The organism is Rosenbergiella collisarenosi, assembly GCF_018494085.1.
Taxonomy (GTDB): Bacteria; Pseudomonadota; Gammaproteobacteria; order Enterobacterales; family Enterobacteriaceae; genus Rosenbergiella; species Rosenbergiella collisarenosi.
The window spans coordinates 114,907-172,577 of the sequence record NZ_JABBFP010000005.1 but is presented as its reverse complement, the minus strand read 5'-3'; the positions used below and the strand labels follow the sequence as shown (position 1 = coordinate 172,577).

The window sequence follows — 57,671 nt, the reverse complement described above, 5'->3', positions numbered from 1 at the left end:
AAATACGCGCTGGATCTTCGAGCTGTCGGGGTGCTCAGGCGGATAATAGTTATCGATCACCACCCCACAGAGCGTGTCGAGAAACAGCCCCTGCCCCATAAACCACTGTTCCAGATAGAACGGAGGCGTTAACAGTGCGTCGATACTTTTGTGCGTGAGGGGAATATCAATGATTGAAACGCTCACCTGACCTGCATCGCTCTGAAAATATTCAGGAAAATTTAGTGTATCCACGACTGCATCGGCGGGCCAATAAAACCTGGCGAGTGTGAGTTTCATTCATTGTCATCCTGTTCAATCTATAGCGTTGAGTCTTATCGTTTACTAGGTGTAATCGTGTTCTGAGTGTAGTCAACAAACAAAAAAGGCGCCATCAAGGTTAATGCTGATCGTTTAAGGATCAGTTGACCGATCCGGTGGCTCGTGTAAAAAGGGTTCATGTTCAACATGGACCCTTTTTAAATGGAACTTTCACAAGCTCTCGGTATTATCAATCTCACTGCGCCCGATGAAGTTCAAAGCCTCGCTGACCTTCTGTCTCCTGACCTTATTCAGCAAGCTTTTTCTCTCACTGATACCGTCACCCTGCGCAAGCGTAAACTCCCCCTCGAGTCCATGGTCTGGCAGGTTTCGGTATGACCATATTCAACAATAAGCCTATGAGCCATATCGTTAATCTGATGGATATTGTTGACCGAACTGGACGTTCATTCACCGCACCCAGCTCCGTTATTGCCCGCAGAAAAACGTTAGGTGAAGATGCTATACGCGTTCTGTTTGATATTACTCAACAACACTGGCACGCCGAGGCAAAACATCCTCTCTGGCACGGACTGACACTCAATGCCGTCGATGGTGTAGTCTGGCATACGCAGGACACTCCTGAAAATGCAGAGGCCTTCGGCAAGGCTTCGAACCAACATGGTGAATGCGGATATCCTCAGGTCCGCATGGTGTGTCTGATGGAACTCAGCAGTCACCTGCTGCGCGCCAGATAACAGTATTACGCTGTTTGATAAGGTTTTTTACTCTTTAGGACTGCTACATAGTTGGCATAATGCTGGCGAAAATCGCCACTGGCTGACACCGTTGAAAAAAACACGCAGTACGAGGTAGTGCGTAAGCTCAGCAAACAGGACGAGCTGATACGGCTGAAAACCTCATCGCAGGCCAGAAAACAGTGGGAAGGCCTGCCGGAAGAACTGACCGTGCGACTTATCCGCCGCAAGGTAAACGGCGTTGAACGGCAGGTGCTGACGTCAATGACGGATGCGATGCGCTATCCGGCGGCGAGCGTGGCGGAGCTTTATAAGCATCGCTGGGAAATCGAGCTGGGGTATCGGGAAGCGAAGCAGTTTTTACTGGGCAACAGGTGGGCGCTGAGAAGCAAATTGCCAGAAATGGTCAGGCAGGAGCTGTGGGGTATCTTGCTGACTTACTACCTTATTCGTTACCAGATGAATAAGATGGCGTTCAGTCTGAAGGGGGATTATCTACCGTACCAGCTGAGTTTTAGCGGTGCGGAATAAAGGATAGCTTGGGTTGCGATAGACAAACTCATGTACACTTGGTCAGTGTGCGTTGACATGGATAAAGCCAACGCATATCGCTAGTGCTTTGAGGACATTACCAAGGCGTTGCACTTCCTTGCCACAATCAAAGAATTTGACGAGGTTCCTGTTAGGCGAAAAAGCCTGAAAGGGTACTGGTATAGTGGCGAATCTTTGCTGGTGCAGTATTGCGAGCTAGACTATCCGCGCTGGTATCTCTGTTTCAGAAAAAACAGTTTATCTTGTTAAAAGTAGATATTGGGTATATGATTTGCGTACGGTGACTCGCCGTACATTTTTTTTATTATGATTGGTAACATTATGAGGAAAGCGAGCTAACAATGACCGCTTTAAAGAAACAAAGAATCGATATTCGATTAAATGAAAACGAGAAGTCGCTAATAGAGGAAGCGGCAGCATTCACCAATCAGACTGTAAGCCAGTTTGTATTAAGTAGTGCGGCACGACAGGCATCGGAAGTTATTGAACAGCACCATCGGGTCGTATTGGACCAAGAAAACTGGAACATGGTGATGAATGCAATCGAGAACCCACCTAAACCTAACGATAGGCTTTTAACAGCGGCTGCTCATCTTAAATCCCTAGATTGAGGTAAGTAAGCAGTGAGTAAGTTAACTATTGAATTATTTTCAGACAGTATTCCCTACGATTTTTCAAATTTCGATTGTGGGGAGCCGTCATTAAGCAGTTTTTTGAAGAATCATTTGACTTCACAGCATCAAAAAAACATTCTCCGGGGTTACATACTCCGGAAAAATGATAGCTACGTTGTTCTAGGGTACTATACGTTGTCCGGTAGCCATTTCGAGCGCGAGTATTTGCCCTCAAAAACACAACAAAAAAAGATACCTTACTCAACAGTTCCATCTATCACTATTGGAAGGCTTGCAGTCGATAAGGCGCATCAAGGTAAGCGTCTTGGTGATCTACTTGTGACTCATGCCATGAGAAATGCTTATAACGCCTCACTCGCAGTCGGCGTTCATGCTTTATTCGTTGAGGCATTGAATATTAAAGCCGTTACCTTCTATCAAAAATTAGGCTTTAAGCTCCTAACCAGAAAGAACGCTACCGCAAATGATTGCCTTTTCTACCCGATAAGCGGTATTAAAGCTTTACTCTATCCCCCAAAATCCTCCGAAGATCTCGACTTACAGGTAAAAACGTAAGGGTTACGCTTGATCGCTTAGCAGTCCGACGACTCCCTAATGTACTTTATAAATAAACAGTGTATTAGGGGTAATTATGGCCTTTCCATCACCTGTAAAAGACTTTGAAGAACAATCTTTATCGCTCGATCAGCTCTGCAATACTCGCGCGCCGTCTGTTTACCTAATGCGTTACGCCCGAGGCTCTCAGCGAGAATATATTAAGCCTAATTCGGTGCTCGTTATTGATTTAGCGGCCAAACCTACAAGCGGCTCACTCATTGTGGTCATCATCAATGACGAGCACATTATAAGGCGTTATGTACTGGCAGGTGGGCTAATGCGATTGGAACTGTTAGACGAACCAATGAAAGGGCACATATCGTCAGACAATGCGTTATTTGATGGCAATTGGCCGCAATTTTTCGGGGTCGTGACTAATACTCTCACCTACCCGTAAATTACCGAGGTATTTTTGTGAAATACGCTTTAAAAATTGAATTTGATCCTAACACAGATAGCTATTTAGCGACTTGCCGTGATCTACCGTTGATGGCGTCTGTAGGTTGTACGTTAGCCGATTGTATTTTGGAAGCATCGTATGGCCTGCAAGCTGCTATCGAGCTAGAAAAGGAACAGGGCAGACCCGAGCCTATCCCTTCAAAGGCATTGGACAACGAATATCTCGTAGCACCTGCATCGAACGGATCATTTTAAACAGGAGTGCGAAATGATGAATACTGAAACTCTGTCCACTTTAAATAGTTCGGTCAGAATATCAGCAAATTCAATGCTGGTCATTGATAGCCCGTCATCAATTTTCAAACTGATACGCTCCATCAAATCTAAGCCGATGGCAGCGACAATCTTTCAGCTCTCGATGTTCGTAGATTCTTCATCGCTCAGGATCTCGCTTTTGGTGTAAGCGACCTTACCAGTATCTTCCAGCACTCCACATAGGCGCACCATATCGCTGACATGAAAACCTTTAGGCAATACCTAGTAGAGAATCCACTACTTAGTTGTCAGAGACATTGGCGATTCCAGCGTGAACGGTACGACCGGCAGACAGCCAGTTGTACGCCGTCGCACGGCGAGAATGTCTTCTGCTTGACGTTGGCTACTGGCATTAGCCATCAAGGCGCCTTGTTGTAGTCAGAGAAATTGGCGATTCAAGCGTGAACGGTACGACCGGCAGAGAACCAGTTGTACGCCGTAGCACGGCGAGAATATTTTCTGCTTGACGTTGGTTACTGGCATTAGCCATCAAGGCGCCTTGTAATAGCTCAATCACTATGCGTTTTTAAGTACTTCGCTCACTATTTCAACGGCTTCTTTTTCGATCCGCTCGCGATGCTCTGCACCAAGGAAGCTTTCGCAATAAATTTTGTAAGCATCCTCAGTCCCAGAAGGACGCGCGGCAAACCAACCGTTCTCAGTCATCACTTTTAAGCCGCCAATTGCTGCGTCGTTACCCGGTGCGCGCGTGAGACGAGCGATGATCGGATCCCCGGCAAGGGTATTGGCACTCACCATTTCAGGGGAGAGTTTAGACAGCGCTGCTTTTTGTGCGGAGCTTGCTGCCGCTTGTAAACGGTTATAGCTCGGTGCACCGAATTTTTCCGCCAATTCATCATAGTGTTGCTGCGGATTTTTTCCGGTTACGGCGGTAATTTCTGCTGCTAGCAGGCACATAATGATACCGTCTTTATCGGTGGACCATGCACTACCATCAAAACGTAGGAACGATGCTCCTGCGCTCTCCTCGCCACCAAAACCTAAGGTACCGTCATACAGTCCATCGACGAACCATTTGAAACCAACGGGAACCTCGATCAATTTACGACCAATATCTTTGACTACGCGGTCGATCATGGCACTAGAAACCAGTGTTTTTCCTACTGCCACATCGGCTCCCCACTGTGGACGATGTTGGAAGAGGTAATTGATCGCCACGGCCAAATAATGGTTCGGATTCATCAGCCCCGCTGGAGTAACGATACCGTGCCGGTCGTAATCAGGGTCATTACCGAAAGCGAGGTCAAACTGGTCACGGTAAGCTAATAACCCGGCCATAGCAGATTCTGATGAGCAGTCCATACGCACCGCCCCGTCTTTATCTAGGTGCATAAAGCGGAACGTTTGATCGACGTGATCGTTTACTAAGGTAATATCTAATTGATAGTGCTCAGCAATACGTTTCCAATATTCGATTCCGCTTCCACCGAGGGGATCAACGCCAAGGTGTAGACCCGCTTTTTTGATCGCCGCAAAATCAATAACGTCGGCGAGGCCTTCAACGTAAGGTTGGATCAGATCAACCTGCTTTAATAAAGGACTTGCCTGTACTTGTGCAACCGGTAAACGCTTAACCCCTTGTAAACCGGCTTGGATTAACGCATTGGCACGGTCTTCAACAACTTTGGTGACATTGGTATCGGCAGGGCCACCGTTAGGCGGATTATATTTAATCCCACCGTCTTCCGGGGGGTTATGTGATGGCGTAATCACAATACCATCTGCCTGTGGTCCAGTGCGTTTGTTGTGTTCAAGGATCGCATTGGAGATGGCGGGCGTCGGGGTATAACCGTTGTCGGCTTGGATGATGACTTCCACGCCATTGGCTAAAAGCACTTCAAGTACAGAAATCATGGCGGGTTCTGAGAGCGCGTGAGTATCTTTACCTACATAGCAAGGTCCGGTGATCCCCTGCTTTAGGCGCTCTTCAGCGATAGCTTGCGCGATAGCGAGAATGTGCGCTTCGTTAAAGCTGTGTCGAGCGGCACTTCCGCGATGACCAGAAGTACCGAACTTTACGGCATGCTCCGCGTTAGACAAATCAGGACTCAATACATAGTACTGAGCCGTCAACTGCGCCACATTTATAAGATCGTTTTGCCCAGCTGGTTGTCCAGCTCTCGGGTGAGTTGCCATGAATCCTTCTCCGGTACAGGTTATAATTTATAACGTTCCGCAAACTTTATCTGTCAGTTCCTGCGGTAACTTCATTGTTTGCATAATATGCTCGACCATACTGCACTTACGGCCCGTATTGGTATTAGTAATGACCCAGTAAGGCGTACCCGAAATATGTTTCGGCTTAGTATGGTTACCACTCTGCAATAATGTTAATTCATCACCCGCAAAGTAGAGTCGGGTCCGCCCCTGCATGGATTGGGCAGCCTGTGAGAACGCTTCGGCATCTAATTGATAAAGCGTGGTGAGAATCAACATAAAGCGGTTAACGGCTCGCTTTTGCTCAGCATATTCGTCAGAAAGTAGTAATTCTCGTACGGCACGAACACGATCGGAAGGTTTCTTATCATTTACCGCTTTCGTTTTTGGCAATGATTCAGGCACTGGTAGCGCAGGGTCGATCGCCGCTAATGCTTGATCAGTGACTTGTAACATTCTACGTAAAATCTCAGACGCGCTCTCGCCAATGTGTTGAGTATGGCTGGCGATAAAGCGATATAGGTCGTCATCTATTTCAATCGTTTTCATTGTAATCCGTACAAAATATGTGAGACTCGCCATCACGGTAACGCAGACAGATTTAGCGTGACGTTGAGTAGTGCGATTATAAAAGTAAACTGGCGTCAGCCAACAGGTTTAGTCTGTTTTTACCAAAACTAGGATAATGTCTGAATTTTTCGGTAAATATACTTCAAGATAAATGTCATGATACCTTAACTTACCCTATTCACTGTAAGATCTTTAGCGATGATTTTAAATAACCGTCTACATTCTGCGCAATATGCTCGCCATCAACCTGCAATACTTCTTATACATGGTTTATTTGGGAGTTTAGATAATCTGGGGGTTATCGCCAGAGACTTACGACAAACTCATACTGTCTTACAAGTCGATGTGCGTAACCATGGGCTATCTTCGCGTAGCGAACAAATGGATTACGCGGCGATGGCGCAAGATATGTTCGATACTCTCGACGCTCATCACCTCACAGAGGTCATCGTGATCGGTCACTCTATGGGGGGGAAAATTGCCATGGCGATGTCTGCCCTAAACCCAGAGCGCGTTAAGCGGATGGTGATTATCGACATTGCACCGGTCAACTACCCTACTCGTCGCCACGACAGTATGTTTACAGCCTTAAATGCCGTCACGCAAGCGGGTGTCACAGAAAGGCGTGAGGCCATGGCGATCATGGCTGCTACCATTGATGAGCCTGACGTTATTCAGTTTCTATTAAAATCTTTTCATCACGGTGAATGGCGCTTTAATGTTCGTGCTCTCTGGGATAACTACAGCATAATATCGGGCTGGGAAGTACTGCCTGCATGGCTCGGCCCCATACTCTTTATTCGCGGTAAGAACTCGTCCTATCTTGATGAGTGTTATCAATCGACATTACTCCAGCAATTTCCACACGCGAAAGCCTATGTGATAGCCGGTGCCGGCCATTGGGTGCATGCCGAGAAACCCCAAGCGGTACAGCGCGCAATTCAGCGTTTTTTGTCGGACGACTGATTAAAAAGGATTTCGCTCACGATTTTCGATGGCGCTATCAGAAACGGTAGAGTATTATTGCGCGCTCATTTTTAGCAGGCATCAACGACCTATTTCATGATGCAGCAATGGCTTAACCCTAAGACGTCCTGCAGGTACTCATTTTCTCATCATGGCAAAAGAACACACTGATCGAACGACCCTAGACTTGTTTGCAGAAGAGCGCCGACCAGGCCGCCCGAAAACGAGTCCTTTAACTCGCGATGAGCAATTACGCATCAATAAGCGTAATCAATTACGACGAGATAAAGACAAGGGCTTACAACGCGTCGAACTTAAAATGCCTAGTGAAGTTGTCGAGGCATTAAATAATATGGCAGAGAAGCATAATATGAGTCGCAGTGAGCTGATCGAGACGTTGATCGCTTCGCAACTTGCACTGCCACGTGAGTAATACGCACTCACGGATAAATCTGTAGACTTTACAAGTTCCGCAAGATTTTTAGGTCTGCTATCATCGTGGCAATGAATTTTTCACCCTATTTCGTACACAGATTTAAGAGGCAAAGCTCCCCATGGCAATCGTAGGCATCTTTTTCGGTAGTGATACCGGCAACACTGAAAATATCGCAAAAATGATTCAAAAGCAGCTCACTAAAGATGTTGCTGATGTCCATGATATTGCTAAATGTGCCAAAGAGGACCTCGAGGCTTATGATATCCTGCTACTGGGTATTCCAACTTGGTACTACGGTGAAGCACAGTGTGATTGGGATGATTTTTTCCCCACGCTAGAAGAGATCGATTTCGCTGGCAAATTAGTCGCGCTATTCGGCTGCGGTGACCAAGAAGATTATTCGGAGTACTTCTGCGATGCTCTAGGCACGATTCGCGACATTATCGAACCGAAAGGTGCCGTAATCGTTGGGCATTGGCCGACAGAGGGTTACCACTTCGAAGAGTCTAAAGGCCTAGCTGATGATAAACATTTCTTAGGATTAGCTATCGATGAAGATCGTCAGCCAGAGCTGACAAATGATCGCGTAACGAGCTGGGTACAGCAAATTTCCGATGAGATGCAACTTAAAGAAATCCTTAATGCTTGATGGGGTTTTCTTGCCTAATGTGTTACTGTAATGAGCGAATTTAAATATAAGGGGGGTTGTACAGTGCCCTTCTTAATAAAGCAACAGGACAATATTGCATGACTGATAACAACTCTGCACTGAAAAAAGCCGGACTGAAGGTCACGCTACCAAGATTAAAAATTTTGGAAGTGCTTCAGGAGCCAGCCTGTCACCACGTCAGTGCGGAAGATTTGTATAAGCGGCTTATTGATATGGGTGAAGAAATTGGTTTAGCAACGGTATACCGTGTATTAAACCAATTTGACGATGCGGGTATCGTCACTCGGCATAATTTCGAAGGCGGAAAGTCGGTTTTCGAACTCACCCAGCAGCAGCACCATGACCATCTTATCTGTTTAGATTGCGGCCGTGTCATTGAATTCTCTGATGAATTCATTGAGACCCGCCAACGTGATATCGCAAAACGCTTTGGTATCAAACTAACCAACCATAGTCTCTATCTCTACGGTCATTGTACCGGTGGCGACTGCCGCAAAGACGATACGCTGCACGAAGAGCGCTAACGTTAAGCACTAAAAAAACCCACTCTGTAGTGGGTTTTTTTATAGGTCGTGATTACTCCAACGCAGTAATGCGTTTTTTGCTCCCTTCGAACGCTGTCCGCCTACTCATGCTCCCGCGTGAACTACGCACTGGGGAGGTGGAGTGAAGTTGATAGGCTAGAGCGTGTTCTGCCTTACCCGTATCCGGCTTTATCGTGGCGGGTGAAGGGATAAGTTGACCACTATCCAAGTGATAACAGAGCTCTCCCCCCTCCTTAGCCTCCACTGAGACAACCTGCCGGACATCCCATTGTTGCTGTTCAAAAAAACAACGCTTGTCGCGTTGAGTCATCATCCAACGTTGGCTAAGATGACTTTGGTGCAGCGTAGCCAAGAAAGAGGGAATGTCTACAGTCGCTTTATTAAGTAGATAAAACCCCTGATTAATCATTACGTATAGCCGATTCATCGCTAAGCGATAGCCTTGATAATCAGCAAAACGCAGCTTTGGTTTTAAGGTATTGGTATTACAAGCCTCAAGTAAAGTTGCCAGTGCTGTCGCCTCCTCGAACCATCTAGTCAGCCCTGTTGATAATGACCAATCGTTATCAATAAACCAGCGATATCTATCGAAACTCTCCGCTTTGTTATAGAGCGTTGCGGCGAGGTAGAGGCCCTCCTCGCTCGCGGCTATCGTGGCAGCCGCGAGCATAATCTGTTGCCCTATAGCCGCAAGCAGTTCAGGTAAACGTCCATGTTGTAACGCATTGATACCAGCTTGTACGTTTTTCTTAAGCCGTTGCGCGCTAAGATTTAAAGGAGAATGGGCAAGAGGATCACTCGCCGGACAGTGTAAGTAATGGCCCTTAGCTGTTTGACGGTACACATCAGAGAATAGGGTTAGATATCCTTCACCCAACTGATAAAATTGTAGGGCTTCTGGCTTGATACCGAAGTAAAAATCTTTGTAGCGGCCTAGTTTTTCGAATCCAGCTAACACTGTGTTGATCATAATTCCCTCACCCACTGAACGCCCATTGGCGTACAACTGTTTCTGCTGATTGCTTTGTAGCAATCAATGCTTAAACCATAGCTCAACACCCACTTCTACTCGTGGATGATTAAGATAAGATTAATAAGCGACAAAAAGTGAAAGGCTCGCCGAGGATAAATGGCGACAGGTAGAAAGATTGAGGGAAGTAAGAGTAAAAAGGCACTCATTCGAGTGCCTTTATATCATGCAGCGTTAGACAGCGTTCTGCCAGGTATCGCGTAACCCAACCGTACGGTTGAAAACCAGATAATCAGGGCGCGAATATTTACTATCTGCACAGAAATAGCCTTCACGCTCAAACTGATACGGCTTACTCGCTTGTGCAGTCGCGAGACTTTTTTCCACAAAACCATGACGTAAGGTTAACGACTCGGGATTGATGGCAGTCAGGAAATCATCTTGTGCGGCAGGATTTGGCACACTAAATAGCCGGTCATAAAGACGAAACTCTGCCGGAATTCCCGTTGCGGCTGACACCCAATGAATTACACCTTTCACTTTGCGTCCATCAGCAGGGTCTTTGCCTAATGTGTCCAGATCGCAGGTACAATAGATAGCCGTTATTTCACCCTGTTCATCTTTTTCCACGCGTTCGGCTTTAACCACATAAGCATTACGTAGGCGGACTTCTTTACCTAAAACGAGTCGTTTGTAATGCTTATTCGCTTCTTCACGGAAATCGGCCCGATCGATCCAAATTTCACGACTGAACGTCACTTCACGTGACCCCATATCGGTACGATTAGGATGCTCGGACACAATTAAGGTTTGTTGATGATCCTCAGGAACATTTTCAATGACCATCTTAACCGGATCTAACACTGCCATCGCGCGCGGCGCGTTCTCATTTAAATCGTCGCGAATACACGACTCTAATGAGGCCATTTCAACGATGTTATCTTGTTTAGTCACTCCGATGCGTTTACAGAACTCGCGTAACGAGGCGGCAGTATAACCACGACGACGTAAACCGGAGACGGTTAGCATGCGAGGGTCATCCCACCCCTCAACCACTTTCTCAGACACCAGCTGCGTCAGCTTACGCTTCGACATCACAGCGTATTCGAGGTTGAGACGAGAAAATTCATATTGGCGTGGACGCGCATCGATAGAGATATTATCTAATACCCAATCGTAGAGACGACGGTTATCTTGGAACTCTAACGTACAAAGTGAATGCGTGATGCCTTCGATCGCATCCGAAATGCAATGCGTAAAGTCATACATCGGGTAAATGCACCACTTATTACCCGTTTGATGGTGTTCGGCAAATTTAATACGGTAAATGACCGGATCACGCATGACGATAAAGTTAGACGCCATGTCGATTTTCGCGCGTAAGCAGGCTGTACCTTCGGCAAAACCCCCGTCACGCATCTTCTCAAATAGCGCCAAGTTTTCCTCAACACTCCGATCACGGTACGGGCTATTTTTACCCGGAGATGTCAGGGATCCCCGATACTCGCGGATCTGTTCAGGCGATAATTCATCGACATACGCCAGACCTTTCGTGATCAATTCCACCGCGTAACTATAGAGACGTTCGAAATAGTCTGAGGAGTAGCGAGGTTCACCTTGCCAAGTAAATCCTAACCACTCGACATCGCGTTTGATCGACTCAATAAATTCGACGTCTTCTTTAACTGGGTTAGTATCATCAAAACGTAGATTGCACTGTCCCTGGTAATCTTGAGCAATACCGAAATTTAGGCAAATAGACTTCGCGTGTCCAATATGCAGGTAACCATTGGGTTCAGGCGGAAAACGCGTATGAACGTGATTATGTTTGCCACTCGCCAGATCTTCATCAATGATCTGACGAATAAAGTTGGTTGGGCGGGCTTCAGCCTCAGTCATCTTAAATCCCTCAATTACGGTGAACGGTACTTTATCTAAACGGTTATACCTTATGATCCATAAAGCCAGCCAGATAAACAACCGTTAGTTAGAAAACAGCGATAAAAAAGGCAGGATTCTCTCCTGCCTTGATAATAACCTACGCGAAGTGCTTATTTTATAATCGTGATAATCTTCGATTGCCCTGCAACAACGGTTTTATCGAACTGCGTAAGGAGATGCGTGTAATCTTCGCTATTACTGACTACCACCGGGCTTATCATTGAGGGGGCGTGCGCCGCTAGATAGGCTAAATCCATCGTTAAAATAGGCTGTCCCTGCTCGACCTCTGTTCCCTCTTCGACTAACCGTTCAAAGCCCTTCCCTTCCAATGCAACAGTATCAATCCCCATATGCACGATAATCTCGATCCCTTCGATCGATTCAAGGCAGAAAGCGTGATTGGTCGCAAAAATTTTAACTATCGTACCGGCTAAGGGTGCAACGACTGTTTCACCCGTAGGATTGATCGCAACACCTTCCCCGACCGCCTTCGACGAAAAGGCGGCATCAGGCACCTGTTCGAGTGGGATAACCTCTCCACTCACCGGGGCCACCAGCGTTGCAAGACCTTGCTGCGAAACCGGACTCTCGATGACTGGCTTGCTCGGCTTTACAACCTCGGCGGGCGTAGAATGAACCGGTAAGACTGCACTGATCGGTCCTTTCTTACTGACGGCTTTCATCGCATCCGCGATAGCTTCTGCTTGTGTCCCCACCACAATTTGTACGCTTTGCTTATTTAGATGCAGTACACCAGAGGCCCCGAGCTTTTTCGCTAATCCATCATTGACCTGATGGGCATCAACGACTGACAACCGTAAGCGGGTGATACAGGCATCGATATGCGTAAGATTACTAGACCCGCCGACGGCGGCAATATAACGACGCGCCAACGTTTCATTACTCGACTCGCCCGCATCGGCTGGGCTTAGACTCTCTTCCACGCCTTCCATGTCAGCGACATCACCTTCAGGCTCACGTCCAGGTGTCTTAAGGTCAAACTTCAGGATAGTGAAACGGAATACCACATAGTAAATAACGAAGAAGGCTAATCCCTGTGGAATGAGCATGTACCAGTGCGTGGCGAGAGGATTACGGGAGGAAAGGATCATATCGACCAACCCGGCACTAAATCCAAAGCCTGAAATCCAATGCATAGAGGCGGCGATAAAGACGGAGATCCCTGTAAGCACTGCATGAATAACAAAGAGTACCGGTGCAACGAACATAAATGAAAATTCAAGCGGTTCAGTAATACCGGTAAAGAAAGCGGCAAAGGCCGCCGCCAGCATAATACTGCCCACTTTTACTCTATTTTCTGGTCGTGCGCATTGCCAGATAGCCAAGGCGGCTCCCGGTAGGCCAAACATCATTACTGGAAAAAAGCCGGCTTGATAGCGCCCCGTGATACCGACGATCCCGGTGCCATTCGCGATAGATTTGGCTCCCCCTAAGAAATTCGGGATGTCATTGATCCCGGCAACGTCAAACCAAAATACAGCATTCAGCGCATGGTGAAGCCCTACCGCAATCAGGATACGATTGAAGAAAGCATAAATACCGGCACCAACAGCCCCCATTTTCTGGATATGAATACCAAATTCAACCAACGCGTTGAAGACGAGCGGCCAGATATACATCAGGATAAAGGCGACCACTATCATCAGGAAGGAGACTAAAATGGGGACTAAACGGCGTCCGCTGAAGAAGGAAAGCGCCTTAGGGAGTTCAACGTGGCTATATCGATTGTAGACTTCTGCGGAGCAGATACCGACCAAGATGCCCACAAACGGGTTTTTAATTTTTTGGAAAGCGAGTGGCACCTGGTCGAGCGGAATATGTTGAATCAGACTGACCGCGCTGGGCGCGCATAAGTGGGTGACGACAAGAAAGCCAATAAAGCCGGTCAATGCGGCGGCACCGTCTTTATCTTTAGACATGCCATAAGCTATCCCAATCGCGAACAACGCAGGCATATTGTCGAGGATGGCTAGCCCCGAAGTCGTCAACAACGCCGCGAGGGCATTGTTGGGGTGGCTCCCCCCCTGTTCAATCCAATATCCTATTCCCATCAATATTGCTGCAGCGGGTAAAGTCGCTACCGGCACCATAAGTGCCCGCCCCACGCGTTGTAAATAATTTAATAGACTCACCTTATACCCCTCAGCTACGTACCAATTATAAGAATTGTAATGGCCTGACGTTGAATCATGCTTTCGTTTCAGCAATAACCGACTATTAAAAAGAGTATTATTTTTCTTCGCAAATTAAACATTCCATTTATATGACTTCTGTCAACAAAATAGTGATGAAAAAGAGATAACTCTTGGCGTTTATCGCCGACTTATTTTATTATTAAAAATATCATTTCTCGCGTTCGGATGTCATTCAGTCATCAAGGTGTGAAATTATCCGGTTACCGAGTCCCTAACCCTACCGCAACGAGGTAAATATGCGATTAATCCCCCTTGCCTACGCAGAGCAAGTTGGTCAATGGGCCGCTCATCATATCGTTAAGCGTATTAATGCATTCCAGCCAACTGCTAGCACTCCCTTTATTTTAGGGTTACCAACAGGCGGAACCCCGTTACAGACCTACAAATGTCTCATCGAACTCTATCAAGCCGGAAAAGTGAGTTTTGAGCATGTGGTCACGTTCAATATGGACGAATACGTCGGACTCCCGCAAGAACATCCACAAAGTTATCATAGTTTTATGCATAATAACTTCTTCGATCACATCGATATTAGAAAAGAGAATATTAACCTACTCGATGGAAACGCCATTGATGTCGACGCCGAATGTCAGCGCTATGAGGAGAAAATTCGCCACTATGGAAAAATTCATCTCTTTATGGGGGGCGTCGGTAACGATGGTCATATCGCCTTCAATGAACCTGCCTCCTCACTCTCTTCACGTACTCGCATCAAAACATTGACTCACGAAACTCGCCTCGCTAATTCACGTTTTTTTGCTAACGACGTAGAAGCCGTACCGAAACATGCCCTCACTGTGGGCGTTGGCACGCTACTTGATGCAGAAGAAGTAATGATTTTGGTGACAGGCAGTGCAAAAGCGCTCGCTTTGCAAGCGGCCGTAGAGGGTAACGTTAACCATATGTGGACGATAAGCTGCCTACAACTCCATCCTAAGTCATTGATTATTTGCGACAAACCATCGACAATGGAGCTTAAAGTTAAGACCGTCAATTACTTCCAAGAGATGGAAGCGGATAACATTAAACATATAGAGGCGTAGCGGCGCACGAGCGGTTGCGTACTGGAGAGCTGTAAAATGTATGCATTAACTGAAAGCCGTATTTTTAGCGGTTCACAAATTCTCGATAATCACGCAGTGGTCATTAATGAGGGTATCATCGTCGCGGTTTGTCCGACAGCGAGTCTTGATGAGACAATTCAGCGCCGATCAGTACCAGGCACTTACCTTGCACCAGGTTTTATCGATCTACAACTTAACGGTTGCGGTGGCGTACAGTTTAGCGAAACAGTAGATGCTCTGAGTATCGATACTCTTACAACTATGCAGCATGCCAACCAGGCGTCTGGCTGTACGAGTTTCCTGCCGACCCTAATTACAAGCAGTGATGAGATGATAAAACAAGCGGTCGAGACGATGTACCAGTGGCTAGCCGATCGCCCCCATCAAGCACTAGGCCTACATTTAGAAGGCCCGTGGCTCAATAAAGAGAAAAAAGGGACTCACGATGCGGCCCTGATCCGTCCGCCTAGCGCAGAGCTGGTTAATTACCTCTGTGACAACGCCAGCGTTATCGCTAAAGTCACCCTCGCTCCCGAATGCGTTCCACCTTCGGTGATCCGCCAGCTGGTCGCTGCAGGCATTGTGGTTGCTATCGGTCATTCGAATGCTACTTACGAACAAGCGATGGCGGGTTTTGACGCAGGGATTACTTTTGCAACCCACCTATATAATGCTATGCCGGTCCCTGCCGGTAGAGCGCCAGGTGTAATTGGTGCCGTGCTGGACTCCCCAGCTGTGTACTGTGGTATGATCGCCGACGGACACCATGTTCACTTCGCAAGCCTACGTAACGCGCAGAAAATTAAGCGCGAACAGGCTATTTTAGTGACGGATGCCACGGCACCGGCCGGTACCGATATCGATCAATTCACCTTTGCCGGTAAAACTATCTATTATAAAGATGGGCTCTGTGTCGATGAGCATGGCACGCTCAGTGGTTCGGCACTCACGATGATCGAGGCTGTCAGGAATAGCGTCGAACATTTGGGTGTTCCGCTTGATGAAGCGCTGAGAATGGCTAGCCTTTATCCGGCACGCGCAATACACAGGCAAGATACGTTAGGCGCGATACAAGTAGGTAAGGTCGCGAATATTGTTATCTTTACATCCGGTTTTGAGATAATCGAAACTATTGTCAACGGTGACACAGTCTATCATAGGTAAATATTGGTATGCCCAATAGCGGTGCTGCACAAATCGGTAATATCGATCTCGTTAAGCAACTCAATGGCGCCGCGGTGTATGGTCTTATCGATCAGCACGGGCCTATTTCACGCATTCAAGTTGCAGAGTTAAGTCAGCTTGCGCCTGCTAGTGTGACGAAAATTACCCGCCAACTTCTCGAAAGAGGATTGATTAAAGAAGTTGAGCAACAAGCCTCTACCGGAGGACGGCGCGCGATCTCTATCGTGACAGAGACTCACCCTTTCCATACGATTGCTGTAAGGCTGGGTAGGAAAGATGCGACTATCGCCCTTTTCGATCTGAGTAGTCGCGTCATAACCGAGCAGAGTTACCCACTCAGCGCACACACTCAGGACTCGTTACAGCAACAGCTATTCACCCTTATCGAACGGTTTATCGCTGAGAATACGACGCTCATCCGTGAGTTGATCGCCATCTCCGTGATTTTACCAGGATTGGTCGATCCGGAGAATGGCCAAGTTCGTTACATGCCTCATATCGACGTCAATAATTGGCCGCTCGTTGGCGAGTTACAAAAGAGATTCCATCTGGCGAGCTTTGTCGGCCATGATATCCGCAGCTTGGCCTTGGCCGAGTATTATTTTGGCGCAGGAAACGATTGTTCTGACTCGTTATTAGTGAGAATTCATCGCGGTGCGGGAGCCGGAGTCATCATCAACGAGAATATCTTTGTTGGCCGTAATGGTAATGCCGTCGAGATTGGTCATATCCAAGTGGATCCGCTTGGTGAACGCTGTGCTTGTGGCAACTTCGGTTGCCTTGAAACGGTTGTCTCCAACCCTACCATCGAAAAAAGAGTCTTGCAGCTCTTGAATGCCGGACATGAAAGTAGTCTGTCTATTCATACCTGTACGATTCAACACATCTGTGATGCCGCCAATCGGGGCGACAGACTAGCTACAGAAGTTTTACAACACGCTGCGTTAACGCTTGGTAAAGTGATCGCGTCAACCATTAACCTTTTTAACCCACAAAAAGTGATTATTGCTGGCGAGATCACTGCTGCAGAGACTATTCTTTTTCCTCTTATACAGCGCTGTATTGATACGCAAACCTTGAACGCGTTCGGTAAAAATCTTCCCGTTGTGAGTTCTCAGCTGGGTAACCGTACGGCGATCGGCGCTTTTGCCTTGGTAAAGCGTGCAATGTTAAACGGCAAATTACTTCAGCATCTTTTGGATGATGGAAAGAAAATCCCGATCTAATTCGTACTATTAGGAAGATGGCTATGACACTTAAAAACGTAATCTGTGATATTGATGGCGTACTGATGTACGATAATAAAGCGGTCGAAGGGGCAGGAGCGTTTCTCCAACGCCTTATCGACAACGATACACCGGTGGTATTGTTGACCAACTATCCCTCACAAACGGCACAAGACTTAGCCAACCGCTTCCACTCGGCCGGTATCGACGTTCCCGCATCACTGTTTTATACCTCCGCAATGGCAACTGCCGACTTTCTGAGCCAACAACCCGGCAAAAAAGCCTACGTGATCGGCGAAGGCGCCTTAGTGCATGAGCTTTATAAAGCGGGCTTCACCATTACCGATGTTAACCCCGACTTTGTCATCGTGGGTGAAACCCGATCCTTTAATTGGGAAATGATGCATAAAGCCGCCTACTTCGTGGCAAATGGCGCACGCTTCATTGCGACCAACCCTGATACCCATGCCAAGGGCTTTGTGCCAGGTTGTGGAGCTTTATGTGCGGGAATCGAAAAAATCTCTGGGCGTTCGCCTTTCTATGTAGGCAAACCGAGTCCTTATATTATCCGTGCGGCACTGAACCGTATCCATGCGCATTCTGAAGAAACCATTATTATCGGTGATAATCTGCGTACCGATATCCTCGCGGGCTTCCAAGCTGGATTGAAAACGGCGCTGGTATTATCAGGCGTTTCGCAGCAACAAGATGTAGAGAACGTTCCTTTTCGCCCGGATTGGGTGTTCCCCTCAGTCGCCAGCATCGACCTCGCTGAACTTAACTAAGCTGACAAGGCCTTTATCGCAAAGGCCGCCTCTAAATTAGATTTAATTTAACAAAATCCATCTTTATTTAGATAAAATCTAATACCTCACCTACCTCGATATCTATTTCTCTATTTTTTGTGAAACTACTTGCATTCATGATGCTAAATAGCGCATTTTCTTATACAAGGCGTCTAGGAAAGGCCCAAATCAATAACTTAACCGCAAAACAGCTATCATCACTGGATGAGTTCAGGAGTAGAAAAATGTGTTCGATTTTCGGTGTACTGGATTTACAAACTGAGACAACAGAATTACGTAAGAAAGCACTAGAGCTTTCTGGATTAATGCGCCACCGTGGACCGGATTGGTCCGGTATTTTTGCTGATGACCACGCAATTTTAGCGCATGAACGCCTATCAATTGTCGATGTAAATAATGGCGCACAGCCTCTCTATAATGCCGATCGAACGCACGTTTTAGCTGTTAATGGTGAGATCTATAATCACCATGCATTACGCAACACGTTGCAAGACAAGTATGCCTTCCAAACTGGCTCTGACTGTGAAGTGATTTTAGCGCTATACCAGGAAAAAGGACTCGATTTTCTCGATGACCTGCAAGGTATGTTCGCCTTTATTCTTTACGATACCGTCAAACAAAGTTGGCTAATTGGCCGTGACCATATTGGTATTATTCCTCTTTACTACGGTCACGACGAAAATGGTAACCTGTTTGTCGCCTCTGAAATGAAAGCATTAGTACCGGTCTGCAAGACGATTAGCGAATTTCCTCCTGGAAGCTATATGAGCAGTGATGATCATAAAATTCATCGCTATTATCAGCGCGACTGGATGGACTATGAGAATGTAGCAGAGGCCGTTACCGATAAAACTGCGCTGAAAGATGCACTGGAAGAGTCGGTTAAGAGCCACCTTATGTCTGATGTTCCCTACGGTGTATTGCTCTCAGGCGGATTAGACTCTTCTATTATCTCTGCGATTACCAAACGTTTTGCGGCGAAACGTGTAGAAGATGCCGATCAAAGCGATGCCTGGTGGCCGCAACTCCACTCCTTCGCGGTAGGACTGAAAGGCGCTCCCGACCTGAAAGCGGCGAAAGAAGTAGCCGATGCACTAGGTACCGTCCACCATGAAATCAACTTCACCGTCCAAGAAGGCCTCGATGCGATCAAGGATGTGATTTATCACATCGAAACCTATGACGTCACGACCATTCGCGCCTCGACGCCGATGTACTTAATGTCTCGTAAGATCAAAGCAATGGGTATTAAAATGGTGCTGTCGGGGGAAGGTGCTGATGAAATTTTCGGGGGTTACCTCTATTTCCATAAGGCGCCAAATGCCAAAGAATTCCATGAGGAAAACGTCCGTAAACTCGCCGCGCTACACATGTTTGACTGCGCCCGGGCTAACAAGGCAATGTCGGCATGGGGAGTTGAGGCGCGAGTTCCGTTCTTAGATAAGCAGTTCTTAGACGTTGCGATGCGGATCAACCCCGCGGATAAGATGTGTGGCCAGAACGGCAAAATGGAGAAGCATATCTTACGTGAATGCTTTAGTAGCTATCTTCCACAGAGCGTCGCGTGGCGTCAGAAAGAACAGTTTTCTGACGGCGTCGGCTACAGCTGGATCGACTCTTTAAAAGAGGTCGCGTCACAGCAAGTTACCGACCAACAGCTAGCAACCGCAAGCTATCGTTTTCCTCATAACACGCCAACCTCTAAAGAAGCTTATCTCTATCGTGAGATTTTCGAAGAGCTTTTCCCGGTGGCGAGTGCGGCTGAATGCGTACCTGGCGGCCCATCAGTCGCCTGTTCATCCGCAAAAGCGATCGAATGGGACGAGTCATTCAAAACGATGGATGATCCTTCGGGTCGCGCCGTGGGCGTGCACCAATCCGCCTATTGAACCTATCAGTTAACTTTGAGTGAACCCTCTTTTTAGAGGGTTTTTTTTCATCGTCAATTTTTGATAATGAGGGAAAAGAGCCGAATAAATTCAGTATTTTGGTTAAGTTGCCATCAGCTTGCGTATTCTGCGACCAAACAAGCGATAATTTAATAAAAAGCTTTAAAAAGGGGTTGACCGACTCAAAGCAAATTAGCATAATGCGCCCCGCAACGCCGACAAAGGTAGCGCAAAAGTAAAGATGGCTACGTAGCTCAGCTGGTTAGAGCACAGCACTCATAATGCTGGGGTCACAGGTTCGATTCCCGTCGTAGCCACCATCTTTAAATGCGGAAGTGGCGAAATTGGTAGACGCACCAGATTTAGGTTCTGGCGCCGCAAGGTGTGCGAGTTCAAGTCTCGCCTTCCGCACCATTTTGTACTATCTTTAGAAGCTAAGTGTGTTGGGATATCGCCAAGCGGTAAGGCACCGGTTTTTGATACCGGCATTCCCTGGTTCGAATCCAGGTATCCCAGCCAATCTTTATTATACAGTCTATCGAAATTGGGATATCGCCAAGCGGTAAGGCACCGGTTTTTGATACCGGCATTCCCTGGTTCGAATCCAGGTATCCCAGCCATCGACTGTTTAGTTTTGATTAAAGGCTACGTAGCTCAGCTGGTTAGAGCACAGCACTCATAATGCTGGGGTCACAGGTTCGATTCCCGTCGTAGCCACCATCATAAAATGCGGAAGTGGCGAAATTGGTAGACGCACCAGATTTAGGTTCTGGCGCCGCAAGGTGTGCGAGTTCAAGTCTCGCCTTCCGCACCATTTTATTATCATCAGCTAGTCATGAATCCTATTGGGATATCGCCAAGCGGTAAGGCACCGGTTTTTGATACCGGCATTCCCTGGTTCGAATCCAGGTATCCCAGCCATCGACTGTTTAGTTTTGATTAAAGGCTACGTAGCTCAGCTGGTTAGAGCACAGCACTCATAATGCTGGGGTCACAGGTTCGATTCCCGTCGTAGCCACCATCATAAAATGCGGAAGTGGCGAAATTGGTAGACGCACCAGATTTAGGTTCTGGCGCCGCAAGGTGTGCGAGTTCAAGTCTCGCCTTCCGCACCATTTTATTATCATCAGCTAGTCATGAATCCTATTGGGATATCGCCAAGCGGTAAGGCACCGGTTTTTGATACCGGCATTCCCTGGTTCGAATCCAGGTATCCCAGCCATACCGAATGAAAAACGCCAACTCTCGCTGACGCTCTTCTGTCACTATAATCCTAACGCATAGCTTAGTGCTTTACGCTTCAGCCAGCCGCCGCGTTGGGCCGCCATCAATCCAACATTCCTTAGCACTTTCAACGGTGGATGCTGATTGCTGAACGTGAAATAGAACAGATCCATCCCGGTTTGCATCACTAAATTATCGGCATAACGTTTACGCTGATAGTGTTTTAACGTATCGAGGCGCCACCAGGGCTGAGCTTTTCGCCGTGCGCAAATCAAGACATCGATCAATGCATCGATATCCCGATACCCTAGATTCACCCCCTGCCCCGCTAAGGGATTAATGGTGTGTGCCGCGTCCCCTACCAATGCGATACCCGGTTTAATATAGGTATTGGCGTGTCGGCGAGTAAGTGGAAAGGCTCCGCTACGCAACGTTTTGACTTGGCCGACACAAGCAGGAAAATGCTGGGCAATCTCAAGATCCAACTGCGCGGGCGATAACTTTTTCAGCGCGTCGATGCGCGCTGCACTGTCGTACCAGACCAACGAGGCAAACCGATCATAAAGCGGCAAGAAAGCACGCGGCCCGTGAGGCGTGAATTGTTGCCACGTCGTCTCACCGGGTTCATAAGCGCACTCTACCGAGATCAGCATACAGGCCTGCTGATAATCCCAGCCCTGAATACCGATCCCTGCCCCCTGCCTTACCTGTGAATGTGCGCCGTCTGCGCCGACAAGTAGTGAACAGGTCATCGCGGTGCCTTGATCGAGGGTGATTGACCACTGCTCCTGTTCGGGTTGATAGGTCATAGTGTCGAGGGCTGCGGGTGAAAAGAGTGTGATGCCTAATTCTTCCATCCGCTCCCATAGCACACGCTGTAATACCTGATTTTCTACCATAAACCCTAGTTCAGGGAGCTTTAGTAGGGCTGCACTAAACTCAGTTTTCGCGCTCTCCCATTCCCAGGTTTCTAAGCGCCGATAAGGCGCGCAGCGTCTTGCCAGGACCTGAGACCAAGCCCCAATTTCATCCAATAATGCGGCAGAAGTACGGCTGATAGCAGAGATTCGTATGTCGGGAAGGGAAGTCGTATCATAGTGTGCGGGTTCACAGCGCTCAATGACGGCTACGCGGAAATTATGTTGTGTTAAGCCGCAGGCGAGCGCAGCCCCCACCATGCCGCCACCGTTGATCACGATATCAAAATGTTCTGTCTGCATAGGGCATCCTCGAATGCGTTAGGCTCATCGTTGAGTTGCGCGTAGTTAAGATAATAGGGGTAGTGTAACGTAATTTTAGTGGTAAACAGATTATCCGTAACACTGGTCACAAGAGCAGCAAAGCATTACAATATGCGGCTAGCCAATCCTTGCACTAAATCAATGGCCCTTTCGATGACGAAAAAATTACATATTAAGACTTGGGGCTGCCAGATGAACGAATATGATTCATCCAAAATGGCAGATCTCCTCAACAGCACACATGGTTTTTCTTTAACCGAAAATGCTGAAGAAGCAGACGTATTATTACTCAACACCTGCTCTATTCGTGAAAAAGCGCAAGAAAAAGTCTTCCATCAGCTCGGTCGCTGGAGAAGCTTGAAAGAGCGTAATCCTGATTTAATTATCGGTGTTGGCGGCTGTGTGGCCTCTCAGGAAGGCGATCATATTCGCCAGCGCGCACATTACGTCGATATCGTTTTCGGTCCTCAAACGCTGCATCGCCTCCCTGAGATGATCAATAGCGTACGCGGAAATAAGAGCCCGGTGGTGGATATCAGCTTCCCGGAGATCGAGAAATTCGACCGCCTACCGGAGCCTCGTGCCGATGGCCCGACTGCTTTTGTTTCCATTATGGAAGGTTGCAATAAATATTGTACTTTCTGTGTCGTCCCTTACACCCGAGGCGAGGAAGTTAGCCGCCCGTGCGATGATATCCTCTTCGAGATTGCTCAGTTAGCGGCGCAAGGTGTTCGCGAGGTCAATCTGCTAGGACAAAACGTTAATGCTTATCGTGGTGAGCATTACGATGGCGCAACCTGTACCTTTGCCGAATTAATCCGCCTCGTCGCAGCCATCGATGGTATTGACCGCATTCGCTTTACCACCAGCCATCCGATTGAATTCACCGACGATATCATCGAGGTTTACCGGGATACGCCTGAACTCGTCAGCTTCTTGCACCTTCCGGTACAAAGCGGTGCGGATCGTATTCTGATGCTGATGAAGCGTGCGCATACCGGGCTGGAGTTTAAAGCCATTATTCGTAAATTGCGTGCCGCGCGTCCGAACATTCAAATCAGCTCCGATTTTATTATCGGATTCCCGGGGGAGACTCAGGAAGATTTCGAACAAACGATGAAGCTGATTGCGGATGTTAACTTCGATATGAGTTTCAGCTTTATCTACTCTGCGCGCCCAGGGACTCCTGCAGCCGACCTTCCTGACGATGTGAGTGATGAAGAGAAGAAACAGCGTCTTTATATCCTACAAGACCGCATCAACCAACAGGCGCAGGCATGGAGCCGCCGGATGCTCGGTACCGAGCAACGCGTACTGGTAGAAGGCACCTCGCGTAAAAATGTTATGGAGCTGTCGGGACGAACTGAGAATAACCGCGTGGTTAACTTCGAAGGCACGCCCGATATGGTCGGTAAATTTGTTGATATCGAAGTCACGGATGTTCTCCCTAACTCATTACGCGGTAAAGTTGTACGTACCGAGGCAGAGATGGGGCTACGGGTGGTCGAAAGCCCTGCTTCCGTCATTGCACGGACTCGTAAAGAGAATGAACTCGGGGTTGGCGTATTTCAGCCTTAGTCCTGGTTGACCACGCCCCGACTGCTGAGATCTACTGACTCCCTCGAGATCTTATAACAAGCCCTGCATCGTCAGGGTTTGTTGCTCTTCCTACGACCTGCTTGTCTTCCCCAATCTGCGCGTTAAACAGCATAAGAGCACGGCTTTACCCTCTCTCGTATCCGGTCACCCTTAATTACCCGCCATTAACAGCCGCTAAAAAAGTGATCAGAAGCGATAATTATCACCGCTCCCCCTGACAGATCATCGATTGTGGTTAATGATTAGAGATTCTCGAAAACACATATTCCCATTAATCGACGCTATCTTAAACCTATAGCCCTACTCCGTTCGATGAGGTTCATATGAAATTAGCTTTATCACTGATATCTGTTCTCGGTGTGGCGGGATTGCCCGCTGCTATCGCCGCGCCAGAAGGCACCTTGAGCGTACATATTCTTAACCAGCAAACGGGTAAACCCTCTGCCGAAGTTACCGTCATTTTAGAGAAACAAACGGGTAGCGGCTGGCAGAAACTCGCTACGAGTAAAACTGACAGTAATGGCCGAGTCAAATCGCTCTACCCACAAGACTCAGCGATGAGCGCCGGGGTGTATAAAGTTACCTTTGAGACGGGTGACTATTTTAAACAACAGGGACAGGCGAGTTTCTTCCCTGAAATCCCCGTTATTTTTAGCGTCTCGCAACAGAACGAAAAGCTACATATTCCGTTACTGCTAAGCCAGTACGGTTACTCTACCTACCGAGGAAATTAGCGCTTCTGTCGGGTTAAGGTTTACTCACTGCGTCCCCATGTGAATACGTCCTAACATGGGGCCACCTCCTCAGTGACTATCGCCTTGCTTTTGCAGATTGTGCCCCAACCTCTTAGGGAGGCCTTGCATCCCATGCCTACAGCATAAATAATCTGCTTCATTATAGTTTACTCAATACGTCGGTAACCGATCGACCCAAGTGATAAAGAGGATAAATTTGAATATTGAAACCCGTGAAATCACACTTGAACCTGCCGATAACCCGCGTTTACTGAGCCTTTGTGGGCCTTTCGACGATAATCTTAAACATATTGAGCGCCGTTTAGGCCTCGAAATTAATCGACAAGATAATCATTTTAAACTCGCTGGCCGTCCACTCATCGTGGCAGCAGCGGAAAATATCTTGAAAAATCTCTATGTCGATACCGCGCCTGTACGGGGTCAATCTCAGGATATTTTACCCGAGAATATTCACTTAGCGATCAAAGAGAGTGGCGTACTGGAACAAACCGCCGATAGCGTCCCTAACTTCGGTAAAGCGATCAATATCCAGACGCGTCGCGGCGTCATCAAGCCACGCACGCCTAATCAAGCGCAATACCTTGCTAATATATTTGGACATGATATTACCTTCGGTATCGGTCCTGCCGGGACGGGTAAAACCTACTTGGCGGTTGCTGCAGCGGTGGATGCGTTAGAAAAACAAGAGATCCGACGTATCCTTCTCACCCGCCCAGCGGTAGAGGCTGGGGAAAAACTTGGGTTTTTACCCGGGGATTTAAGCCAAAAGGTCGATCCTTACTTACGTCCTCTGTATGATGCCCTCTTCGAAATGCTGGGCTTCGAACGCGTCGAAAAATTAATTGAGCGCAATGTTATCGAGGTCGCTCCCCTCGCCTATATGCGTGGGCGTACACTGAACGATGCATTTATTATTTTAGATGAGAGCCAAAACACCACGATTGAACAAATGAAAATGTTCCTAACGCGGATTGGCTTTAATTCTAAAGCAGTCATTACCGGTGATATCACGCAGATCGACCTGCCGCGTAATGCTAAGTCCGGCCTAAAACATGCCATTGAAGTGCTGTCCGACGTCAAAGAGCTGAGTTTTAATTTCTTCCATAGCGAAGATGTCGTCAGGCATCCAGTAGTGGCGCGTATTGTTACCGCTTACGAGGCGTGGGAAGAGGCGGACCAGCAGCGCCGGGCAGAGCGCGCGGAAGAAAGAAAGCGCGAAGCACAAGCCCCTACTCAGGAAAACTAATGGAACAAGATGTAATTTTAGATTTGCAAAATGTCTGCGCCGCAGCACAAGGCCTACCCAGCGAGGAACAGTTTCACCGCTGGCTAACCGCTGCGGTAAGCCCTTTTCAGGCTATTAGCGAAGTGACTATTCGCTTAGTCGATGAAGCAGAAAGCCACGAACTGAACCATACTTGGCGAGGAAAGGACAAACCGACCAATGTGCTATCCTTTCCTTTCGAGGCGCCACCGGGTATTGAAGATTTCCCTCTATTGGGTGATTTGATTATTTGTCGCCAGGTCGTGGAGCAAGAAGCGGTCGAACAACAAAAGTCGCTAGAGGCTCATTGGGCACACATGGTCATCCATGGTAGCCTGCATCTACTCGGCTACGACCATATCGACGATGACGAGGCAGAAGAGATGGAAGCCTTGGAAACTGAGATAATGCTTGCGCTTGGTTACCCTGACCCGTACATTTCTGAGAAAGAAGCCTAATATCTGTAAGAGGTGGTAAGTGTCGTTGTCCTTGCCACCAAAGTTTACTTAACGAGAGATCTAAATAAAACCGCCATGAGCGACGACCATTCTCAAAATAATGATACCCCAAGTAATAAAAAAGGATTTTTTTCATTACTCCTCAATCAGCTTTTTCACGGAGAGCCGAAAAACCGTGATGAACTCCTGGAATTAATAAGAGATTCTGAACAAAAAGATCTGATTGATGAAGATACCCGTGACATGATCGAAGGCGTGATGGATATTGCGCAGCAACGGGTGCGGGATATCATGATCCCTCGTTCACAGATGGTCACCTTAAAACGCGATCAGGCGCTCGATAGCTGCCTTGATATTATCGTCGATACCGCCCACTCACGCTTTCCGGTGATCAGCGAAGATAAAGACCACGTCGAAGGGATCTTGATGGCAAAAGATCTCCTGCCCTTTATGCGTAGCGATGCTGATACATTTAGTATTGAGAAAGTACTACGCCCGGTGGTCGTTGTCCCGGAAAGTAAGCGCGTCGACCGGATGCTTAAGGAGTTCCGCTCGCAACGCTACCACATGGCTATCGTCATTGATGAGTTCGGCGGCGTAGCCGGACTGGTTACTATCGAAGATATTCTGGAGCTTATCGTCGGAGAAATCGAAGATGAGTACGATGACGTCGAAGATGCCGATGTTCGCCAGCTCAACCGCCAAACCTATACGGTTAGAGCTTTGATGTCCATCGACGATTTTAACCAGCAATTTGCCACCAATTTCAGCGATGACGAAGTGGATACTGTCGGCGGACTCGTGATGCAAAGCTTTGGTCACCTCCCTGCTCGCGGAGAAAGTATCACGATTGACGGCTATCAATTCAAAGTCGCCGTAGCCGATCGCCGTCGTATCATTCAAGTGCATGTCCGTATTCCAGACAATGCTACCCCCATTACTCTTAACGACGACTAATGCTTATGGCTGTCAGTAAAAAACTTGATCGACAATCTGTTCGTCTCCTTCTTGCCTTGCTTACGGGTGCCATTGGCACCCTTGCTTTTTCCCCCTTCGACATCTGGCCAGCCGCTCTGCTCTCATTGTTTGGCTTACAATGGTTAACGACCGAGCGCAAGACATCGCAAGCAGCAGCCATCGGCTATTGCTGGGGAATGGGTCTATTTGGGAGTGGGGTAAATTGGGTCTATGTCAGCATCGCGACCTTCGGCGGTATGCCTGGTCCGGTTAATATCTTTTTAGTTGTCCTGCTTGCCGCTTGGCTGTCGCTGTTCACTCTACTCTTTGCCTTACTCTTAAATCGCTTCTGGCCACGCGTTAGCGCAGCGCGTCTGCTCCTTGCCGCCCCTGCCTTATGGCAAGTATCGGAATTCTTGCGCGGATGGGTGCTGACTGGTTTCCCATGGTTACAGTTTGGCTATAGCCAGATTGAAGGTCCTTTAAAAGGCATCGCCCCGATCGCCGGTGTCGAAACGATTAATTTCCTTCTAATGATGATCGCCGGTGCGTTAGTTCTCGCCCTCAAACAGCGCAAAGTCCGTTATCTTATCGGGGCGGGAACGGTACTGCTCCTCTGCTGGCCGCTACGCTATCTACATTGGTACCACGAACAGCCTGCGCGCAAGACGACGGTGGCGCTGGTACAAGGCGATATCGCCCAAAGTATGAAGTGGGACCCGCAACAGCTTTCTCGTAGCCTACAAACTTATACGCGCCTTACTGCACCACAGCTGGGTCATGCCAAACTTATTATTTGGCCTGAATCAGCGATCAGTGACTTAGAAACTAATCAGCAAGCTTTCCTTCATCAATGGGACGATGAACTGCGGGAAAGTGGCTCACTATTGGCCACGGGTATCGTCGACTCGCGCCTCATGGCAGATAACCGTTATCACGATTTTAATACTGTTATCACCTTGGGTAACTCGTCGCCTTATAGCTACTACAGCCCGAACCGTTACCAGAAAAACCACTTAGTTCCCTTTGGCGAGTTCGTACCTCTCGCCTCGCTGCTACGACCCCTAGCGCCCTTCTTCGACCTTCCTATGTCTGGGTTTAGTCGTGGGGCTTATTCGCAATCGCCGCTCTACCTGGGTGGATACCAGCTCACGACTGCAATTTGCTATGAGATCGTACTCGGCCAGCAGGTGCGCGATAATCTGCGTCCAGATACCGATTTCCTCCTTACGGTGTCGAATGATGCGTGGTTTGGACACTCGATTGGTCCTTGGCAACACTTTCAAATGGCGAGAATGCGAGCGCTCGAGCTTGGCAAACCGCTACTCAGAGATACCAACAATGGTATTACGGCGGTTATCGATCCTCAGGGGAATGTAATCAAACAACTTCCTCAATTCCAACCGGGCGTATTGACCGCTGAGGTTACGCCAACGCGCGGAGCCACCCCTTATGCCTTAACCGGTGATACGACAATCTGGATAATCAGCCTACTTAGCGCCGTCGTTGCCTTTAAAAGACGTAAAAAATAGCCCCTTCTACCGAGCCTCCAAGGAGGCTCATTTTTCGACAAATGATGACTCGCGAGAATTGGCAGTTGTTGCGCGGCAGCCTTATGGGTATGCTATGCGGATCTAAGTAAAGTCATTGTATCAAGCCCCACGCTTATTAATAAGGATCACTGGCCGCCATGCAAGAGCAATACCGCCCGGAAGAGATAGAGTCACACGTTCAAGCCCATTGGGATGAAAAAGAAACCTTCAAAGTTACCGAACAAGAAGGTAAAGAGAAATATTATTGCCTATCGATGCTTCCCTATCCTTCTGGCCGACTCCACATGGGGCATGTACGTAACTACACCATTGGTGATGTTATCGCGCGCTACCAGCGTCTCCAAGGTAAAAACGTTTTACAACCGATCGGTTGGGATGCCTTCGGCTTACCCGCTGAAGGGGCTGCCGTTAAGAACAATACTGCACCGGCACCTTGGACCTACGAAAACATCGATTACATGAAGAACCAGTTGAAGCTACTGGGCTTTGGTTATGACTGGAGCCGCGAGTTAGCGACCTGTCAGCCAGAGTATTACCGTTGGGAACAATGGTTCTTCACCAAGCTTTATGAAAAAGGCTTAGTTTATAAAAAAACCTCTGCGGTTAACTGGTGCCCGAACGACCAGACCGTGTTAGCGAATGAACAAGTGGTTGATGGATGCTGCTGGCGTTGCGACAGTAAAGTCGAACGCAAAGAGATCCCTCAATGGTTCATTAAAATTACCGATTATGCAGAAGAACTGCTTAATGATCTGGATACGTTAGAAGGTTGGCCTGAACAGGTTAAAACCATGCAACGTAACTGGATTGGCCGTTCCGAAGGTGTGGAAATTACTTTTGCTGTCGCGGACCGCAGCGACACCTTAACCGTTTACACCACTCGCCCTGACACCTTTATGGGAGCAACCTACGTCGCTGTCGCGGCTGGGCACCCATTAGCTCAAGAAGCGGCTGCGCAAGATCCCGCCTTAGCTGCATTCATTGAAGAGTGTCGTAATACCAAGGTTGCCGAAGCCGAGATGGCCACCATGGAGAAAAAAGGCCATGCGACCGGTTTTCATGTGATTCATCCGCTGACCGGTGAGAAACTGCCGTTGTGGGTCGCTAACTTTGTTCTAATGGAATACGGTACTGGCGCAGTAATGGCTGTTCCCGCCCACGACCAACGTGACTGGGAATTCGCAAACAAATACCAATTAATCATTAAACCGGTGGTTTGTGACGAAGAAGGAAATGTTCCTGATGTCAGCCACGAACCCCTGACCTTTAAAGGTCGCTTAGTCAACTCTGGTGAGTTTGATGGCCTGGACCATACTGCAGGCTTCAATGCGATTGCCGATGCGCTAGCCGCAAAAGGCGTAGGTGTTCGTAAAGTGAACTACCGTCTGCGTGACTGGGGGGTTTCCCGCCAACGTTACTGGGGTGCGCCAATCCCTATGGTGACGCTGGAAGATGGTACAGTCGTCCCGACACCGGAAGATCAATTACCCGTCTTACTGCCTGAAGATGTTGTGATGGACGGTATCACGAGTCCAATCAAAGCCGATCCAGAGTGGGCGAAAACCACCGTCAATGGGCAGCCTGCGTTACGTGAAACGGATACCTTCGATACCTTTATGGAATCTTCATGGTATTACGCGCGGTATACCTGTACAAACTACGATCAAGGTATGCTTGACCCTGCGGCAGCGAACTACTGGCTACCGGTTGACCAATACATCGGTGGTATCGAACATGCCATCATGCACTTGATGTATTTCCGCTTCTTCCACAAGCTGTTGCGTGATGCTGGGCTAGTAAACTCGAATGAGCCGGCGAAACGTCTACTCTGCCAAGGCATGGTATTGGCAGATGCCTATTATTATGTCGGCGCGAACGGTGAGCGTAACTGGGTTTCTCCTGTTGACGTAACCGTCGAGCGCGATGATAAAGGCCGTGTGACCAAAGCGACTGATAATACTGGCCGCGAAGTGGTGTATGCGGGCATGAGCAAAATGTCCAAGTCCAAAAATAACGGCATCGACCCACAATTGATGGTTGAACGTTATGGTGCCGATACCGTTCGGCTGTTCATGATGTTTGCCTCGCCTGCTGAGATGACATTGGAATGGCAAGAGTCAGGTGTTGAAGGGGCTAACCGCTTCTTGAAACGCGTCTGGCGTCTTGTGTATGAGCACACCAGTAAAGGAGCTGCCGCGCCATTAGACGTCGAAGCATTAAACGATGCTCAAAAAGCGCTACGTCGTGAAGTACATAAGACTATCGCGAAAGTATCTGATGATGTGGGACGCCGCCAAACCTTCAACACGGCGATTGCAGCGGTGATGGAGCTAATGAATAAGCTGACCCGTGCTCCGCAAGAAAGCGAGCAAGACAGGGCGCTGATGGATGAGGCATTAAATGCTGTCATTCGTCTACTTTATCCATTTATGCCTCACGCCTGTTTCGTCTTATGGCAAGCATTAGGCCAGGCTACGACGATTGACGAAGCTCAGTGGCCTATCGCAGATGAAAAAGCGATGGTCGAAGAAAGCGTCGTTATGGTTATCCAAATCAATGGTAAAGTGCGCGCCAAGATCAACGTTGCAGCAGAGGCGACTCAAGAGCAAGTTCAAGCCCTTGCCTCTGAAGAACATCTCGTCGCTAAATATTTAGACGGTGCAACGATTCGCAAAGCCATTTTCGTTCCTGGCAAACTGTTAAACCTAGTGATCGGTTAACTCCGGAGGTAACGTGCGACACTTTCTACTGTACTTAATGATGGCGACCGCGGTGCTAAGCACCGCAGGTTGCGGTTTTCATACTCGGGGTAACACTAAAATCCCTAAAGAAATGAAGACAATGATTTTAAATAGTGGTGACCCGTATGGTCCTCTCGCCCGAGCGGTACGCCAACAACTTCGTTTAAGCGGTATCAAACTGGTTGAGGATTCCGCAACACAACGCGTCAATGTGCCAACGCTACGCTTAGAAGGTGAAAATAACCACCGTGACACGGCGTCGGTCTTCTTAGACGGTAGTCGTGCCGAGTATCAATTAGTCATGACCGTCAATGGACAGATTTTGATCCCAGGTAAAGGTATTTACCCACTGCATACCACGGTTTATCGTGCCTACTTCGATAACTCTGGTAATCCACTAGCCGCTGACTCAGAACAAGATCTGATCAGCCAAGAAATGCGTCAGAGAGCCTCTGAACAGTTGGTTCGTCAGTTACTTGCCGTCCACGCTGCTGAACAGCAAATCAGTGGTCACGCACCGACAGCCCAGCCTACCTTAGCCCAACCTGAGGTAATCACGAGTTCTTCAGAACAAAGCAGCAATGCTGGTGTAGCGCTCGGTAACTGATGACCAGAGTGTTCCCTGAGCAACTTTCGGCGCAACTCAATCATGGGTTGCGTCGTTATTATATTTTAGTGGGAAGCGACCCGCTGCTCCATTTGGAGAGTCAGCAAGCTATTGTCAATGCTGCGAAGCAGCAAGGCTTCAGTGAGCAGCACGCCTTTACTATCGACCAACATACCGATTGGGAACGACTGTTTAGCGAGTCCCAAGCGATGAGCCTATTTAGCCAGCGGCAAATTTTTGTGTTGCAGCTCGCAGATAATGGTCCTAACGCGACGCAAACGACTCAATTGGCGCAGCTATTTTCCTTAGTCCATGACGATCTACTACTGATCATTCATGCGCCGAAGGTTACCAAGGCGCAAGAGAACAGTATTTGGTATAAAGCGTTGCTAGAGGAAGGTCTACACGTTACGTGTAACACCCCTGACCATCAACAACTTCCCCGCTGGGTACAGAATCGCTGTCGAGCGCTGTCGCTAGAGATAGATCCCCCTTCCCTACAACTGCTCTGCTACTACTACGAAGGGAATCTGTTAGCACTCTCGCAAGCCTTAGAACGCCTTTCATTACTTTGGCCGGATGGCGTACTGACGCTGCCAAGAGTAGAAGAAGCGGTCTATGATGCTGCAGTGTTCACGCCTTATCATTGGATTGATGCACTCTTGGCCGGAAAAAGTAAGCGCGCCTTACACGTGTTACAACAATTAGCCCGTGAAGATCACGAGCCAATTATCTTATTAAGAACATTGCAGCGAGAGCTGATGATTTTACTGGATGTTCAGGCAAAACCCGCTGACGCGCGCCGTGCTGCAATGGACAAACTGCGTGTTTGGCAAAATAGACGTCAACTCTATACCGGCGCGCTACAGCGCCTGGATCGAACACGATTACGCCACGTCGTGCATCAGTTAGCCTCACTTGAAATTGCCGTGAAAAAGGACTTTTCCGCTGAGTGTTGGCCAGCGTTAAACGCGCTGAGTATCCTTATTTGTCAACCACAGTTCCCTACAGGACTTTATCATGTCTAAGCTCTCTGCTTGGTTTGGGGGAACCTTCGACCCCATCCATAACGGTCATTTGCATTGTGCACGTGAGATTGCCGCGTTAATCGGCGTCGATAAGGTCACACTTCTGCCGAATAACGTGCCGCCGCATCGTCCCCAACCGGAAGCAACGGCAGAGCAGCGCGTAGAATTAATTCAATGCGCGATACGTCACGACCCCTTGTTTTCCATTGATACCCGCGAGCTACTGCGTGATACGCCTTCGTGGACTATCGATACCCTTACACTGCTTCGTGAGGAAGTAGGCGTCGCATGTCCTTTAGCCTTTATTATCGGCCAAGACTCGTTGCTGACGATCAATAAATGGGAAAGATGGCAAGAGATCCTAGATTACTGTCATCTCATCGTTGCCCAACGCCCTGGCTATGCTAGCCAACATACCGATAACAAAGTCCAATCATGGATCAACCGCCACGTGGTTGAAGCCGAGACTTTACATCAGCAGCCGTGTGGCGGAATATTCTTTGCAGATACTTCACTGTATACCATCTCAGCCACCGATATTCGCCGTCGACTTCACCTCGGGTTAAGTTGCCAAAATCTACTGCCTGATGACGTCATTCGCTACATCGCCGACACTGGCTTATATCGCCCTCGCTGACTGCGTGGTACACTACGCCCTCACCCCTAGCTAACGCTTATTATTCTCGGTTACTAGGGATTTTATTTCTTTATCCATCAATACCTAAGGTGAAGCTTTTGCAAGGCCAAGCACTCCAAGCTTTCGTCGTCGATAAAGTTGACGATATCAAAGCGCAAAATATAATTTCTATTGATGTTCACGGTAAATCAAGTATCACCGATTGCATGGTGATCTGTACTGGAACCTCATCGCGTCATGTCATGTCTATTGCGGATCACCTCAAGCAGGAAGCTAAACTCGTAGGCTTACAGCCAATGGGAACTGAAGGCAAGGTCTCTGGTGACTGGGTCGTCGTCGATCTGGGCGAGGTCATTGTCCATATCATGGAAGAAGAAGCTCGCCAGCTTTATGAGCTTGAGAAACTCTGGAGCTAATGAGTGAAATTGCAGCTCGTCGCCGTCGGCACTAAAATGCCCGATTGGGTTCAAACCGGATTTATGGACTATCTACGCCGTTTTCCGCGCGATATGCCCTTTGAACTTATCGAAATTCCTGCTGGTAAACGAGGTAAGAACGCCGATATCAAGCGGATCCTCGAGAAAGAAGGTGAGGCGATGTTAGCTGCAGTGGGTAAAGGCAACCGTATCGTGACCCTCGATATTCCCGGCACGCCTTGGGAGACCCCGGTATTAGCTCAACAGCTAGACCGGTGGAAGCAAGATGGTCGCGACGTCAGTTTATTGATTGGCGGCCCGGAAGGTCTTGCCCCTGCCTGTAAAGCTGCGGCAGATCAAAGTTGGTCACTCTCACCGTTGACCTTACCGCATCCGTTAGTCAGAGTATTAGTCGCTGAAAGCCTTTATCGTGCGTGGAGCATTACGACTAACCATCCTTACCATCGCGAATAATCTCTCGACATTTGATTAAGTAGAAAACACTTGCATGAAATTGACTGCCTACGCTTTTCGTGACTATAGCGCCGAACAAAAATTGTTTGTAAAACGGGCTGCCATCGCGCTTGTGGGTGTTTTTCTATTATTTTCGATCCTAGTCGTCAATCTGTGTCATTTACAGATCTTTCATTACGATGATTACCGCACTCGTTCTAATCAAAACCGCATTAAGCTGGTCCCTATCGCGCCCAGCCGTGGCATTATTTACGATCGTAATAATATCCCGCTCGCACTCAATAAGACTATTTACCAAGCCGAAATTCTGCCTGCCAAAGTCCCGAATCTAAAGCAAACGTTGCACGACTTACAGCCGGTCTTATCGCTGAGCGACGACGAGTTGGCGAACTTTGAAAAGGAACGTAGACTAGCTCGCCGCTTTACCTCCGTCGTCATTAAATATGAATTAAACGATGAGCAAATTGCACGTTTTGCGGTGAATCAATATCGTTTTCCAGGCGTAGAGATCAAGGGTTATCAGCGTCGCTATTACCCTTATGGGTCAAGCCTGACGCACATCGTCGGCTATATCTCGAAAATTAATGATCGGGATATGGCGCGCCTTAATAACGAACAGAAGGCCGGTAACTATAGTGCGAGCCACGATATAGGCAAACTTGGGGTTGAGGCCTATTACGAAGACACATTGCATGGTAATACCGGTTATGAAGAGGTCGAGGTTAATAATCGGGGGCGCGTGGTCAGGCAGCTCAGCGAGGTTAGCCCACAAGCAGGCGAAGATATTACCTTAACGCTCGACTTACGTTTGCAGCAATATATTGAAACGCTATTGGCAGGTAGCCGAGCCGCGGTCGTAGTGAGCGATCCGCGTAACGGTGAAATCTTGGCGATGGTGTCGATGCCAAGCTACGACCCTAATTTATTCGTCGAAGGTATCTCAAGTAAAAATTATAAAGAATTATTGACCAATCCCGACCGGCCGTTGTACAACCGTGCCATTCAAGCCGCCTACCCGCCTGCTTCGACAGTGAAACCCTTTGTCGCTGTTTCTGCTCTGAGCGCGGGGGTCATTACCAAGAATACGAGTCTTTTCGACCCCGGTTGGTGGCAGCTACCAGGCACAGAAAAACGCTTTCGTGATTGGAAAAAATGGGGCCATGGAAGCCTGAACGTCACTAAATCTCTTGAAGAATCGGCGGATACCTTTTTCTATCAGGTGGCATTTGATATGGGGATAGACCGCCTCTCAGAGTGGATGACCAAATTCGGTTACGGACAACGTACGGGTATCGATCTCCCACAAGAGAGTGCCGGTAACATGCCAACGCGTGAGTGGAAGCTCAATCGCTTCAAAAAACCATGGTATCAGGGAGATACTATTCCGGTCGGAATCGGACAAGGGTATTGGACGGCCACACCTTTGCAAATGAATAAAGCGTTGATGGCGCTGATTAATGATGGCGTCCTGAAGGTTCCGCATCTATTACTCTCCGCGAAAAGCGGGTCTAAGACCGCACCTTATCAGGCCCCAGAGGTTGAGACGATTGGCGATGTGGACTCCGGCTACTGGGAGATTGCCAAAGACGGTATGTATGGTGTAGCGAATCGTGCAAATGGCACCGCGCATAAAAGCTTTATGGGAGCCCCCTATAAAATCGCGGCAAAATCCGGCACTGCTCAGGTATTCGGGCTTAAGGCAAATGAAACTTACAATGCACATAAAATTTCCGAGCGTTTGCGTGATCATAAACTAATGACCGCCTTCGCTCCTTACGATAACCCACGCGTCGCTGTCACCATTATCTTAGAGAATGGGGGAGCTGGCGCAGCTGTCGGCACTATTATGCGACAAATTTTGGACCATATAATGTTAGGCGATAATACGACCCAATTATCACCAGAGGCACCGCAGCCTCCTGGCTACGAAGGTGACGAGTAATGTCTATGAGTGACCACCCACAGAAACAGTCGATCTGGACACGTATCCACGTCGATCCAATGTTCATGATTATCATTTTGACGCTATTGACCTATAGCGGCTTTATTATCTGGAGTGCCAGCGGCCAAGATCCCGGCATGATGGAGCGTAAGATCGGGCAAATTGGCATGGGGTTAGCACTCATGCTGACCCTCGCACAAATCCCTCCCCGTGTTTATGAAAGTTGGGCGCCTTATCTCTATATTCTTAGCGTCGTTCTACTCATTGCCGTCGATGCGTTTGGTCATATTAGTAAAGGCGCGCAGCGCTGGCTCGACCTTGGTGTCGTACGCTTTCAGCCCTCGGAGATTGCTAAAATTGCGGTGCCACTGATGGTGGCACGCTTTATTAATCGCGATATCTGCCCGCCTTCTCTCAAGAATACGGCTATCGCGCTAGTCTTGATCGCCCTGCCTACTTTATTGGTGGCTGCCCAACCGGATCTCGGAACGGCTATTTTGATCGCCGCATCAGGGATTTTCGTTCTATTCCTTTCTGGAATGAGCTGGCGATTGATTGGTATTGCCGTACTGCTTCTCGCTGCGTTTATCCCCATACTCTGGTTCTTCTTGATGCATGACTATCAGCGCGACCGTGTCATGATGCTTCTTAATCCTGAGAGTGACCCGCTTGGAGCTGGCTACCATATTATTCAATCGAAGATCGCTATCGGATCGGGGGGGTTACGAGGTAAAGGCTGGTTACACGGTACGCAGTCACAACTTGAATTCCTACCTGAACGCCATACCGACTTTATTTTTGCGGTATTAGCTGAGGAGTTAGGGCTTATCGGTGTGCTGGGTTTACTCGCTCTCTATCTGCTGTTAATTATCCGTGGATTAATTATTGCTGCCCGTGCACAGACCACCTTCGGCCGTGTAATGGCGGGAGGTTTAATGCTAATCTTATTTGTCTACGTGTTCGTGAATATTGGTATGGTCAGCGGGATCCTGCCAGTGGTAGGGGTCCCCTTACCCTTGGTTAGCTATGGGGGTTCTGCATTAGTGGTATTAATGGCAGGTTTTGGCATTGTAATGTCAATTCATACTCATCGAAAAATGTTATCTAAAAGCGTATAAGAGGCAGACATGCGAAAGGAATGGCTTGGAATTAGCTTGGCATCATTAATGTTAGCGGCGTGTTCGTCAGATCAGCAACAGCAGAATTACACCGCCCCACCTTTGCCTGCCTATAATGGCCCGGTGGTGGAGATCCCAGGTATTGAACCGAAATACGAGCCTCGCAACAGTACCGCTAATAACAATTATACCGTTAATGGTATTAGTTATAAGATTGCGACGGATACGCAAAACTTTAGCCAAATTGGTTTAGCGACTACTTACGGCGCGGACGCTCAAGGTAATCGCACCGCCTCCGGTGAAGCTTTTGATACGGATGCATTCACCGCTGCGCACCCAACATTGCCGATCCCCTCTTATGTTCGCGTGACCAATTTAGCGAACAACCGGCAGATCGTCGTGCGCATTAATGACCGTGGTCCGTTTATCCCTGGACGTATTATTGACCTCTCCCCTGCTGCGGCCACCCGTTTGAATACCTCAAATAATAGTCGTGTGCGCATCGATGTCATTAACGTTACCCCCGATGGGACGCTATCGGGCCCGGGAACCATCGGGACTCGAGTCGCGAAGCAGAGCTATGATCTGCCTGCACGCCCTGATCTTGACGGCGGGATGACGACGAGTGAATCAGCCGCCCCCGGTGGCACCGCATTACCCCCTGTCACCACGCCAACTGCGCCTACAGATACCAATGTACGCGCCGTAGACAACAGTGAACTGCAAAGCAATGGAAGTAGCGGTGCCCCCGTGCACAGTAATGGTCTACAAGGTGCGCCGCAACCCCTACGCAGCGGCGTATTAGAGTCTGATGAACCGCAAGAGGCACCAGCGGTAACCCAACCGTCCGCTGCACCTGCCGTCGCTGCGGCGACCGTTGCCGCCTCAACTCCCCATACCACTCCAGCCGTGAATCCGCCGGTCACCAAACCGGCTGCATCAAGTCATGGTAGTGGTAAAGGGTTTGTCGTCCAGGTTGCTGCGGTCAATAATGCAGAACGCGCTAACGAGTTACAAAAGAAACTCGCGCAGCATTACAATGTTGCCGGACACGTTGAAGCGGTAAATGGTAACGTCTATCGCGTACAGCTTGGCGGCTATGGTAGCCGTAGCGAAGCAACCGCGCTGCAACAGCGCCTCGCACAGGACAATCTGACTTCATTCGTTACTTCAAATAATAACTAATAGACTCACCGACGCCCACTACTCTTTCAGTGTAGTGGGTCTTTAGCTACGCCTCTGAATGAGTACGTCACAATGAATAAAGCTTTCACTCTAAAGATCGTTAAGCGCTTGACCTTGTTATCCCTCACGGCGTCACTGATTGGACCTTGCGTATACGCTGACGATACACTTGTACAAACGATGATCCCAGGCGTACCCGCTATCGATGCCGAAGCCTATATCGTGATGGACTATAACTCAGGCAAGATCCTCGCTGAGAAAAATGCCGATGCTCGTCGCGATCCCGCAAGTTTAACCAAAATGATGACCAGTTATGTTATTGGTCAGGCGGTTAAAGCCGGTAAAATTCACCAAGACGATCTCGTCACCGTAGGACAAGATGCGTGGGCGACAGGTAACCCGGTATTTAAGGGTTCATCGTTGATGTTCCTTAAACCGGGCGACCGCGTACCGGTCTCTCAGCTTACGCGCGGTATTGTCCTGCAGTCGGGGAATGATGCGTGCGTCGCCATGGCTGATTATGTCGCAGGTAGTCAAGACACCTTTGTCGGGTTGATGAATAACTACGTTAACTCGCTCGGCTTGAAAAACACCCATTTTCAAACCGTGCATGGGTTAGACGCCGAAGGGCAATACAGCTCAGCGCGCGACATGGCGCTAATCGGCCAAGCGCTGATCCGCGACGTCCCTGAAGAATATGCGATCTATCACGAAAAAGAGTTTACCTTCAACAATATCCGCCAGCTTAATCGTAATGGTTTGCTGTGGGATACCAGTATGAACGTTGATGGTATCAAGACTGGCCATACTAATTCCGCTGGCTACAATTTGGTCGCTTCCGCCACAGAGGGCCAGATGCGGCTTATTTCTGCGGTGATGGGCGGACATACCTATAAAGGTCGCGAAACCGAGAGTAAAAAATTACTGACTTGGGGTTTCCGCTTTTTCGAAACGATTTCCCCTATTAAAGCGGGCAAGGACTTTGCCTCAGAACCCGTTTGGTTTGGTAATACCGATAAAGCTGAGTTAGGCGTTAATAAAGACGTCTATATCACCGTCCCACGTGGGCGTATGAAGGATCTCAAGGCCAGCTATGTCTTAAATTCGGGAGAGCTACACGCCCCGCTTCAGAAAAACCAAGTCGTCGGAACCATTAATTTCCAGCTTGATGGAAAAATTATCGATAAGCGTCCGCTGATGGTGCTCAATGCGGTGCCTGAAGGGGGCTTTTTCAGTAAGATCGTCGACCATATTAAGCTGATGTTCCATCACTGGTTTGGCTAAATCCCTTGATTTTCGCGTTCTGACCCCCACATACTTAGTAATCTTCACTCCCGCGTTCGCGGGAGTCTTTTTTCTCTTGGAGTGACTATGAAAACCAAATTAAATGAGCTGCTAGAATTTCCCACCCCTTTCACGTACAAAGTCATGGGCCTCGCTCAGCCTGAACTGGTTGATCAGGTTATCGAGGTCGTACAGCGCCATGCACCAGGCGAATACTCGCCGACTATTACCCCGAGTAGTAAAGGAAACTATCACTCGGTCTCTATCACCATTAATGCGACACACATCGACCAAGTCGAAACCTTATACGAAGAATTAGGTAATATCGAAATTGTTCGAATGGTGATGTAATGAACCACAGCCAGCCAGCCGCGAGTATTGAACAGTCGCCCCTTATCGTCCGTTATCTTGGGCAGCAAGAGTGGGCAGCGGTTTCAGAGGCGATGCATCAGTTTACCGATCAGCGTAGCCCGCAAACCGCCGACGAACTATGGCTCGTCGAACACCCGGCGGTCTTCACACAGGGACAAGCCGGGAAGGCTGAGCATTTATTGGCAACCGGCGATATTCCGGTGATGCAGAGTGATCGCGGCGGGCAGGTCACTTATCATGGTCCCGGCCAACAGATCATGTACGTGTTGATTGATATCCGCCGTCGTAAACTTGGCGTCCGAGATCTGGTGACGACGTTAGAGAATACAGTGATTGCGACCGCTGCTGACGATAAGCTCGACGCCTATGCGCGCGCCGATGCACCGGGCGTTTATATCGCAGAACAGAAGATCTGTTCGCTTGGACTGCGTATCCGTCATGGCTGCTCTTTCCACGGCTTAGCACTAAATGTTGATATGGATCTTTCACCTTTTGACCGTATCAATCCCTGTGGTTACGCAGGATTGACGATGACACAATTACGTGACCTCGGTAGCTCTCGAAGCCAAACAGCGGTCGCCGAAGCGTTGGTCAAACATTTTACCCATTACGTTCATTACCCCAAGGTAATCACCGACTGCCCAATACCCAGTACTCATCCGCTTTCTTTTACAAACTTGTAACTTTTGTGCGCTTGAGGCTGTGTAAGCAGCGGCCTAGTGATATACTTTTGCAAATTTATCAGAAAAGTTGAATTACTCTCCGATAAGGCGAGATTCTTCTGACAGTGATGCGGAATACCTTATGAGCAAACCAATACAGATGGAACGCGGCGTTAAATACCGTGACGCCGATAAAATGGCCTTGATTCCGGTGAAGACCGTTGTCACTGAACGCCAAGAAGTCCTGCGTAAACCCGAGTGGATGAAGATTAAGCTGCCTGCTGATTCAAGTCGCATTCAAGGGATTAAAGCAGCGATGCGTAAAAATGGCCTACACTCAGTCTGTGAAGAAGCCTCCTGCCCTAACCTGGCAGAGTGCTTCAACCACGGAACAGCCACCTTTATGATTCTTGGGGCTATCTGTACGCGCCGTTGTCCATTCTGTGATGTTGCCCATGGTCGTCCTGTCGCCCCCGACGCCAACGAGCCAGAGAAACTCGGACAGACTATTGCAGACATGGCATTACGTTATGTGGTGATCACCTCCGTTGACCGTGATGATTTGCGTGACGGTGGTGCACAACACTTTGCCGACTGTATCGATGCTATCCGCGCAAAAAGCCCGACGATTAAAATCGAGACGCTGGTTCCCGACTTTCGTGGACGCATGGATAAAGCCTTAGAGATCCTTTCAGCGTCTCCTCCAGATGTCTTCAACCATAATCTTGAAAATGTCCCCCGTTTATATCGCCAAGTGCGCCCAGGGGCCAACTACCAGTGGTCATTAACTTTACTGGAGAAATTTAAGCAGCAGCATCCTGAAATTCCGACTAAGTCAGGACTGATGGTAGGATTAGGCGAAACGAACGAAGAGATTGTAGAGGTTATGCGTGATCTGCGCCGCCATGGCGTGACGATGCTAACCCTTGGCCAGTACTTACAACCTAGCCGTCACCATCTGCCTGTGCAGCGCTATGTGAGCCCTGCAGAGTTTGATGAGATGAAAGAGGCTGCCATGGAGATGGGCTTTACCCACGCTGCTTGTGGACCTTTCGTCCGTTCCTCGTACCATGCCGATATGCAGGCGCAAGGTATCGAAATTAAATAGCCCCTTCCCTACAGCAAAAAGCCAGTACTCATTCGAATACTGGCTTTTTTTATATTTACTTACAATAAGTCGTAATTGAGCGTGAGATTACTCTTTATGCGTGACGCGATCTGCCGTCACTTCTTCGGCAGCGGGGGTTTTCGCCGTCGAGTCTTCTTCTTTCATCGCTTTCTTGAAGCCCTTGATTGCACTTCCTAAGTCGCCACCTAGTGAACGTAACTTATTCGTACCAAACAATAAAACGATTAATGCGCCAATGATTAACAGCTTGGCTAAGCTAATACCTTCCATAACTCTCTTTCAACCTCATTACCTAGCAGGACATGACACCTATCATGATAGAGTAGGATTATAACACAATTGTGATCTGTAACAGATTGCGTATTAACATTCTTACAACGTTATAGCAAAAAAAAACCCGCCTAAAAGGCGGGTTTTTGAATTCTGGCTGTTAAATTACAGGCTGATAACGTTAGCAGCAGATGGGCCTTTAGCACCATCAGTAATTTCAAACTCAACGCGTTGACCTTCAGCAAGAGTTTTGAAGCCATTGCTCTGGATAGCAGAGAAGTGTACGAATACATCTTTGCTGCCATCTTCAGGAGTAATGAAACCGAATCCTTTAGATTCATTAAACCACTTAACGTTACCTTTAATCTTAGACATCTATATTACCTTTACATTAAAAAAGACACTAAATCTGTGTCGGTATCTAGTACACCAATTGCGGAGCCATTTGTCCAGTAAGATCTGATGAAAAAGTGATAAATATCGTTTTTTTGTACAATTGCTTGATATTCAGCCAGCAAAACCCCTATTTTTTGGAACCGGAACCATGTCTGACAGTACGGGGAGTTGAGATATTTTTACCCTCCAGGACGATGAACGTGTTTTTCGTCACCTGCGACGGTATGTAACACCTCTCTCGCCAACTTCTCATCCGCACCGTTATGCTGCAATTCTTGCTGCTCGGCGCCCTGCTCAGGATGATAAAGCAACTCCACATAGAAGGGATAGTGATCGGAGCCAATACTCGGTAGCCGTTTTAGCGCTTTTAAAACAAAATGCTTACTGTGGAAAACATGGTCGAGGGGCCAGCGAAGGAAAGGATAGCTCGCGTGGAACGTCGAGAACATGCCCCGCCCACGACGCGGATCCATCAGTCCACTGACTTTGAGGAATAAGCGCGTACTGCGTGACCATGCGACATCGTTCATATCCCCCGTAACGATAACCGGTATGTCGCGCTGTTTGACGCTTTTACCCACCATAACTAACTCTGCATCCCGATCCGTGGAAACATCGTTCTCTGTTGGGCTAGGGGGCGTAGGATGAAGACAATGTAGACTCACCTCAGTCCCCTCCTCCGTCACTAAGAGCAGATGCGCCGAGGGGATCTCAGCATCGACGAGGTACTGAATCTTGGCATCGCGTACGGCGATCCGCGAATACACATGCATCCCATAAAGATTGTCTTGTGGACAGCGAATGACCCAAGGATAGTGTTGTTCCAAGGGCTTAAGCTGATCCTCCCACCATTGATCCGTTTCGACCGCGACTAAGACATCTGGCCGCTGTTGTTCGACTAGCGCGAGCAGCTTGTCAGCCTGACGGTTAGGCGTTAATACATTCGATACCATGACTTTAAGCGTGGTTCCAGACCATTGTGGCCGCGCGTCCTTAACCTGCTTACGCGCAAAAGGCGTGTAAGGATAGATCCAGAGTAATTGGTATGCAGCACAGCCTAACGTGACGAATTGCAGCAGAGTTACCCATAACGTCGATTCCAGCTCGTAATAGCTAGAGGTTAGGGCCAACGCTAACGCAATCACCAACAATTGTACGCGTGGAAAATCCCACACCCTCACCCACCAATAGCGGCAGTGGGAAAGTGGGGCTAACGTTAAGAGTAATAATACACTGCTTAACAACGTTAAGAGTATTAGCACAGATGCGATCTCGATTTAACTATCAGTGGGGGATCTGCGCTTGATAGCCGGCAACTGTTCCTGCAGCGGCGAGCGCATGGCCTTCGAGACGATGGAGCAGCTCTTCACGCAATAGCCCCGCCGGCAGCGCTGTCGGTGCAAGGTCAGTCGCGATTAATGTGAAGGTGTAGTAATGCAAATCGAGTGTCGGAGGGGGGCAAGGTCCGACGTAGGCCTCAGTCCCTTTACTATTCAGTCCACCCACGAACCCTTTACCGTTACTCAGCGCGGTACGCTCCAGACGTTGAGTGGTTGCCGGAATACCGTAGGCGACCAGATGGGTGACCCCAAGACCGTTCTTACCCTGTGGATCTTGAATAATCAGCGCATAGCTCTTGGTATTCGCTGGCGCATTTTGCCATTCCAGTAACGGGGAAATATTTTGCCCATGGCAAGCAGGATCGTTCCCCGGCTTGCCCCCTGCCGCGCTAGGCAGAAGTTTACCCGCGGTAAAATCGGGGGAACTGAGTGTGAACGGTGCAGCAAAAGCCGCAGCACTCCCTACCGACGCGGCGATAAGGCATAGAGAGGATAAAAGCTTGTTCATTATTTTGTCCGATCCTAAATGATAAATATTAAACAATCTTATAACAACATTTATGATTTAGGGTAGCGCAGAGATGCACTGTGCGGATTTTAATAACAAATTAAGGATTCTCTGAGCCAATGACCGAATCGCCAGAAGCCATTCGGTCATGGTGTAAAATTAATCGATCACTTTAATCGATTGTCCTGCAAAGCTGACCACCTGCTGCGCATGGATCTTGCAACGTTTACGTGTTTCGACTTGGCCATCAACGGTGACCTCTCCGGCATCGATAACGATTTTGGCTTGCGCACCACTTTCTGTCAGTCCCTCAAGTTTAAGTAGATCGCAGAGGTCGACGTGGGCGTGTTTACCTAAAGAAAATTGCTGCATTATTGATGATCTCCGCTGTGATATTTTTCACAGGCTTCTAACGTATTTTGAATTAAGGTTGCTACCGTCATCGGCCCTACTCCACCTGGTACCGGCGTGATAAGTGATGCGCGTTGGGAAGCAGTAGCGAAATCGACATCGCCAGTCACTTTACCGTTTTCTAAGCGATTAATCCCTACATCGATGACAATCGCGCCAGGCTTAATCCACTCTCCAGGGATGAAGTGTGCTTTACCTACCGCGACCACCAGCAAGTCTGCACGCTCTACATGCGCGCGAAGGTCTTTGGTAAATCGGTGTGTGACCGTAGTCGTACAACCCGCCAGAAGTAATTCTAGCGCCATCGGGCGCCCAACAATGTTGGAAGCGCCGACGATAACAGCGTTCAACCCGAAGGTATCAACCTGATTACGCTCTAATAAGGTAATAATCCCACGTGGCGTGCAGGGGCGAAGTATCGGCGCGCGCTGGCAGAGTCTGCCAACATTATAAGGGTGAAACCCATCGACATCTTTACTCGGCGCAATGCGCTCCAAAACTTTGACGTTGTCGATACCTTCCGGTAGCGGCAATTGGACGAGAATGCCATCGATAGCCTGATCATCATTAAGCTGGTCGATAAGTTCTAGCAACGCTTGTTCACTCGTGGTTGCAGGAAGATCGTACGAGCGGGAGATAAAGCCCACTTCCTCACACGCCTTACGTTTACTGCCAACATAGATCTCTGAAGCGGGATTATTTCCGACTAGGATAACCGCTAGACCCGGCGCACGCTTTCCAGCAGAAAGACGTTGTTGAACTCCAGCAGCAACTTCAGCACGAACTTGCTGCGCAATCGTTTTACCATCAATAATTTTCGCTGACATCCGGATAAAATCCACTTTTAGGCTATTAGGGGGAATCTGGGTATTTTGTCAGATGCAGACAAAACTGTCAGGTTAAGATTTGCGAATTATGGTTAAAGCTTCAGCAATAAGCTGATTCGTCGCGTAAAGTGATTGACTCATGCCCCTTCAACCGTATAATCCGTGACAGAAATCAGGGCGCCCTTAGCTCAGTTGGATAGAGCACCGGCCTTCTAAGCCGTAGGTCATAGGTTCGAATCCTATAGGGCGCACCATTTCAACATCCACTACCCTCCAGTAACCTCTACTCATCCCAGTAAAATCAACCATCTCAGCCAATCTCTTGTCTACTAACGTCCAGTAATATCCATTGTCATCCACTCACAAGTGGGGGATTCTCAGGTTCAATGAAATAGATACCCCCAAAATGAAGCTAAATGCCCGTCAGCTAGATACTGCCAAAGCCCAAGACAAACCCTATAAGCTATCTGATGGTGGTGACCTCTAATGGTTCGCAGTTCACGCTAAGGTTCGCAGCCCTGGTTCTCATAGTTGGCGGGAACCTTTAAGAAAAATACATAGCATAATTACACATTTCAAGTACGCACTAGTCGGTAAATCAAGGCTAGGATTCAACTGACTAAGCGTTTCATATGCCTGACTTGCTAAAGTACCGCATTGCCAGCAAAGCTATTTTTAAGTATCCACTCAGGATTTCCCATCCAGCCCAGCCAAGCAGGGAGAAGAAAAAAGCTTTCCGCTCCACGCTCCGCATACTGTCTTCACCGTAACAATCAACCACATAATAACCAGCATGATAACGAGAAGCGTACTGAAGCCCTTAAAGAATGACAGGTCAATCATTACCGATAGTTTAAGCGTGGCCACAGTGTATACACCCAATGGGAAGGTAAAGCCCCACCAACCTAAGTTGAAAGGGATACCTTCACGGAAATATCGTATGGTTATAAGCGTAGCGAGCAGCATCCACCACAGCCCACAACCCCAAAAGATAATGCCTACCACAAAGCCAATGCCTTGTGCGATATGACCGATTTCCGGCATACCCGCCGCCGCAAACACCCCCTGCGCAGCTCCGCCAATGACCAACATGCCGAGCGAGCCAGTGCCAATAGGCCCTAGGGCCAACCAACTTGAGGCTGCCATGCTTTCGTGCGGCAGCTTGTGCAGCACCATACGCAGCAGTAAGATGGTGAGAATGCTCAGCGCAACCGGTACTGAGTATGCCCACAGCACATAGCTGGTAATAATAATACCGAGCTGCGTGTGCGCGTCAGCAATGTGTGGTACCAGTAGGCCGCCACTTACCGCAGCAACTTCCGCCGCCACGACCGGGAGTAGCCAAACGGCGGTCATCTGGTCAATACTGTGCTTCTGCCGGGTAAACATCATGTAAGGAATACACACGCCGCACAGCAGCGCCATCGCCACGTCCAGCCACCACAGTACCTGTGCCACCGGAATGACGTCAGCGCCCCACAGAGGAAGACCGAACACCAGCAAGCCGTTGATGATGGTAGCCATGCCCATCGGAATAGTGCCGAAGAACATGGATACAGTTGAGTGGCCAAAGATGCGCTTTGCTTCACCGAAGTACATTACCCAGCGGGCCAGATACATTATGGCAAAGACGCTAAAGAGTAAGATGTTAAACATCCAGAGTCCTTGCGCGATGAGTCGCAACCCCGGAACCGACCAAGGGAACTGCGCAAGAGACAGAGACAGTATACCCGTGCCCATGGTCGCGGCGAACCAGTTAGGCGTGAACTGACGTATAGCCTCTTTCGGGCTACTCAGCGCGCTTAGCGGGCGCGCGCAACTATGTACAGTGGGAATTTTATCGTTCATGCCTGTAACTCCTTGATGGATTTAAGAAAGTATAAGCATGCTAGATTAAATTATTAAAACAGGTTATTCAGTTAGGATATATTCATAAAAGTGGTTAGAGTGGCCACCGACTCATTGAACTATGACCAATTAACCTTTTTATATGAGGCTCTACTTAAACCTCAATTCCGCAGAAACCGCCGATAATTAGTCAGATAGTTGACTATCAATAAAACTTAATACAGTAGGAGATAGCAGGACCCCGTCATGTTAAACCGTAAATTACTAGAAATGACAGTGCTGCAGATAGCTAGACTATAGGGCGAGAAGTTGGACAGACACACGCTCTACAACAGAGTTACCGATAGTTACTCTGTTATCTGGTGATCGAAAGCATCGACTGAGTAAACATTGCTTACCCTGTTTGTTAAAAGCCAATGACATTGGCTCACAAAGCCAGAATATTGCCTTAGATCATTCTCTGAGAGTTGCCGACAGTTACGCACAAAATAGGTGGCTCCGAAATCGGAGGCTCCTAGAGGCGGTGATCGAAAGCGCAGATTTACGTTGTCGAGATAATCAGGGGGTTATTAAATTATTATAACCGAGCACTGGATAGTTTCCTTTGGAACTTATGTTTGAAAGTAAGAAACGGAGTTTTTCATCGAAAAACTCTTAACGCTGATAAATTTGTGCTAATCCGTATATTTATCACCCTAACTTGCCTACTACCATAATCCAGTAATATCAAGGCTATCTCCTACTCGCCCGCAATAACATAGCGAACGTAATAAAAATGATAACCTTCAACCTGAAGAACCCTTATAAGCTCTTAACTATTCCCCCTAATAACTATATAACCCGCTCTTCTACTATAAAGCATTAAAACTGATAATTTTTATAATATATAATCCTTTCATTATACCCATTAATTAAGCAGACGTTCTTGTCAATGTGGAAAGCAAAGCTTTCATTCTCATCCAAATATGCCTGAGCCATACACTCCCCCTCAATATACTCATCCCATTTACTTTTAGCCAAATATAAAGACTTCAAAAATAGACTGTAGTTATGGAATTCACCCTTAACGTTTTCTGCTTTTTTTAATAGCACTTTGAATTGCTTTTCATATTCTCTTTTTTTCTGACCTGACAGGTAAATCATGCAGTTTTGAACTGCCGGAGACATTGGTTTCCTATAACAGCTGTCTAAACTTTCGTTTTTAAAAAAGATAATATCTTTTTCTTCAGCAAACACGTTTATAGTACAGCCCAAATAGAAGATTGAAATTATATATTTTTTCATTCCATTTCCTGCTCTATGTATGGGATTCTTCTTCGGGCCTGTTCATCAGACAATAGTGTTTTTCTATTACGCAATAATGCTATAATCTTAAGTTTATCGTTTTCACCGAATATAGGGATCATGTTGGCTTCCAATCTTCCTTGATATTTCATATCAACTAAAACATCTTTCAAAATTTTTTTTAATTCTTCCCAAGAAACAGATTCTGTTTTTTTAAACTTATTGTAGTATCTTTTAGAATCGTTAACGTATATTTGATACGTTCGTTCAAATAATCTTATTTGTTGAATTTCAGTTATCTCCCCAATAGAGTCACGGTTCTCCTTTATAAATTCACTTGCTAAACAATGGCTTTTTTTTAACGCCTTTTGCTATTTTTTTTGCTTTGTCAAAAGGGATTCCACACAGTACCAAGTCACTGATTACTTCTCCCTCTGTCCGGTATTTAAGGTCATACCCTCTCCCAATAGTGACGCCAGAACTCAGTGTATTACACTGCGCATAATTCCCCGGCCAATGAATTTTTCTTGAATAATAACGACTATTAGGGTTATTGTTCCCTTCAGCCAAATAGGTTAACAGCCCTTCCTTCGGCTTCATTTTAACTCCTTCCTTTGATGAGTAATTCTTTCTATATAATCTATTCCATGAGTAAATGCCGCATTTACCTTATTGTATTATTCTCAGAGGCGAGACCACCTTCTCTTTCTCAGTTAATTTTTTTAGTTCTATCACGTATTCAGTATTAAAAATAGCGATCGGATCATAAATATTCTATTTAAAAAATTAACATCAATATTCCAACGGTATCAAGACGAAAAAATTAACGAAGCTTTTCGGAATATAGGGTGCTTTGCAAAAAGTAAGTTCCCCCGTTCATTGATAGCCCCTCTGAGAGAAGCAGCATAGCTCGCCGAGGCCGATAGACGTTATGAGTTAGGGTGCACCTTCACAGATTTATAAGAATTAGGCTGGCAAAAATCGATTAATTAACTATGGTTGGTTGCAGAGGAAAAGACGATGCAAAAATGTCCGATGTGCAATAGTAAAAAAGTCAGCGCTTGCGGCGCAAGACGGTTGAACTCAGTGTTTAAAACGACTGATTTTACCGATTCAAGTCACGGAAAACTTTCCGGCGGATTTGTTCGTGCTATTTTTCCGTTCACCGAATCCCTCCTAAGGCACGTTGAGCAGTTATTGGGCATCCCTTCCCTCAAACCGATAATGGTAACCGACCTCTCGCCTCGGGATGACGTCGTCATCCTATGCCGAACCTGTGGCGTCTGGTGTAAGCATTCGGCCTAAGATCGAATGCCACCCCTGCGAGGAACCCCTAGTTTTTGCGAGTTACTCCACGGTGAGCGAGTTGTAGAACCAATACCCCACAGACAACTGATAATAACGAGCCAGCTAATACCCCAATTTTCACCTCATCGAGTCGCAGCGGGCTGTCGGGAAACGCAAGCCCACCAATAAATAGACTCATGGTAAAGCCAATCCCGCACAGTATTGCCACACCGTAGAATTGTAAAGCTGTTGCGCCTTTCGGTAACTGCGCGACACCACAGCTAACCAATAACACAGCCACAAGCCCGATACCTAACTGCTTTCCGACTAGTAATCCGACCATGATTCCCATGGGGACGCCATTGAAGAGTTGATCAGATGTCGTGTGAATAAAACTCACTCCAGCATTAACAAAACCAAAAATAGGGATAATAAGAAAACTCACCCAAGGCGCAAGTTGATGCTCAAGCGTCAGTAAAGCCGATGGCCGTCCACGTTTCTGACCAGAGTGGGGAATACATAGCGCAAGTAAAACGCCAGCCACTGTGGCGTGGATCCCCGACTGATAGACGAAGTACCATAGTAATACTCCGATGGATAAGTAGATAGGAAGCGCAGTGACGCCACGTCGATTAAGGATAACCAAGCCTAACACCGTAAGGAGTGCAGCGCCGAGCATCATCAGGTCAATCCCTGACGTATAGAATAGCGCTATAACGATCACCGCCCCCAAGTCATCAATAATCGCTAGCGCTGCCAAAAAGACTTTTAGCGACGGCGGGACTTTGTTACCGAGCAGCGACAAAATCCCGAGCGAAAAAGCGATATCGGTTGCGGAGGGGATCGCCCATCCTGCTAACGTTTCGGGTTGATGACGGTTAATGAATAGGTAGAAGGCTGCGGGTACCACCATTCCCCCTACCGCCGCCGCGCCTGGAAGAATGCGTTGCGACCATTGTGCGAGCTGACCGGTTAAAAACTCACGCTTAATTTCTAAGCCGACGAGTAGAAAAAAAATACTCATCAATACATCGTTAACGAACTTTTCGATGCTAAAGCCAGAGACCGAATGATGAACGAATGCAGCATAGAGGGGTTCGCCACCGGTATTACATAAAATAATTGCCGCCAGCGAGGTGAGAATAAGTAATACTCCCGACGCGGACGGCGACTGGAGAAGTTTGTTCAACGACATATACAGAGTCCTAGTTCTAAATGCATCCTAGGACCTAGTGTATAACAAAGTTATAAACCGTACGATTATTACACGCCATGCACGAGAGCTATCTCGAAAATACCCGTATTATCTTTTGCTTTACGAACAATGTGGCGAGCGATAAGGTTGAACACCCACTTAGCTTTACGAGGAACTGTATGACTACGCCGCTGCCGCTACTCGCCCGAAGTCTAAAACTCGGCGATACTATTGGTTTTTTTTCGCCTTCATCGCCGGTGACGGTGAGCGCTCCAGAGCGTTACGCGCGGGCAAAAAAATATTTAGGGGATAAGGGGTTCCAATTAAAGGCAGGCTCACTAACTGGAAAATCTGACTATTATCGATCGGGAACTATTCAACAGCGCGCTACAGAGCTAAACCAACTGATCCGCGATCCCGAGGTTCGCTGCATTATGTCAACTATCGGCGGCAATAATAGCAACGCCTTACTGCCCTATATTGACTACGATGCATTGCGCAACGATCCTAAGATTATCATTGGCTATTCCGATGTCACCGCGCTGTTAGTGGGTATTTATGCGAAGACGGGTCTCATCACTTTCTATGGCCCCGCGTTAGTGGCGTCATTTGGCGAATATCCGCCACTGGTTTCCCATACCTATCACTCTTTCCATCAACTTCTTATTGAACGTCCCCCACTACCCTATCAATATCTGCTGCCTGCAAACTGGACAGATGAACGGTTAAACTGGGAACTCATTGAAGAGGATAGACCGAAAAAACTCTACCCTAATCACTGCGAGTTTTTGGGTCACGGTGTAATTGAAGGACGCGTGATCGGCGGTAACCTAAATACCCTCTCTGGGATTATTGGTACGCCATATATGCCATTAATCCAACACGGCGATATCCTTTTTATCGAAGATAGTCTTAAAAGCATTGCCACGGTAGAACGGTCTTTCGCCCACCTCAAGCTGATGGGCGTTTTCGAGAGGGTTAGCGCGATTATACTCGGTAAGCACGAACAATTTTCTGCGGCGGGGAGTGGTCGACAGCCTATTGATGTCCTTCTAGAAGTGCTCGGCAATCAAACGCTTCCTATCGTGAATAATTTCGATTGTTGCCATACACACCCAATGCTCACGCTACCCTTAGGGATTAGGATCACTATCGATTTCGATGCACAACAGGTGAGCCTTATCGAGGCTTATCTACAGTAAGTGCCTCTGCTATCTACCGTTAATCGAGGGAGAAGTGATAGCGTTCTGCAACCAAGGACTCAAAGCGTAAGAACTTTCGCCGCAACATACGGGAAGCGATGGATTTAAAAAAGTAGCTTAACGGTAATAGATTAGCGGATCCTAAATTATCGACCAGATAAAAATGCCCTTTAGTTTCGCTCTCTTTACGAAACACGATGTTGTAGGTTTTTAAGTTCATCATCGAAATATATTGCCGCTGTAGGGCACGCTTAAACTCGCGATAGGCGGATGAAATATCTATCGCTTGCAATAGCGTATCGTCGAGATTTTTTAAGTAATGCTCCAATGTCTTTGACACTTGTCCATCGTAATCTTTGACTAGCTCATAGACATAACCGGTGCCTAAATTCGTCGAAACCTTCCCGCAATAATCGGCTATACCCGCAAGCTTTTCATGACCTCTGTGCAACCATTTGAAGTAGCGAACTTCCCGTATTGTTTCTAGATCATCATGGGCATTGAGATGAACTTTTATGCATAGCTCGGCATTAGTGGGATGTTGATAGCAAGCACGGTGCCGACCTTTCGCTATTAAAAGCTCATCGGATAAATTGAGGGATGGATGCGCAGACGTCATGGTAAACACCTAAGTGATCGGATTACTCTCATGAATTAAGTTTAAAAAATGAGACAATCTTAGTTACACATTAAGTGCTAATTAGTAATTCTCATGGAACTTACTGCATTTTTTGTGAATTTTTTAGAACTCCCCCGTACAGGGGGAGTTTCAATTACTGGTTGCCCACTTGATCGCCATAAGGCAAGGCATCGTAATCTTTTAAGCCATTCTTTTTGTACGGGTTGCCGATCCAACGCGTCGCTTTCACGAAAGCTGGGTTAGCCACCGAACGCGTAGCATCGTATCCCTGATAGCTCAGCCCCGAGAGGTCTGACCAAGTGTGAATCAGTTGCGAGCTACTGTACGGGCGATTAATGTCCGCGGAAAAATCGCGGGGATGTGCGGCTTGCCAAGAACTTGACGTCCATACCATAAACGGAATGGTATACATATGCCGGGTTGGCGTCTCTTCATTACGGCCTTGGGTTTGATGAGGCGGAGTATCATAAACCTCCTCGCCATGGTCGGAAAAATAGAGCAAGAAACCATTAGGATCCGTAGCACGATAGTCTTTAATGATTTGCGTCACCACTTTATCGTTGAAGTGTTGCGCACTATCGTAATCGTTATAGGTCTCCGTCTGCTCCGCGGAAAGCCCCGCAGGCAAATGTTGTTTGTCTCCGTCAAAAACGCCCTCATTCTCCGGATAACGGAACTTATATTTTATATGCGTCCCGAGCAGATGAATGATGATGAATTTTTTTGGCGCGGGATCATTAAGCACCTTCTGGAAAGGGCCTAACACATTAGTGTCGTATTCACGCGCGCTCTGAGTACGCTGCTGATTCATGTAGTACTGCTGGTCAGTCTGTTTAGAAAAAACGGTCAGCATCGTATTTCGTTCGGTCATCGTTTGCTGATTGGTGATCCAAAACGTCTTATATCCTGCCTGCTTCATCATATTCATCAATGATGGCTGGGTAAGGTACAGATCGGGGTGCTGTTCATCTGCGAAGGTTAACGCTTGTTGCAAAATCTCAATCGTGTAAGGACGTGAGGTGACCACATTATTAAACACTGTTAAACGCGGGTCGGTTTTATGCAATGCATCCAAGCCGGGTGTCGTTTCGCGCGGATATCCATACAGGCTCATTCTTCCGCGCTGTGTCGATTCACCAATCACCAAGACTAAAGTACGAGGTTCGTTACCCGAGCTATCTCGCAGATCGGCCAGAGGCGGTAGTTGATTGTTTTTGCTTAATAGCTTATCCATTTCCGTCAGCTGCTGGCGGTATTGATAATAACCGGTGACAAACTGCCAAGGCGCAGCCGGCTCCATGCGCGAAGCTAGGCTGTTTAGCGTGTTATCGATCGGTTGATGGTTGATACCGGTGTTCATCACAATCGGATTGAGGATCAAGCCATACAATAGACCAATACTGACGACCCAACGCCAGAGCTTCGGTAGGTAGACCGGGCGTAGACGCGTCCATAAGAAAAATGCAATTAACGTGTAGACCACAACCACGGCAATCATCTTCAGGCTAAAATATTGGCTGAGGTACTCACTCGCTTCGTTAGCGTTTGTCTCAAACATTACAAAGAGAACGCTTTGCGAAAACTCTTGCCCGTAAATCACATAATAGCCGAGTGCAGCGACCGAGGCGGCCCACAGCACCACGCCAATAATCCCAGCCAACACTTTGGTTAAGCGCGGTAATAATAGAATAGGAATGAGCCACAGTGAGCTAAATAATAGGGAGTCGCGCAATCCATTCGTGCCACTGTAACCACTGGCAACAATGACGATTTGTAAAAAAGTGGAGAAAAACCAGAAATAGAGAAGCGCGAGCCCCAGCGCTTTCCAACTAAATTTAGGTAAGGTAGACAGAGCGTTATCCATAAAGTGTCCTGTAAAAGAAACAGCATCAGCCGCCGTCGCGCGCTAACGCACGACATTAGTTTGAAAAAATAAAAACTCGGCAAGGGTATAAAATTATTCTTAACACGAATAGCGACATGACGTGTCAGGTCATAAATTATCACTATCAGTAATAATTGGTATTGATTGAGTACCGAAATTATACAGCCACCCAGCTTAATTTTTGCTGGATGGCGGTAACGATAGCTTACTTACGTCGCCAAGTAGTCCCTTGAGCACTATCTTCCAGAACAATGCCTAGCGCGGCTAATCTATCGCGAGCGACATCCGCTTGCGCCCAATCTTTAGCTTGTCGCGCGTTATTTCGCATCTCGATCAGCGACTCAATCTCGGCAACGTCTTCATCTAGTGCGCCTTGTTGTAAAAAGGCCTCTGGAGATTGCTGCAAAATACCGAGAACGCCTGCCAGCTCCCTTAGTTTTGCGGCTGCCGCATTCGCGGATTGCGCATCTTCGCTTTTCAAGCGATTCACCTCACGCGCTAAATCAAATAAGACAGAGTAGGCTTCAGGGGTATTAAAGTCGTCATCCATCGCGGTACGAAAACGCTCTTCGTAGCTAGCATCCGCGAGCGGTGCTGCCTGCGAGTCCGTGCCGCGTAGTGCGGTATAAAGGCGCTCTAGGCTGGCGCGCGCTTGTTCGAGGTTATCGAGACCGTAGTTTAGCTGACTGCGATAATGGCCCGACATCAGGAAATAACGCACCGTTTCTGCATCAAAATGTTGCAGCACATCGCGTACTGTAAAGAAGTTATCTAACGACTTCGACATTTTCTCTCGGTCGACCATGACCATGCCTGAGTGCATCCAGTAGTTAACATATGGGCCGTCGTGGGCACAGGTCGATTGCGCTATCTCATTTTCATGGTGAGGGAACATCAGGTCTGAGCCGCCGCCATGGATGTCGAAATGGGTCCCCAGCTGCTGGCAGTTCATCGCGGAACATTCAATATGCCAGCCTGGACGTCCAACCCCCCACGGTGAATCCCAACCCGGCTCATTCGGTTTCGCCATCTTCCACAGTACGAAGTCCATAGGATTCTTTTTCACGTCGGCAACTTCTACGCGCGCACCGGCTTGTAATTGATCAAGATCCTGACGAGAGAGTACACCGTACTGCTTGTCTGTCATAACATCGAACATGACATCGCCATTATCGGCCACGTAGGCATGGCCTCGAGCCAAGAGTTTCTCAGTCAACGCGATGATGTCATCGATATGTTTGGTCGCGCGCGGCTCGCTATCAGGTGGCAGGATATTTAGCGACGCAAAATCGTTATGCATCTCGGCGATCATGCGATCAGTGAGCTGCTCGATAGTCTCGCCCTTTTCGTTAGCACGCTTAATAATCTTGTCATCAACGTCGGTAATATTACGGACGTAGTTAAGCTGATAGCCGCTATAACGTAAGTAACGGGCGATCACATCAAAGGCAACAAAAGTACGGCCATGTCCGATATGGCAGAGGTCGTAGACGGTAATCCCACAGACATACATTCCGACTTTGCCCGCGTGAATTGGCGTGAAAGTTTCTTTTTGTCGACTAAGCGTGTTAAAAATTTTCAGCATGTAACTTTTCCGTATTGATGTATCGCGACGTTTTTATGTATTGTGCCGTATTTTTCATTCTCAGGCGAATGAAAGCAAGTCCTGCTGCGGCTACTTGGACAATACTGACGTAATGTATCAATTTATGTTATAAAATAAGGCTTCTGGCGAAGTCCCTCGCCAGAAAAAAATAGTCATTAGTCATTTTTA

At 47.8% G+C, this 57,671-nt stretch carries 55 protein-coding genes, 11 tRNA genes and 3 pseudogenes (1 of these 69 running past the window's edge); 47 read left to right on the top strand and 22 right to left on the bottom strand.

From position 1 onward, the window contains the following. On the bottom strand, positions 1-279 hold the 5' portion of the coding sequence (locus HGT70_RS10310) for a YbgA family protein (protein WP_071434655.1). 543 nt of this gene lie to the left of the window's left edge; the window shows 279 of its 822 coding nt (coding positions 1-279); the start codon lies at positions 277-279; its stop codon lies beyond the left edge, outside the window. Between the two features lie 183 nt (positions 280-462). Here HGT70_RS10310 and HGT70_RS10305 point away from each other — a divergent pair. The 5 genes and pseudogenes from HGT70_RS10305 to HGT70_RS10285 form a co-directional block, all read left to right on the top strand. Beyond that, a pseudogene (locus tag HGT70_RS10305) lies at positions 463-1,523 on the top strand (IS4 family transposase); the annotation flags it as partial. Positions 1,524-1,891: 368 nt separating this feature from the next. Then, complete coding sequence (locus HGT70_RS10300; RefSeq protein WP_071434653.1) at positions 1,892-2,161, top strand: type II toxin-antitoxin system TacA family antitoxin; 270 nt, start codon at positions 1,892-1,894, stop codon at positions 2,159-2,161. A 12-nt stretch (positions 2,162-2,173) separates the two neighbouring features. Further along, a complete protein-coding gene (locus HGT70_RS10295) occupies positions 2,174-2,740 on the top strand; it encodes a GNAT family N-acetyltransferase (RefSeq protein ID WP_214195769.1) in 567 nt (188 codons plus the stop codon). 76 nt (positions 2,741-2,816) lie between these two features. Further along, positions 2,817-3,179: a LexA family protein gene (locus HGT70_RS10290; protein WP_214195768.1), complete on the top strand. Its 363-nt coding sequence runs from the start codon at positions 2,817-2,819 to the stop codon at positions 3,177-3,179. 17 nt (positions 3,180-3,196) lie between these two features. After that, positions 3,197-3,436 (top strand): type II toxin-antitoxin system HicB family antitoxin, encoded by a 240-nt coding sequence (locus HGT70_RS10285; RefSeq protein WP_071434647.1) that lies wholly within the window; start codon positions 3,197-3,199, stop codon positions 3,434-3,436. Positions 3,437-3,733: 297 nt separating this feature from the next. Here the strand turns inward: HGT70_RS10285 and HGT70_RS16725 are convergent, their stop codons facing one another. From HGT70_RS16725 to seqA, 4 genes and pseudogenes are all read right to left on the bottom strand, one after another. Further along, positions 3,734-3,856 (bottom strand): hypothetical protein, encoded by a 123-nt coding sequence (locus HGT70_RS16725; RefSeq protein ID WP_277753384.1) that lies wholly within the window; start codon positions 3,854-3,856, stop codon positions 3,734-3,736. 10 nt (positions 3,857-3,866) lie between these two features. Further along, a pseudogene (locus tag HGT70_RS10280) lies at positions 3,867-3,959 on the bottom strand (recombination-associated protein RdgC); the annotation flags it as partial. A 53-nt stretch (positions 3,960-4,012) separates the two neighbouring features. Further along, a complete protein-coding gene (pgm, locus tag HGT70_RS10275) occupies positions 4,013-5,653 on the bottom strand; it encodes a phosphoglucomutase (alpha-D-glucose-1,6-bisphosphate-dependent) (protein WP_071434643.1) in 1,641 nt (546 codons plus the stop codon). A gap of 27 nt (positions 5,654-5,680) precedes the next feature. Then, entirely contained in the window at positions 5,681-6,223 is a 543-nt protein-coding gene (gene seqA / locus HGT70_RS10270; RefSeq protein ID WP_071434640.1) for a replication initiation negative regulator SeqA, read from the bottom strand. Between the two features lie 219 nt (positions 6,224-6,442). On the opposite strand from seqA, the gene ybfF reads away from it, so the two are divergent. The 4 genes from ybfF (at position 6,443) to fur (ending at position 8,840) form a co-directional block, all read left to right on the top strand. Continuing rightward, a complete protein-coding gene (gene ybfF / locus HGT70_RS10265) occupies positions 6,443-7,210 on the top strand; it encodes an esterase (RefSeq protein ID WP_071434638.1) in 768 nt (255 codons plus the stop codon). 151 nt (positions 7,211-7,361) lie between these two features. After that, a complete protein-coding gene (gene ybfE / locus HGT70_RS10260) occupies positions 7,362-7,643 on the top strand; it encodes a LexA regulated protein (protein ID WP_071434636.1) in 282 nt (93 codons plus the stop codon). 121 nt (positions 7,644-7,764) lie between these two features. Then, complete coding sequence (gene fldA, locus HGT70_RS10255) at positions 7,765-8,295, top strand: flavodoxin FldA (RefSeq protein WP_071434634.1); 531 nt, start codon at positions 7,765-7,767, stop codon at positions 8,293-8,295. A gap of 98 nt (positions 8,296-8,393) precedes the next feature. Then, positions 8,394-8,840, top strand: coding sequence for a ferric iron uptake transcriptional regulator (gene fur, locus HGT70_RS10250; protein WP_071434632.1), 447 nt, complete (start codon positions 8,394-8,396; stop codon positions 8,838-8,840). Between the two features lie 52 nt (positions 8,841-8,892). Here the strand turns inward: fur and HGT70_RS10245 are convergent, their stop codons facing one another. The 3 genes from HGT70_RS10245 to nagE form a co-directional block, all read right to left on the bottom strand. Next, a complete protein-coding gene (locus tag HGT70_RS10245; RefSeq protein WP_071434630.1) occupies positions 8,893-9,831 on the bottom strand; it encodes a hypothetical protein in 939 nt (312 codons plus the stop codon). Positions 9,832-10,065: 234 nt separating this feature from the next. Continuing rightward, a complete protein-coding gene (glnS, locus tag HGT70_RS10240) occupies positions 10,066-11,730 on the bottom strand; it encodes a glutamine--tRNA ligase (protein WP_214195767.1) in 1,665 nt (554 codons plus the stop codon). Between the two features lie 152 nt (positions 11,731-11,882). Then, entirely contained in the window at positions 11,883-13,883 is a 2,001-nt protein-coding gene (gene nagE / locus HGT70_RS10235) for an N-acetylglucosamine-specific PTS transporter subunit IIBC (protein WP_232527027.1), read from the bottom strand. Between the two features lie 341 nt (positions 13,884-14,224). Here nagE and nagB point away from each other — a divergent pair, with 341 nt between their 5' ends. The 15 genes from nagB to HGT70_RS10160 all read left to right on the top strand — a co-directional run bounded on the left by nagB (position 14,225) and on the right by HGT70_RS10160 (position 21,380). After that, positions 14,225-15,031 (top strand): glucosamine-6-phosphate deaminase, encoded by an 807-nt coding sequence (nagB, locus tag HGT70_RS10230; RefSeq protein WP_071434624.1) that lies wholly within the window; start codon positions 14,225-14,227, stop codon positions 15,029-15,031. A gap of 36 nt (positions 15,032-15,067) precedes the next feature. Then, positions 15,068-16,216, top strand: a complete 1,149-nt coding sequence (nagA, locus tag HGT70_RS10225) for an N-acetylglucosamine-6-phosphate deacetylase (protein WP_071434622.1) — start codon at positions 15,068-15,070, stop codon at positions 16,214-16,216. Between the two features lie 8 nt (positions 16,217-16,224). Beyond that, positions 16,225-17,463, top strand: a complete 1,239-nt coding sequence (nagC, locus tag HGT70_RS10220; RefSeq protein WP_214195766.1) for a DNA-binding transcriptional regulator NagC — start codon at positions 16,225-16,227, stop codon at positions 17,461-17,463. A gap of 23 nt (positions 17,464-17,486) precedes the next feature. Then, the gene (locus HGT70_RS10215) at positions 17,487-18,248 is read left to right on the top strand and encodes an HAD-IIA family hydrolase (RefSeq protein WP_214195765.1); all 762 of its coding nucleotides are present in this window, start codon (positions 17,487-17,489) and stop codon (positions 18,246-18,248) included. Positions 18,249-18,493: 245 nt separating this feature from the next. Then, complete coding sequence (gene asnB / locus HGT70_RS10210) at positions 18,494-20,158, top strand: asparagine synthase B (RefSeq protein ID WP_214195764.1); 1,665 nt, start codon at positions 18,494-18,496, stop codon at positions 20,156-20,158. A 243-nt stretch (positions 20,159-20,401) separates the two neighbouring features. After that, positions 20,402-20,478 (top strand) — tRNA-Met (locus tag HGT70_RS10205). Between the two features lie 9 nt (positions 20,479-20,487). Further along, a tRNA-Leu gene (locus HGT70_RS10200) sits at positions 20,488-20,572 on the top strand. Between the two features lie 30 nt (positions 20,573-20,602). Continuing rightward, a tRNA-Gln gene (locus HGT70_RS10195) sits at positions 20,603-20,677 on the top strand. A gap of 26 nt (positions 20,678-20,703) precedes the next feature. Beyond that, a tRNA-Gln gene (locus tag HGT70_RS10190) sits at positions 20,704-20,778 on the top strand. 23 nt (positions 20,779-20,801) lie between these two features. Then, positions 20,802-20,878, top strand: a tRNA-Met gene (locus tag HGT70_RS10185). 9 nt (positions 20,879-20,887) lie between these two features. After that, positions 20,888-20,972, top strand: a tRNA-Leu gene (locus HGT70_RS10180). 32 nt (positions 20,973-21,004) lie between these two features. Beyond that, a tRNA-Gln gene (locus HGT70_RS10175) sits at positions 21,005-21,079 on the top strand. A gap of 23 nt (positions 21,080-21,102) precedes the next feature. Then, positions 21,103-21,179, top strand: a tRNA-Met gene (locus tag HGT70_RS10170). A gap of 9 nt (positions 21,180-21,188) precedes the next feature. Beyond that, positions 21,189-21,273, top strand: a tRNA-Leu gene (locus HGT70_RS10165). Positions 21,274-21,305: 32 nt separating this feature from the next. Beyond that, positions 21,306-21,380, top strand: a tRNA-Gln gene (locus HGT70_RS10160). A gap of 43 nt (positions 21,381-21,423) precedes the next feature. On the opposite strand, the gene ubiF is transcribed toward HGT70_RS10160, so the two are convergent. Further along, complete coding sequence (gene ubiF, locus HGT70_RS10155; protein ID WP_214195763.1) at positions 21,424-22,602, bottom strand: 3-demethoxyubiquinol 3-hydroxylase; 1,179 nt, start codon at positions 22,600-22,602, stop codon at positions 21,424-21,426. A gap of 174 nt (positions 22,603-22,776) precedes the next feature. Between ubiF and miaB the strand changes: the two genes are divergently transcribed. From miaB to lipA, 19 genes are all read left to right on the top strand, one after another. Then, a complete protein-coding gene (gene miaB, locus HGT70_RS10150) occupies positions 22,777-24,201 on the top strand; it encodes a tRNA (N6-isopentenyl adenosine(37)-C2)-methylthiotransferase MiaB (RefSeq protein WP_214195762.1) in 1,425 nt (474 codons plus the stop codon). Between the two features lie 344 nt (positions 24,202-24,545). Continuing rightward, complete coding sequence (gene uraH / locus HGT70_RS10145) at positions 24,546-24,956, top strand: hydroxyisourate hydrolase (RefSeq protein WP_214195761.1); 411 nt, start codon at positions 24,546-24,548, stop codon at positions 24,954-24,956. A 217-nt stretch (positions 24,957-25,173) separates the two neighbouring features. Further along, positions 25,174-26,223 carry a PhoH family protein gene (locus tag HGT70_RS10140; protein ID WP_214195760.1) on the top strand — a complete coding sequence of 350 codons (1,050 nt, stop codon included), beginning with the start codon at positions 25,174-25,176 and terminating at the stop codon, positions 26,221-26,223. After that, the gene (gene ybeY, locus HGT70_RS10135) at positions 26,223-26,699 is read left to right on the top strand and encodes an rRNA maturation RNase YbeY (RefSeq protein WP_071434606.1); all 477 of its coding nucleotides are present in this window, start codon (positions 26,223-26,225) and stop codon (positions 26,697-26,699) included. The genes HGT70_RS10140 and ybeY overlap by 1 nt, the downstream gene beginning before the upstream one ends. A 75-nt stretch (positions 26,700-26,774) precedes the next feature. Beyond that, positions 26,775-27,656: a CNNM family magnesium/cobalt transport protein CorC gene (gene corC, locus HGT70_RS10130; RefSeq protein ID WP_071435265.1), complete on the top strand. Its 882-nt coding sequence runs from the start codon at positions 26,775-26,777 to the stop codon at positions 27,654-27,656. A gap of 5 nt (positions 27,657-27,661) precedes the next feature. Further along, the gene (lnt, locus tag HGT70_RS10125) at positions 27,662-29,188 is read left to right on the top strand and encodes an apolipoprotein N-acyltransferase (protein WP_214195759.1); all 1,527 of its coding nucleotides are present in this window, start codon (positions 27,662-27,664) and stop codon (positions 29,186-29,188) included. A 158-nt stretch (positions 29,189-29,346) separates the two neighbouring features. Beyond that, a complete protein-coding gene (leuS, locus tag HGT70_RS10120; protein ID WP_214195758.1) occupies positions 29,347-31,929 on the top strand; it encodes a leucine--tRNA ligase in 2,583 nt (860 codons plus the stop codon). A 13-nt stretch (positions 31,930-31,942) separates the two neighbouring features. Next, positions 31,943-32,557, top strand: a complete 615-nt coding sequence (lptE, locus tag HGT70_RS10115) for an LPS assembly lipoprotein LptE (protein ID WP_214195757.1) — start codon at positions 31,943-31,945, stop codon at positions 32,555-32,557. After that, positions 32,557-33,585: a DNA polymerase III subunit delta gene (gene holA / locus HGT70_RS10110; protein WP_214195756.1), complete on the top strand. Its 1,029-nt coding sequence runs from the start codon at positions 32,557-32,559 to the stop codon at positions 33,583-33,585. Before lptE ends, holA begins: the two co-directional genes overlap by 1 nt. Continuing rightward, entirely contained in the window at positions 33,578-34,222 is a 645-nt protein-coding gene (gene nadD, locus HGT70_RS10105) for a nicotinate-nucleotide adenylyltransferase (protein ID WP_071434598.1), read from the top strand. The genes holA and nadD overlap by 8 nt, the downstream gene beginning before the upstream one ends. Before the next feature lie 98 nt (positions 34,223-34,320). Continuing rightward, entirely contained in the window at positions 34,321-34,638 is a 318-nt protein-coding gene (gene rsfS / locus HGT70_RS10100; RefSeq protein ID WP_071434596.1) for a ribosome silencing factor, read from the top strand. Positions 34,639-34,641: 3 nt separating this feature from the next. Next, positions 34,642-35,112 carry a 23S rRNA (pseudouridine(1915)-N(3))-methyltransferase RlmH gene (gene rlmH / locus HGT70_RS10095; protein WP_071434594.1) on the top strand — a complete coding sequence of 157 codons (471 nt, stop codon included), beginning with the start codon at positions 34,642-34,644 and terminating at the stop codon, positions 35,110-35,112. A 34-nt stretch (positions 35,113-35,146) separates the two neighbouring features. Further along, the gene (gene mrdA / locus HGT70_RS10090; protein WP_071434592.1) at positions 35,147-37,054 is read left to right on the top strand and encodes a peptidoglycan DD-transpeptidase MrdA; all 1,908 of its coding nucleotides are present in this window, start codon (positions 35,147-35,149) and stop codon (positions 37,052-37,054) included. 5 nt (positions 37,055-37,059) lie between these two features. Then, the gene (mrdB, locus tag HGT70_RS10085; protein WP_071435261.1) at positions 37,060-38,172 is read left to right on the top strand and encodes a peptidoglycan glycosyltransferase MrdB; all 1,113 of its coding nucleotides are present in this window, start codon (positions 37,060-37,062) and stop codon (positions 38,170-38,172) included. A 9-nt stretch (positions 38,173-38,181) separates the two neighbouring features. Further along, complete coding sequence (gene rlpA / locus HGT70_RS10080) at positions 38,182-39,357, top strand: endolytic peptidoglycan transglycosylase RlpA (protein ID WP_214195755.1); 1,176 nt, start codon at positions 38,182-38,184, stop codon at positions 39,355-39,357. Positions 39,358-39,429: 72 nt separating this feature from the next. Then, positions 39,430-40,641: a D-alanyl-D-alanine carboxypeptidase DacA gene (gene dacA, locus HGT70_RS10075; protein ID WP_071434588.1), complete on the top strand. Its 1,212-nt coding sequence runs from the start codon at positions 39,430-39,432 to the stop codon at positions 40,639-40,641. Positions 40,642-40,728: 87 nt separating this feature from the next. Further along, the gene (gene ybeD / locus HGT70_RS10070; protein WP_071434586.1) at positions 40,729-40,992 is read left to right on the top strand and encodes a DUF493 family protein YbeD; all 264 of its coding nucleotides are present in this window, start codon (positions 40,729-40,731) and stop codon (positions 40,990-40,992) included. Further along, the gene (gene lipB / locus HGT70_RS10065; protein ID WP_071434584.1) at positions 40,992-41,696 is read left to right on the top strand and encodes a lipoyl(octanoyl) transferase LipB; all 705 of its coding nucleotides are present in this window, start codon (positions 40,992-40,994) and stop codon (positions 41,694-41,696) included. Before ybeD ends, lipB begins: the two co-directional genes overlap by 1 nt. Positions 41,697-41,817: 121 nt before the next feature. Next, positions 41,818-42,783: a lipoyl synthase gene (gene lipA, locus HGT70_RS10060; RefSeq protein ID WP_071434583.1), complete on the top strand. Its 966-nt coding sequence runs from the start codon at positions 41,818-41,820 to the stop codon at positions 42,781-42,783. A gap of 87 nt (positions 42,784-42,870) precedes the next feature. Here lipA and tatE read toward each other — a convergent pair whose 3' ends face one another. The 6 genes from tatE to folD form a co-directional block, all read right to left on the bottom strand. Beyond that, complete coding sequence (tatE, locus tag HGT70_RS10055; protein ID WP_071434581.1) at positions 42,871-43,074, bottom strand: twin-arginine translocase subunit TatE; 204 nt, start codon at positions 43,072-43,074, stop codon at positions 42,871-42,873. Between the two features lie 165 nt (positions 43,075-43,239). Further along, complete coding sequence (gene cspE, locus HGT70_RS10050; protein ID WP_006118399.1) at positions 43,240-43,449, bottom strand: transcription antiterminator/RNA stability regulator CspE; 210 nt, start codon at positions 43,447-43,449, stop codon at positions 43,240-43,242. A 200-nt stretch (positions 43,450-43,649) separates the two neighbouring features. Then, entirely contained in the window at positions 43,650-44,741 is a 1,092-nt protein-coding gene (locus HGT70_RS10045) for an endonuclease/exonuclease/phosphatase family protein (protein WP_422047371.1), read from the bottom strand. 13 nt (positions 44,742-44,754) lie between these two features. Next, positions 44,755-45,318, bottom strand: a complete 564-nt coding sequence (locus HGT70_RS10040; RefSeq protein ID WP_241568906.1) for a YbhB/YbcL family Raf kinase inhibitor-like protein — start codon at positions 45,316-45,318, stop codon at positions 44,755-44,757. Positions 45,319-45,477: 159 nt separating this feature from the next. Next, positions 45,478-45,690 (bottom strand): ribosome-associated protein YbcJ, encoded by a 213-nt coding sequence (ybcJ, locus tag HGT70_RS10035; protein WP_071434574.1) that lies wholly within the window; start codon positions 45,688-45,690, stop codon positions 45,478-45,480. Next, a complete protein-coding gene (gene folD / locus HGT70_RS10030; RefSeq protein ID WP_071434572.1) occupies positions 45,690-46,556 on the bottom strand; it encodes a bifunctional methylenetetrahydrofolate dehydrogenase/methenyltetrahydrofolate cyclohydrolase FolD in 867 nt (288 codons plus the stop codon). The genes ybcJ and folD overlap by 1 nt, the downstream gene beginning before the upstream one ends. Positions 46,557-46,733: 177 nt before the next feature. Between folD and HGT70_RS10025 the strand changes: the two genes are divergently transcribed. Then, positions 46,734-46,810 (top strand) — tRNA-Arg (locus HGT70_RS10025). A 152-nt stretch (positions 46,811-46,962) separates the two neighbouring features. Further along, a pseudogene (locus HGT70_RS16630) lies at positions 46,963-47,040 on the top strand (DUF4102 domain-containing protein); the annotation flags it as partial. Positions 47,041-47,243: 203 nt separating this feature from the next. On the opposite strand, the gene HGT70_RS10020 reads toward HGT70_RS16630, so the two are convergent. The 3 genes from HGT70_RS10020 to HGT70_RS16625 all read right to left on the bottom strand — a co-directional run bounded on the left by HGT70_RS10020 (position 47,244) and on the right by HGT70_RS16625 (position 50,288). Then, on the bottom strand, positions 47,244-48,404 hold the full coding sequence (locus HGT70_RS10020; protein ID WP_214195753.1) for a TDT family transporter: 1,161 nt from the start codon (positions 48,402-48,404) through the stop codon (positions 47,244-47,246). Positions 48,405-49,265: 861 nt separating this feature from the next. After that, a complete protein-coding gene (locus HGT70_RS10015) occupies positions 49,266-49,688 on the bottom strand; it encodes a hypothetical protein (protein ID WP_071434531.1) in 423 nt (140 codons plus the stop codon). A 333-nt stretch (positions 49,689-50,021) separates the two neighbouring features. Next, positions 50,022-50,288 (bottom strand): lysozyme family protein, encoded by a 267-nt coding sequence (locus HGT70_RS16625; protein WP_241568903.1) that lies wholly within the window; start codon positions 50,286-50,288, stop codon positions 50,022-50,024. A gap of 420 nt (positions 50,289-50,708) precedes the next feature. On the opposite strand from HGT70_RS16625, the gene HGT70_RS10005 reads away from it, so the two are divergent. After that, positions 50,709-50,993 (top strand): hypothetical protein, encoded by a 285-nt coding sequence (locus tag HGT70_RS10005; protein ID WP_157725238.1) that lies wholly within the window; start codon positions 50,709-50,711, stop codon positions 50,991-50,993. A 28-nt stretch (positions 50,994-51,021) separates the two neighbouring features. Here the strand turns inward: HGT70_RS10005 and nhaA are convergent, their stop codons facing one another. Continuing rightward, positions 51,022-52,170: a Na+/H+ antiporter NhaA gene (gene nhaA / locus HGT70_RS10000; protein WP_071434526.1), complete on the bottom strand. Its 1,149-nt coding sequence runs from the start codon at positions 52,168-52,170 to the stop codon at positions 51,022-51,024. 179 nt (positions 52,171-52,349) lie between these two features. Here nhaA and HGT70_RS09995 point away from each other — a divergent pair, with 179 nt between their 5' ends. Further along, positions 52,350-53,372 carry a S66 family peptidase gene (locus HGT70_RS09995; RefSeq protein WP_214195752.1) on the top strand — a complete coding sequence of 341 codons (1,023 nt, stop codon included), beginning with the start codon at positions 52,350-52,352 and terminating at the stop codon, positions 53,370-53,372. A gap of 19 nt (positions 53,373-53,391) precedes the next feature. Here the strand turns inward: HGT70_RS09995 and HGT70_RS09990 are convergent, their stop codons facing one another. The 3 genes from HGT70_RS09990 to cysS all read right to left on the bottom strand — a co-directional run bounded on the left by HGT70_RS09990 (position 53,392) and on the right by cysS (position 57,482). Continuing rightward, complete coding sequence (locus HGT70_RS09990) at positions 53,392-53,991, bottom strand: YrbL family protein (RefSeq protein WP_214195751.1); 600 nt, start codon at positions 53,989-53,991, stop codon at positions 53,392-53,394. Between the two features lie 154 nt (positions 53,992-54,145). Further along, the gene (locus HGT70_RS09985) at positions 54,146-55,876 is read right to left on the bottom strand and encodes a phosphoethanolamine transferase CptA (RefSeq protein WP_214195750.1); all 1,731 of its coding nucleotides are present in this window, start codon (positions 55,874-55,876) and stop codon (positions 54,146-54,148) included. A gap of 226 nt (positions 55,877-56,102) precedes the next feature. Further along, on the bottom strand, positions 56,103-57,482 hold the full coding sequence (cysS, locus tag HGT70_RS09980) for a cysteine--tRNA ligase (RefSeq protein WP_214195749.1): 1,380 nt from the start codon (positions 57,480-57,482) through the stop codon (positions 56,103-56,105). Between the last annotated feature and the right edge of the window lie 189 nt (positions 57,483-57,671).

Excerpts from the sequence above, each read along its gene's own strand:
- cysS (WP_214195749.1), bottom strand. The coding sequence starts at position 57,482 with ATGCTGAAAATTTTTAACACGCTTAGTCGACAAAAAGAAACTTTCACG.
- HGT70_RS10290 (WP_214195768.1), top strand. The coding sequence starts at position 2,817 with ATGGCCTTTCCATCACCTGTAAAAGACTTTGAAGAACAATCTTTATCG.
- ubiF (WP_214195763.1), bottom strand. The coding sequence starts at position 22,602 with ATGCAGACAGAACATTTTGATATCGTGATCAACGGTGGCGGCATGGTG.
- HGT70_RS09995 (WP_214195752.1), top strand. The coding sequence starts at position 52,350 with ATGACTACGCCGCTGCCGCTACTCGCCCGAAGTCTAAAACTCGGCGAT.
- nagB (WP_071434624.1), top strand. The coding sequence starts at position 14,225 with ATGCGATTAATCCCCCTTGCCTACGCAGAGCAAGTTGGTCAATGGGCC.
- HGT70_RS09990 (WP_214195751.1), bottom strand. The coding sequence starts at position 53,991 with ATGACGTCTGCGCATCCATCCCTCAATTTATCCGATGAGCTTTTAATA.
- HGT70_RS10215 (WP_214195765.1), top strand. The coding sequence starts at position 17,487 with ATGACACTTAAAAACGTAATCTGTGATATTGATGGCGTACTGATGTAC.
- lnt (WP_214195759.1), top strand. The coding sequence starts at position 27,662 with ATGGCTGTCAGTAAAAAACTTGATCGACAATCTGTTCGTCTCCTTCTT.
- folD (WP_071434572.1), bottom strand. The coding sequence starts at position 46,556 with ATGTCAGCGAAAATTATTGATGGTAAAACGATTGCGCAGCAAGTTCGT.
- HGT70_RS10245 (WP_071434630.1), bottom strand. The coding sequence starts at position 9,831 with ATGATCAACACAGTGTTAGCTGGATTCGAAAAACTAGGCCGCTACAAA.
- nhaA (WP_071434526.1), bottom strand. The coding sequence starts at position 52,170 with ATGTCGTTGAACAAACTTCTCCAGTCGCCGTCCGCGTCGGGAGTATTA.
- ybfF (WP_071434638.1), top strand. The coding sequence starts at position 6,443 with ATGATTTTAAATAACCGTCTACATTCTGCGCAATATGCTCGCCATCAA.
- HGT70_RS16625 (WP_241568903.1), bottom strand. The coding sequence starts at position 50,288 with ATGAAGCCGAAGGAAGGGCTGTTAACCTATTTGGCTGAAGGGAACAAT.
- pgm (WP_071434643.1), bottom strand. The coding sequence starts at position 5,653 with ATGGCAACTCACCCGAGAGCTGGACAACCAGCTGGGCAAAACGATCTT.
- HGT70_RS10300 (WP_071434653.1), top strand. The coding sequence starts at position 1,892 with ATGACCGCTTTAAAGAAACAAAGAATCGATATTCGATTAAATGAAAAC.
- HGT70_RS10020 (WP_214195753.1), bottom strand. The coding sequence starts at position 48,404 with ATGAACGATAAAATTCCCACTGTACATAGTTGCGCGCGCCCGCTAAGC.
- tatE (WP_071434581.1), bottom strand. The coding sequence starts at position 43,074 with ATGGAAGGTATTAGCTTAGCCAAGCTGTTAATCATTGGCGCATTAATC.
- uraH (WP_214195761.1), top strand. The coding sequence starts at position 24,546 with ATGAAATTAGCTTTATCACTGATATCTGTTCTCGGTGTGGCGGGATTG.
- nadD (WP_071434598.1), top strand. The coding sequence starts at position 33,578 with ATGTCTAAGCTCTCTGCTTGGTTTGGGGGAACCTTCGACCCCATCCAT.
- nagC (WP_214195766.1), top strand. The coding sequence starts at position 16,225 with ATGCCCAATAGCGGTGCTGCACAAATCGGTAATATCGATCTCGTTAAG.
- asnB (WP_214195764.1), top strand. The coding sequence starts at position 18,494 with ATGTGTTCGATTTTCGGTGTACTGGATTTACAAACTGAGACAACAGAA.
- holA (WP_214195756.1), top strand. The coding sequence starts at position 32,557 with ATGACCAGAGTGTTCCCTGAGCAACTTTCGGCGCAACTCAATCATGGG.
- HGT70_RS16725 (WP_277753384.1), bottom strand. The coding sequence starts at position 3,856 with ATGGCTAATGCCAGTAGCCAACGTCAAGCAGAAGACATTCTCGCCGTG.
- fur (WP_071434632.1), top strand. The coding sequence starts at position 8,394 with ATGACTGATAACAACTCTGCACTGAAAAAAGCCGGACTGAAGGTCACG.
- corC (WP_071435265.1), top strand. The coding sequence starts at position 26,775 with ATGAGCGACGACCATTCTCAAAATAATGATACCCCAAGTAATAAAAAA.
- fldA (WP_071434634.1), top strand. The coding sequence starts at position 7,765 with ATGGCAATCGTAGGCATCTTTTTCGGTAGTGATACCGGCAACACTGAA.
- glnS (WP_214195767.1), bottom strand. The coding sequence starts at position 11,730 with ATGACTGAGGCTGAAGCCCGCCCAACCAACTTTATTCGTCAGATCATT.
- lipA (WP_071434583.1), top strand. The coding sequence starts at position 41,818 with ATGAGCAAACCAATACAGATGGAACGCGGCGTTAAATACCGTGACGCC.
- HGT70_RS10040 (WP_241568906.1), bottom strand. The coding sequence starts at position 45,318 with ATGAACAAGCTTTTATCCTCTCTATGCCTTATCGCCGCGTCGGTAGGG.
- HGT70_RS09985 (WP_214195750.1), bottom strand. The coding sequence starts at position 55,876 with ATGGATAACGCTCTGTCTACCTTACCTAAATTTAGTTGGAAAGCGCTG.
- ybeD (WP_071434586.1), top strand. The coding sequence starts at position 40,729 with ATGAAAACCAAATTAAATGAGCTGCTAGAATTTCCCACCCCTTTCACG.
- ybcJ (WP_071434574.1), bottom strand. The coding sequence starts at position 45,690 with ATGCAGCAATTTTCTTTAGGTAAACACGCCCACGTCGACCTCTGCGAT.
- ybfE (WP_071434636.1), top strand. The coding sequence starts at position 7,362 with ATGGCAAAAGAACACACTGATCGAACGACCCTAGACTTGTTTGCAGAA.
- mrdB (WP_071435261.1), top strand. The coding sequence starts at position 37,060 with ATGAGTGACCACCCACAGAAACAGTCGATCTGGACACGTATCCACGTC.
- HGT70_RS10015 (WP_071434531.1), bottom strand. The coding sequence starts at position 49,688 with ATGAAAAAATATATAATTTCAATCTTCTATTTGGGCTGTACTATAAAC.
- HGT70_RS10005 (WP_157725238.1), top strand. The coding sequence starts at position 50,709 with ATGCAAAAATGTCCGATGTGCAATAGTAAAAAAGTCAGCGCTTGCGGC.
- miaB (WP_214195762.1), top strand. The coding sequence starts at position 22,777 with ATGACGAAAAAATTACATATTAAGACTTGGGGCTGCCAGATGAACGAA.
- seqA (WP_071434640.1), bottom strand. The coding sequence starts at position 6,223 with ATGAAAACGATTGAAATAGATGACGACCTATATCGCTTTATCGCCAGC.
- mrdA (WP_071434592.1), top strand. The coding sequence starts at position 35,147 with ATGAAATTGACTGCCTACGCTTTTCGTGACTATAGCGCCGAACAAAAA.
- cspE (WP_006118399.1), bottom strand. The coding sequence starts at position 43,449 with ATGTCTAAGATTAAAGGTAACGTTAAGTGGTTTAATGAATCTAAAGGA.
- ybeY (WP_071434606.1), top strand. The coding sequence starts at position 26,223 with ATGGAACAAGATGTAATTTTAGATTTGCAAAATGTCTGCGCCGCAGCA.
- rlpA (WP_214195755.1), top strand. The coding sequence starts at position 38,182 with ATGCGAAAGGAATGGCTTGGAATTAGCTTGGCATCATTAATGTTAGCG.
- leuS (WP_214195758.1), top strand. The coding sequence starts at position 29,347 with ATGCAAGAGCAATACCGCCCGGAAGAGATAGAGTCACACGTTCAAGCC.
- lipB (WP_071434584.1), top strand. The coding sequence starts at position 40,992 with ATGAACCACAGCCAGCCAGCCGCGAGTATTGAACAGTCGCCCCTTATC.
- nagA (WP_071434622.1), top strand. The coding sequence starts at position 15,068 with ATGTATGCATTAACTGAAAGCCGTATTTTTAGCGGTTCACAAATTCTC.
- nagE (WP_232527027.1), bottom strand. The coding sequence starts at position 13,883 with ATGGTGCCGGTAGCGACTTTACCCGCTGCAGCAATATTGATGGGAATA.
- dacA (WP_071434588.1), top strand. The coding sequence starts at position 39,430 with ATGAATAAAGCTTTCACTCTAAAGATCGTTAAGCGCTTGACCTTGTTA.